A 56,223-nucleotide genomic window follows, 5' to 3' on the forward strand; every position below is an offset into this window, starting at 1 on the left:
GGTCAGAAGGGTGTTGAGGTCTGTCGTCACAAACAGATCTTCAACACCCTTCGTCTATGCCCACACCCCGGGGTCGTTAGGACTTACTCGTCTAGCTGTCGCCGCCGAAAAAGGACTCGTAACGACTGAGGTACAGCGGCCACCCGGTGTCGGTGTCGACCCCGTCCCGAATCGACTCCCAGCCGGAGCCGTGTCGGTCAATGTTCCGGTGCTCAAGCTCGACCCGGGTCCGGGACGGCGTCTCGGCTACGAATCGGACCTCCACCTCGCTGGTGAGGGCCAGGTTCGTCTCGATCTGCCAGGTCGGTCCGATGTCCCAGCTGAAGACGATCCGGGTCGGCGGCTCGTACGCGAGGATGCGCGCCCACCGGCACTCGCTGCCGTCGGCCCCCACGTCGTAGATGTGCCCGCCGACCCTGGGCTCGAACACGGTAGCGGTGACCGGGACGTCGAGCAGGGTGTGCTCGGGTGGCTTGAAGTCGCCGAACCGCTCGGCGAACACGGTGAAGGCCCGCTCGACCGGTGCGTTGACGACGATCTGGCGGCGCACCACCGCTGTAGCCGCTTGCGTCATGAACTCTCCTCCGCCTCTTCGACGACGTCCTGATATCCGTTGAGCGCTCGCCGCCAGAAGGTGTCGAGCTGGTCCCGCAGCGCGCTCAACCCCACCGGACTCAACCGGTAGACCCGGCGGGTTCCCATCGCCTGGTCGATGACGAGGCCGGCACTCTTGAGCACCTTGAGGTGCTGTGACACGGCTGGCCGGCTGATCGGCAGCTCGTCCGCCAACTCCCCGACGGCACAGGGCCGCTCGGCCAGGCGCTGGACGATGGCGAGCCGGTTTGGATCGCCGAGTGCCTCCCAGCCCGAATGCGCTCCGTAAGTCACCACGAACGTAAGCTACGACTTACCGACATGCTCGTCAAGCAGGTCCGCAAATGGAATGGCATTGGCCGTACCGATCTTGTGTGTGAGGCTCCGGGAGTGACTGATCTCGACGTCCGCGCAGCTACCCCGGCTGATTTCGACTTCCTTCTCGACATGCTCGTGGAGGCCGTTAACTGGCTGCCCGAGCGCAACTGGTCGCGCGAGCAGATCCTGGCGAATCCGGCACTGGCGCACTACGTCGCCGGCTGGATGCAGCCGACCGACTTCGGCCTGCTGGCGGTGGATACGGCTGGTCGGCCGGTCGGCGCGGCCTGGTTCCGCTACCTGACCGCCGCCGACCCTGGCTACGGGTACGTGAGTGACGACGTGCCCGAGTTGACCATCGGCGTGGTGGAGAACTGGAGAGGTCGAGGTGTGGGGCGGGCGCTACTACGGGCCGTTCTCGACGCCGCCCGAGCACGTGGCATCAGCACGGTGTCACTCAGCGTGGAGCGAGCGAACTTCGCCGCAAGGCTGTACGCCGCCGAGGGGTTCCGCACTGTCGAGTCCTTCGAGGACGCGGACACGATGGTGCGCACCCTTCGACCGCCCGAGCGGGCAAACAGCCGCGCGAGGAGCACTGCGCCGCCCGCCCGATCCACCGCTCAACCCCGGGCTCCCAGCGCATCGGTCGACGGCGTCAGGCGGACCATGCCCGGACGACGTCGTCAGGCCCCCAGGCAAGGTCCACGGCCCCAGCCGGGAGGGTGACTCCGGAGCGGCTGACCACGACCAGTCCGCTGACCCCGGGCTGAAAACCCGGGATCAGCGGGGCGTGACGGCGCAGTTCGTCGAGGTGGTGCCTGTCGAACGGGCCGTCCTGCCACTTGATGGAGCCGGCGAACGCGATGCGGGAGGCGATCGGAGCGCTGTCGGCGCCGACAAGATCGATCTCCGGGTTGGATTGCCGGTTCCACCAACCACCGACTTCCCACGTGTCGGTCCAGGGCAAACCGCCGGCACCGGCGGCGATGGCGAGCGCATCGCGGATGATCGGCTCGACGGCGTTACCCCGCCAACTGGACCACCGACTGTCGAGGACGGCGCGGGCAGCCGCTGTTCGGTCGCGCAGAACCAGTTGATGCACGTCGCGCAGAATGGCCAGGTACAGACGCAGGTTGCTGTCGGCGATTCGGTACTGGGCCAGTTTGCTGGGCTTGGTGGACAGCGGCTTGTCGACAGCGAGGACTTGTTTTTCCTCGACAAGCCGGTGAAGCAGAGGGGAAAGGGTGCCGGAGCTGACCGGGCCGCCGCGGTCGCCGGCGGCAGCGGCGATGTTGCTGAATGTGCGGCTACCTGCCCCGCCCACCGCTTCCAGGATGCGCCGGGCAGTGTCGGGGGCGGGGAACTCCGACGCGAGGGACTGTTCGGGGACGGTGAACAACGCCGACGTCTTGTTGGAAATCTCCTGACTCAGGAACTCGGCGGGAGGTGTGCCCGGGGACCATTCCAGGGCGACACCCGGCAAACCACCGGTGATCAGGTGTGCATCGATAGCGTCCGCGCCGCTCAACCCGGTCACGGCGGCGGTTTCGGCAAGATTGAACGGGCCGAGGACCAAGTTCGTGGCCCTGCCGTAGAACGGCCGGTCGTACTCGGTGAACCGCTGCATCATGTGCAGGTCACTGCCGAGCAGCAACAGGAGCACTGGTTTGCTGGAGATGAGCCGATCCCAGGCAACCTGAAGGTGCCCGTCGAAGGTCGTGTCCTGCTCGGAGATCCAGGGCAGTTCGTCGAGGACGACCACACTCGGCGTATCGGGCAGGACACCCGCCAACAGCCGCAGCATGTCTCCCCAGCCACCGGCCGGCGGCTGAGACGGCAGAAGATCACGGCCGCCAGCGGTAAGCAGCGACGAGTCGCGCAAGGCCCCGAGAAAGTAGCTGACCGCTTCGATGCTCGACGCGCCCTTGACCGCGGTGTAGAAGCAATACGGCAGATCGACCCGGTCGCACAACTCCTGCACCAGCCGCGACTTGCCCACCTGCCGGCGACCGCGTAAGGCGACCGAGCGACCCTCGCCGGTGCGTTTCACATGATCAAGCTGCTTCGCGAGCAGGTCGAGTTCCAAGCGCCGACCGACGAACATCGCCCCTCCCGAAGCTAGATTGAATCTTACTTCGGACCAGTCTACCTAAGCTGAGGGGTCGCTAACGCTGACTGGCGCTACAGCTGGTCCGGGGTTCAGAGGCCGAGCGCGATGGGCTGCGCCGGCACTCCGTCATTGATCAATTCGGTCAACGGCCTGGCGAGGTCGCGGGGCGAGAACAGCTCCGGGCCGACGTACTCCCTGATCTCTGACAGCGACCACCAACCCCAGCCGATGACGTGCTCGGCCCGCGAGTTCCTCATCGCTCATCGCACCGCGCGGCGTGAACGACGCGGTCCGAACCAGGAAGTAGTCGTTCACGATGCCATCGTGGCCGGGTGCGAAGCCGGCGGCCACTATCTCCTGGCGCCAGATCTGAGGCGGGTCGAGATCGAGAGCAAGACCGACCTCTTCGCGCAACTCTCGTCGCAGGGCGGCCAGTGGCGTCTCGCCGTCCTCGACGCCACCCCGGGGGTGATCCACACGGCGATCGTGCCAGCCGGATCGGGGATGGCGAGTCGGAGCAGCAGAACAAGGTCGTCCTCGTCGACGACGACCGCACGCGCCGACCGCCGCAGGTTAACCGCCGACATCAGAACACCCTACGGGTCAATCCCGTCGACGCCCGTCACGGCACAGCGGTGGGCCTGGAAGCGGCAAGCGGCACCGAGCCTCGTAGCGTTCTCGGGATGAGCAGGAACGACGAGCGTGACGTGGTACGACGGGGGTACGACTTGCTCTCCTACCACTATCGATCGGACGACGCTGACGACGGCCAGTACGCCCCCTGGCTCGCCGGCTTACACCAGCGCCTACCTGCCTCAGCAGCGGTCCTCGACCTCGGGTGCGGCGGTGGGGTGCCGGTCGCCCGCTTCCTCGCCAACGCTGGACACCGCGTTACCGGTGTGAACATCAGCGACGTGCAGGTCGAGCGGGCGCGCCGCCTGGTGCCCAACGGCACCTTTCTCCGCACCGACGCCACCCGGCTCGACCTGCCGCCGGCCTCGTTCGATGCCGTGGTCTGCCTGTACGCCTTCATCCACATGCCTCTGGCCGATCAACCACAGCTCATCAAGAGCATCGCCACCTGGTTACGCCCCGGTGGCTGGCTGCTCACCACCGTCGGCAACAGCGCCTGGACAGGCACCGAGGACAACTGGCTCGATGGCAACGCCACCATGTGGTGGAGCCAAGCCGATGTCTCCAGTTACCGCTCATGGCTGCGGCAGGCGGGGCTGGCAATCGTCGCCGAGGATTTCGTCCCCGAGGGCGGCAGCGGGCACGCCCTCTTCTGGGCACAGCGCCCAGAGAGTTGACCTGGCCCGCGCCGCTGCTGCTCAGCCTGGCAATGCTTACGCTCCTCGTCGCCAGCCTCTGACCGCCGCCGCTCACCTCAGATCAGCCGCTGGATGCGGACCTTCGGACGCTCGTTCCGCAGGTGGCCGTGTTTGTGCTGGCGAATCTGCTCGTCCCAGACGTCCTGGTCGTAGTCGGGGTCCGGCGGGATCCACTTATGGGAGCCGTCGCTGTAGTGAAACTTCTCGTCACCTGCACGAAGGATGCTCATCGGGTCCAACCCAGGAAGCGATAGTGCAGATGGCCGGCCGGAACGTGGGCCAGGTCCTGGGCGGCGTCAACCAACTGGGCGGCCAGGTAGAGGGCGAGCGACACCGGCGCTCTGTGGTACTCCGCTTGCAACTCTCGACGGCGGGTGCGGCAGGGCCAGTCAGCACCACAGCCGGCACAGATCCAGGTCGGGGTGATCGCGAGGTGACTCGTCATTGCGTTCCGTCCTGGCTCGGCCAGTGGCGGCGACTGATCGGGATCCGGTGACGGCTTCTGCACGGCAGGTCGGCACCGCAGCGACAGATGCGGCGCCAGTGCCGCCAGGACCAGATTGGTCGGTGGCGGCGCGCCAGGGTGAGCGCCGCTGCGATGACGTATTCGTCGTAGGGCACGCGCTGCTGGTTGTTCTCCGCCCGTCGCTGCCGATCACCGAGACCCCCAGCCGCACGGGCGAAACCTGCGGTTGAGGCAGCATCGTTCGGTCTGGTCACAGTGCCTCCCGCCGACGCCTGAGGTCCGTGGGCACCCGGCCAGCCATGTCCGGAGACAGGGCACCCACGGCAGGACGACCCGGCCGCCAAGCTGGGTAGCCCCAAGAGCTAACTTAGGACGCAATGTACGCAGGGTCAACAGCTGCGACACATAGCGTTGTAAGTCGAGCCGAAGATGTGGTTTTCTTGCACCAGCCGCCAAGCTGGGAGCACCACCTATGTCTGAAGCCGCGTACCTACAGGTCGCCCGAGACATCCGCGAGCAGATCAGCTCCGGCACGTTGAAGCCGGGCGAAAAGCTGCCCTCCTTCGCCGCCCTCTGCGAGCACTACGACGTCAGCAACACCGTGATCCGCGCCTCAATGCTCATACTCAAAGCCGAGGGCTTGATCGACGGGAGGCAGGGCAAGGGCGTGTACGTCGCCAACCCGCTCCCCCGATAGGCCCGAGGGATTCGTTGAGTCAGGACGCCTTCTCCGAAGGCACGACACACAACGCCCGAGAACAGCTCAACTAAGAACTCAAAGCGCCGTCCCATGCCTGCGTGACCCTCGGTCAACGCCGCTGACTACAGCTCACCCCGGGCTTTGCGCACGACCAGCTCCAAGACCGCGATCACCGTGCCGGATCCCACGATTTCACCCCGGGACACGAGGTCCCGCGCTTCCGTCAACGGCATCCAGGCCACCCGCTCGGCCTCGTTGACGTCCACCGGCGACCCGATATGTGTCGCCTCGCGCGCAAGGAACAACAGATTCTCCGCGTCCGCGGTCGCCACCCACGGCTGGAACGACAGCATCGGCTCCACCGCACCCGGACGCCACCCGGTCTCCTCCTCGACCTCCCGGACCGCACAGCTCGCCGGCTGCTCACCGTCGTCGACATAACCCCCGGGCAACTCCCACACCCACCTGTCGAACACGAACCGGTGCCGCCGCATCAGCAGCAGGCGCTCCTGCTCGTCAAGCACCGCAACCATGGCTGACCGGGGCGCCCGGATCACGTACTGCTCGAAACGGACCCCGTCCGGCAGCTCCACGTCGGCGATGCTCAACCGCGCCCGCCGGCTGCCATCCACCACCCGCTCACCGTGAATCGTCCACCGCGTCGGCTCGGTAACCTGCTGCTCCGTCACCAGCCCAGTATCCGACCGCTGGCGAGGACGGCGGTCCCGTCACTACTTCCAGCGGAAGTGGACGAAGAGGCGGCCGAAGTTCTTCGAGTCCTTTTCCACCCGGTGGTAGAGCTGCTTGACGTCCTTCTGGTCGAGGAACCGCAGCACCCGCTTCTTGAGCTGGCCGGACCCCTTGCCGGGGATGATCTCGACGAGGGTGGCCTTCTTCGCCACCGCCTCGTCCATGATCCCGCGCAACGCCCGGTCGATGTCCTGGCCCTTGTTGAAGATCTCGTGCAGGTCCAGCTTGAGCTTCATGCCGCAGCCCCCGGCCGGTCAGGTCCCATGTCCGCCATCCTAGGCACGTCCACCAGGTCGCCCGACGACGAAGGGGCGGCCCCGAAGGGCCGCCCCTGCCACGTCGACTCGCACGCTCAGCGCCGGCCGCCCACTCGGGTCTCCACCCGCTCCAGTGCGGTCCGGTAGTCGTCGTTGGCCGCGTACATCGCTGCGGCGATCCGCAGGTGCCGCAGCGCGTCGGTGTGCCGGTTCAGCCGCTCCAGCGTCCGACCGAGCACGTGGTGCGCGTAGTGGTCGCTCGGGTCCCGTTCGACCAGCTCACGCAGATGCTCCTCGGCCCGGTTGAGCTGGGCCGACTGGAAGTACGCCCGAGCCAGCAGTTGCCGGACCGCAGCGTTGCCGGGTTCGGCGTCGATGATCGGCTCCAGCAGTCGGGCTGCACCGCTGGGGTCACCGGTCTCGAAGAACATGGTCGCCCGCCGGTAGTCCGCCAGAAGATCCATCTGCCACCTCCTCGGGTCGCACCGTCACCTGTTCCGACGCTGGCACAACACCGGACGTTTGGCGACTGTTCCCGGGGTCGAGATCGGGTCACTTCCGGCCGCCGATGGCCGCCGAAGAGGCGTCGAACGGTCAGGTGCGGGCGTTGCGTCGTCCGGCGGAAAGTTCCCAGGCGCGGACACCGCCGACGATTCCGGCGGTGTTCGGCACGACCACCACGTCGTCGCCCATCCGGGCCAGTTGCTCGGGCCGGATCAGTCGGGAGTTGCCCCCACCCAGGTAGAGCCGGTCCCAGCGGAACACGGGGCGGAGCCCGTCCACCACCTGCCGGATCCGACGGGACCAGAAGGCGTCGCCGAGCCGCCGCCGTTCCGGCTCGCCGACGTACGTGTCGTAGGTGGTGCCCCAGCGCACGGGCGCGTGCGACAGCTCCAGGTGCGGTGCGAGCACCCCGCCGTCGAAGAGCGCGCTGCCCAGCCCCGTCCCCAGGGTCAGCACCAGCTCGCAGCCGGTGCCGGCGACCACTCCGGCACCGTGCACCTCGGCGTCGTTGAGCACCAGCGCCGGCACGCCGAACGCGTCGGCCAGCGCGCCGCGCGCGTCCCAGCCGGACCACTCGGCGAGCAGGTCCGGGTCGACCCGACTGCGGGGGCCGCTGCGGGTCACATAGTGCGGCGTGCTCACGACCACTCCGTGTCGGATCATCCCGGGTACGCCGACCGTGAGCCGGTCCGCCGTTGGCAGGCGCCCGCCGAGATCCAGCAGGGTCCGGACAAACAGCGCGGGCGGCAACGGGTACGGGGTGGGCACCCGCAACGGCCGGGCCCGCATCGTTCCCGCCTCGTCGAGCACGGACGCCTTGATGCCCCCGCCGCCGCAGTCGATCGCCAGTGTGGTCACCACGTCGTTGAGTCTGCCCGCTGGGGAGCGGTGATATGCAGGCGGCCGGATAGGCTGCCGTCCTGATGAGCGCCACGATGATCGTCAAGGACCTGGCCGCCGGGCACGGCGACCGCCCGCTCTTCGCCGGATTGGACCTGGTGGTCGCCCCCGGCGACGTGGTCGGGCTGGTCGGGCCGAACGGGGCCGGCAAGTCGACGCTGCTGCGTACCCTCGCCGGGTTGTTGCCGGTCGAGGCCGGCAGCGTGCGACTCAGCCCGCCCACCGCGAGCGTGGGACACCTGCCGCAGGAGCCGGAACGGCGGCCGGGCGAGACGGTACGGGACTTCCTGGCCCGCAGGACCGGGGTGACCGCCGCGCAGGCGGCGTTGGACGCGGCGACCGAGGCGCTGACCGCCGGGGCGGCGGGTGCCGACGACGCGTACGGCGACGCCCTGGAGCGCTGGCTCGCCCTCGGCGGCGCGGACCTGGACGAGCGCGCCGAGCAGGTGAGCGTCGACCTGGGGCTCGCGGTCGACCTGGACCACCCGACGACCGGGCTCTCCGGCGGTCAGGCGGCCCGGGCCGGGCTGGCGTCGCTGCTGCTCAGCCGGTACGACGTGTTCCTGCTCGACGAGCCGACCAACGACCTGGACCTGGCCGGGCTGGAGCGGCTGGAGGAGTTCGTCACCGGGCTGCGCGCCGGCACGGTGCTGGTCAGCCACGACCGGGAGTTCCTCACCCGCACGGTGACCCGGGTGTTGGAGCTGGACCTGCCGCAGCAGCAGGTCAACCACTACGGCGGCGGCTACGCGGCCTACCTGGAGGAGCGCGAGGTGGCCCGTCGGCACGCCCGCGCGGACTTCGAGGAGTACGCGGAGACCAAGGCTGGGTTGGAGGCTCGGGCCCGGACCCAGCGTGGCTGGATGGAGAAGGGCGTCAAGAACGCCCGCCGCAAGGCCACCGACAACGACAAGATCGGCCGCAAGTTGCGAGCCGAGTCGAGCGAGAAGCAGGCCGCCAAGGCCAAGCAGACCGATCGGCTGATCGAACGGCTCGACGTGGTCGAGGAGCCCCGCAAGGAGTGGGAGCTGCGGATGGAGATCGCCGCCGCGCCCCGCGCCGGCGCCGTCGTGGCCACGCTGCGCGGAGCCGTGGTACGCCGTGGTGGCTTCACCCTCGGCCCGGTCGACCTCCAGATCGACTGGGCGGACCGGGTCGCGGTGACCGGGGCGAACGGCTCGGGCAAGTCCACCCTGCTGGCCGCGCTGCTGGGCCGGCTGCCGCTGGACGAGGGCACCGCCTCGCTCGGGCCCGGCGTGGTGATCGGCGAGGTGGACCAGGCCCGCGGGCTGTTCCTCGGCGACATGCCGCTGATCGACGCGTTCGAGGCGGCCGTACCCCACCTGTCGCCCGCGGACGCGCGGACCCTGCTCGCCAAGTTCGGCCTGCGGGCGGCGCACGTGCCCCGACCGGCGGCCACCCTCTCCCCCGGTGAGCGCACCCGGGCCGCGCTGGCCCTGCTCCAGGGCCGTGGGGTCAACCTGCTGGTGCTGGACGAGCCCACCAACCACCTGGACCTGCCCGCCATCGAGCAGCTCGAATCGGCGCTGGCCAGCTACCCCGGAACGCTGCTGCTGGTCACTCACGACCGGCGGATGCTGGCGGCCATCGAGACCAACCGGCGACTGTGGGTCGACGCCGGGCGGATCGCCGAGGATTGATCCGTGCCCGCGGGCCGGCGCGGGGTGAGAATGACGCCATGCTCAAGTGGGAGTACGCCCTGCTGGTCCGCCGCCGCCAGGCCGCGACCACCGACCTCGGCTGGGAGGTCGTCTTCGTCTGGTACGGCCCGGACGGCTCGATGGTCGACGTGACGCCGTACGGCGACACCTCGCTGGCCCACCTGAACCGGGCCGGCGACCAGGGCTGGGAGTTGGTCGCGATGAGCGAGGACCCGTCCCTGCCCGGCAACCACGAACTGCACCGATACCACCTGAAGCGGCCGAAGCCCGCCGACCCGCCACCCCGCCAGCGGATGCGCGGCGGCCGGCGCACCATCTCCGGCTGACCCGACCGCTCCGGGCCGAGGCGGCCGGCGCGAAGCCGGTGCCCGCGCGAGACCCGTGCCCGCGCGAGACCCGTGCCCGCGCGAGACCCGTGCCGGCGCGAAGCCGGTTCCGGCGTTGACCGTGATGTCCTGGAGTCATCGTGATGACTGTGTGACATCACGATGACTGCGACTCGGCCCGCGACCCGCGACACGCGCGTGGGCGGACCTCGCCTCAGCGGGCGGCGAGGTGGACGAGTGGGGCATAACGGGCGAGATTGCGGGTATCGCGCGGCGGGAGGTGGCCCGAATGGTCGCTTTGGCACAGACTCCGCCCTCGGCCGACCGGCTGCGGGCGATCGATGATTTCCTCGCCCAGGCATGGGCGGATCAGGTCCAGCATGATGATCGGTTGCGGGACCTGGCGGTCGAGGTGCGGTTCGACCGGGGGGTGGCGCATCTGAGCGGTGATGTGGCCGATCCCGCCCAGCTACGGCTGGTGCGGGAGCTGGTCGGACGGCTGGCCGGTGTCTACGGCGTCTGGTGCCGGGTCGGCATCGGCGGGCGGGCGCCGGTGGTGGTGGACCTCGGTTGTGGGCCGACCAAGCAGTGGTCGAGCAACCTGGGGCTGGACATCTACCCGGCGCCCGGCGTGGATGCGGTGGCGGACCTGTCCGGCTCGCTGCCGCTCGCCGACAACTCGGTGGACGTCCTCTTCGCGGTGCACATCCTGGAGCACCTGATCGACTTCCTGCCGTTGGTCGACGAGTGTCACCGGGTGCTCCGCCCGGGTGGGGTGCTGCACGTCATGAGCCCCTGGTGGGGGCATGTGAACGCGGTAGCGGACCCGACTCACGTCCGGCTGATGGACGTGCAGACGTTCAAGGGGATCTGCCAGCTGCGGCCACCGGGCACGCCGCGCTGGTACCCACTGCACGCGGGCTGCGACGGCGCCTCGATCTTCGCCGACCTGACGCCCCTCCCCCCGGACGCCGACCCGGCACCCCAGTCCCACCTGGCCCGCTTCTTCGACTAGCGGATCCGGGTGGACTCGCGGAGTTCCAGGCGGTGGGTGGCGCGGAGTTCCTGGGCGGGGCCGGTGGGGTCACCGTCCAGGCGGTTGGCGAGCAGTTGGACGGCCAGGCGGGCGACCTGCTCCTTCGCCGGGGCGACGGTGCTCAGGGTCGGGGTGGCGAACCGGCCGTCCTCGATGTCGTCGAAGCCGGCCACCGCCACGTCCTCGGGGACCCGCAGGCCGGCCTCGTGCAACGCCCGCAGGGCACCGAGGGCCAGCGTGTCGTTGAAGCAGAAGACGGCGTCGGGGCGTACACCGGAGGTGAGTAGGCCCCGCATCGCGGCCGCGCCGTCCGCGCGGTGCCAGGCCGGCGCGGACGCCACCAGGGACTGGTCATGGTCGAGGCCGGCGGCGCGCAGCGCGTCGCCGTAGCCGGCCAGGCGCAGCCGGGCGCTGGCACCCCCGTCGGTGCGCTGCGTGCCGACGGCCGCGATCCGGCGGCGACCCAACTGGATCAGGTGGCTCGTGATCTCCCGGGCCGCCGCCACGTTGTCGATCACCACGCGATCCGCCGAGCAGTGTTCGATCCGCTCGCCGAGCAGCACCATCGGGGTGCCGTCCAGACCGGCCAGGTCCGCCGCGGTGAGCGCCGACGGACTGAGGATGAGCCCGTCGATCAGGTGGTCGGTGATACCGGAGGCGAGCACCCGTTCCTGGTCACGCCGCCCGCCGGTCTGGTCGATGAGCACCGTCCAGCCGTGCTCGGCGGCGGCGCTGACCACGTGACGGGCCAGCTCAGCGAAGTACGGGATGTCGAGTTCCGGAACCGCCAGCGCGATCACGCCGGTGCGTCCCTTGCGGAGGTGACGGGCGGAGAGGTTCGGCCGGTAGTTGAGTGCGACGATCGCCTCCTCGACCCGGGCGCGAGTGTCGGGTCGCACGTGCACATGGCCGTTCACGACGTTCGAGACCGTCTTGACGGAGACGCCGGCCCGTTCCGCCACGTCCTTGAGTCTGTGCCGCACGCCGCAACCTCCCCGAGGTGACCCAGCGCACCATAGCTGCGCGGGTCGCGCGGAAGGGCCCCGTCGACGGGGCCCTTCCGCACCTTCGGGTCAGGCGGTCGGCTCACGGGGAGCCGGAGCGACGGCGGGCTCGTGCTGGGCCAGCCGGTTGCGGCGGTAGCCATAGCCGAAGTAGATCAGCGCGCCGAGCAGCATCCAGGCCAGGAACCGCAGCCAGGTCTCCACGGACAGGTTGAGCATCAGGTAGAAGCAGGCCAGCGCCGAGACGATCGGCAGCACCGGTGAGAACGGCACCCGGAACGGCCGCTCCAGGTCCGGCCGCTTGCGGCGCAGGATCGGCACCGCCACCGAGACGAGGACGAACGCGCAGAGCGCGCCGATGCTGACCAGGTCGGCCAGCGCGGACAGCGGCAGGAAGCCGGCCAGCAGCGCGACCGCCACCGTCATGATCGCCGAGATCCGGTACGGGGTGCCCCAGCGCGGGTGCACCTTCGCGATCGAGGGCGGGATCAAGCCGTCCCGGGCGATGGCGAAGCCGATCCGGCCCATCGCCACCAGGTCGACCAGGATGACGCTGGTCAGGCCCGCGACCGCGGCGATGGAGACCAGCACTGCCGCCCAGCCCGCGCCGACCGACTCGAAGGCCGACGCGATCGGGGCGCCCCGGTCGATCTCGGTGTACGGCACCATACCGACCACCACCAGCGAGACGCCGATGTAGAGCACAGTGGAGATCAGCAGCGTGCCGAGCAGGCCCAGGGTGAGGTCCCGCTTGGGCTTGCGCGTCTCCTCGCCCAGGTTGGCCACGGCCTCGAAGCCGGTGTACGCGAAGAAGACCACGGCGGCGGCGCTGAGCACCCCGACGAAGCCGAAGACCGACGGCTCAAGCCCGAAGAGCGCCTGGGTGACCGGCTGCTTGATGCCGTCGTCGCCGCTCCCGGCGGGCTCGGCCGGCGGGATGAACGGGGTGAGGTTGGCGGCCTTGACGAAGAACAGCCCGGCCACCACCACGAAGACGCAGATGGCCACCTTGACCAGCACCAGCAGGTTGGTGATCCGGGCGGATTCCCGGATGCCGACGATCGCCACGACGCCGAGGATCAGCACGATGGCGATGGCGCCCACGTTGACGGTGCTGCCCTCCTCGCCGAACCAACGGGTCGGCAGGTCGAGCAGTTCGGCGAGGTAGCCGGACCAGCCTCGGGCCACCACCGCGGCGCCGAGCGCGAACTCCAGCAGCAGGTCCCAGCCGATTATCCAGGCGACGATCTCGCCCATCGTGGCGTACGCGTAGGTGTAGGCGCTGCCGGCGGTCGGCACGCTGGAGGCCAGCTCGGCGTAGCAGAGGGCGGCGAGCAGGGCCACCACGCCGGCGATGGCGAAGGAGATCACCACGCCCGGCCCGGCGCTGTCCCGGGCCTCGATCCCGGTGAGCGTGAAGATGCCGGTGCCGATCACGATGCCGATGCCGAAGCCGGTGAGGTCGATCGCGCCGAGCCGTCGCTTCAGCCCCAACTGGCCGTCGCTGCCGTCCGCCTCACCCTGGGCTATCACGTCCTTGATTGGTTTTGTGCGCAGCACGGACACCCGGTCACCCCTCCCACCGTGCGACCACCCCGTGGCGGCCGGTGACCGGCGTTGCTACCCAGCGGAGCGATTGGTCAACCACGAACTCTTGCGGCGTCGGCCAGATTGTGAAAATTTCCTACCAGCAACGCGGACATCGACGGCGAATCTTGCCGCGCACCGCGCGAAGCATCCGGGAGCCCCAACGAAGGGACACACCGCATGAAAGCCACCCGACTCGGAGTCGCCGGGCTGGTCACAGCCCTGCTCGGTACGTTCGTCACCGCCACCCCCGCGAGCGCCGCGCCCAGCGCGGCCGACACCACCACCACCTGCGCCACCGACCCGGCCACCCCGAAACGGCAGTTCCGGGCCATGTGGATCTCGTCGGTTGTCAACATCGACTGGCCCAGCAAGGCGTCCCAGACCAGCCCCGACCGGATCGCCGCGCAGCAGACCGAGTACCGCGAGCTGCTCGACCTGGCCGGGCGGCTGCACCACAACGCCGTCGTGGTGCAGGTCCGGCCCACCGCCGACGCGCTCTGGCCCTCGCCGTACGAACCCTGGTCGGAGTACCTGACCGGGGTACGCGGCCAGGACCCGGGCTGGGACCCACTGGCCTTCCTGGTCGACGAGTCGCACAAGCGGAACCTGGAGTTCCACGCCTGGTTCAACCCGTACCGCGTCTCCATGCCAGCCCCCGGTGGTGCCGGCGCGGACCTCGCCCAGCTCGCCCCCGGCCACCCGGCCCAGCAGCACCCCGACTGGACCTTCGCCTACCCACCGGCCGGCGTCGCCGGCAGCCGGCTCTACTACAACCCCGGAATCCCCGAGGTACGCGAGTTCGTCCAGACCGCCATGATGGACGCCGTCAAGCGGTACGACATCGACGGCGTCCACTTCGACGACTACTTCTACCCCTACCCCAGCGGCACGTACCAGGTGCCGGACGACGCGACCTTCGCAGCCCACAACCGGGGCTTCACCGACCGGGCCGACTGGCGGCGGGACAACATCAACCTGCTGGTCCAGGAGATGAACGGCAAGATCAAGGCGGCGAAGCCGTGGGTGAAGTTCGGCGTCAGCCCGTTCGGCATCTGGCGCAACAAGACCGCCGACCCGCTCGGTTCGGACACCACCGGCAGCCAGTCGTACGACATCATCTCCGCCGACACCCGTAAATGGATCAAGCAGGAGTGGATCGACTACGTGGTGCCGCAGCTCTACTGGTACATCGGCCAGTACCCGGCCGCCGACTACGCGCGCCTCGTGCCGTGGTGGGCCGAGACGGTGCGCGGCACCCGCGTGCAGCTCTACATCGGCCAGGCCGACTACAAGAGCGGAGACCCGGCGTACGGGCCGTACTGGCAGAACCCGCGTGAGCTGTCCGACCACCTGACGCTCAACCGGTCGTACCCGGAGGTGCAGGGCAACGTGCACTTCTCCGCGGTGCAGGTGCGGGCCAACCGGCTCGGCGCCACCGACATCTACGCGGGTGAGCACTACTCCCGACCGGCGCTGGTGCCGGCCATGCCGCACCTGCCGGCGCGGCCGCTGCTCTTCCCGGTGATCAACAAGGCGACGCGGCAGGCCGACGGGGTCCAGCTCACCTGGCGGCAGCCCGCCGACGGCGTCGGCCCGCTCGGCACCGCCACCTCGTACGCGATCTACCGGTTCGACGGCACCACAGTGCCCGGCCGGTGCGCCACGGCCGACGCCGCGCACCTGGTCGACACCGTCCGGGCCACGCACGGCAACGTCCAGTCCTGGGTGGACACCTCGGCCGAGCCGGGTCGGCGCTACACCTACCAGGTGACCGCTGTGGATCGGTCGGCCAACGAGAGCCCCGCCAGCCCTCCGGCATTCGTCCTGCGCTGACCGTCTCTCTGAATGCCCCGGACGCCTCGCGCGTCCGGGGCATTCGTCTGTTTCAACGTATGTCACCAATAGTTGGCGATGCGCATACCACCTAGTTGATCAGGTGATCGACACTCATCGACATCCGGTAACCCGCCGGTAACTTCCGTCCCACCCGCTCACCCCCGCGGAGGTAACCCGTGCCCCGACGTCTCGCCACCCTGCTCGCCTCGGGCGCGTCAGCGCTGCTCGCCACCCTCGCCATCGCCTCACCCGCCGCCGCCGTCACCCCCGCCCAGAAGCTCTCCGTGCTGTCCAGCTGGACCCAGACCAGCGCGTCCAGCTACAACTCGTGGAACAGCGCCCGGGTCAACCGGGCACCCTGGGCCGACTACAACTTCAACTGGTCCACCGACTACTGCTCGTCCAGCCCGGACAACCCGCTCGGCTTCACCTTCAACCTGGGCTGCTACCGGCACGACTTCGGCTACCGCAACTACAAGGCGGTCGGCCAGTTCTCCGCGAACAAGTCCCGCCTCGACAACGCCTTCTACGAGGACCTGAAGCGTGTCTGCACCACGTACAACTCGGTCGTCCGGCCGGCCTGCTACAGCCTGGCCTGGACCTACTACCAGGCAGTCAGCATCTTCGGTTCGGTAGCGGCCGTCCAGCAGGCCGACATCGACCGCGCCGCCCGAATGAAGGCCCAAGCCGAAGCCAACGCCGCAACCCACTAACCCCGCACCCCGCACCCCGCACCCCGCACCCCGCACCCCGCACCCCGCACCCCGCACCCCGCACCCCGCACCCCGCACCCGCCGATCTTGCACTTCCGGTTGTCGATTTGCCGCTTTGGCACAGGTATCTCACGACAGAAAGTGCAAGATCGGCGGGGCAGGGCGGGGGCGCGGGGCCGGGGCCGGGGCGAGGGCGAGGGCGAGGGGGCGAGACTGGGGCCCTGGGGCCTGGGGGGAGAAGGGCAGGGGCGAGGCAGGGTGGGGCCGGGGTGAGGTGGGGTGGGTTAGGCGCGTTCGGTTCGGGTGGCTGGGTGGCGGTCGGGGTCGGCGGGACGGCGGGGGGTTGGTTGGGACAGGCCGGTGCTGAAGCGGGTCGAGTCCGCCGCCAGGTCCGGGTGTTCCACGTCGAGTGCCAGCGCCGCGGCCTCGTCGAGCCCCAGCTCCGCACCCTCGCCGTACGCGTCGTCGAAGGCCGCGTCGCCCAGCACCGCGCGCAACTCCCCCTGCTGCTCGGCCCAGTAACCCCCGAAGATGCCGGGGGTGGCCCGCATGCTCGCCCGGGTGGCCTGTGCCGCCCCGAACAGGCGGGCGGCGGTCAACCGCTCCCCGCCGATCGCGCAGCGCACCGCTATCGCGTTCAAGGTGTCGCACGCCCGCCCGTGGTAGCCGTGACCCATCCGGGAGCGCAGTGCCACCAGCAGATGCTCGTGTGCGGCGATCACGTCGCCGCGGGCCAGCGCGACCATGCCGAGCAGCATGTCCACCGAACGTCGGCCCCGCTCCACGGGTCGGGCCGCCTCCACCGGACGCACCGCGCCCAGCAGCTCCGCGGCCTCCTCCAGGGCACCCCGCCGCCAGAGCAGCTCGGCCAGGCTGAAGACCGCGAACAGAGCCTCGCCGACCACGTCCTGCCCGTGCGCCCAGTCGATGACCTCCCGGCACACCCGTTCGGCCTCGGCGAACTGCCCCATGTCGACGAGCGGCGCGGCCCGGCCGGCGAGCACCCGAGCCAGCAACCCGGCGTCGCCGGCCTGCCGGGCCGCTGCCTCCGCCCGCTGGGAGTAGCGCAGTTCCTCGGCGAACTCACCGTCCGCGCTGGCATGCAGCGAATGCATGTGGTACGCCGCCGCCAGCTCCGCCTCCGGGATCCGCTCCCCCGTCTCCGCGATCCGTCCGTACAGCCGGAACAGCCACAGCCGCCCCTCGCGGGCCAGGCCCCGTTCCAGCCACCACTGGTCCAGCCCGCCCGCCAGGCCGAGACCCGCACGGGCGCTGCCGCCGGTGGCGCACCACCGCAGCGCGGCGCGCAGCTCCCCGGCCAGTGGATCGAGGGCATACAGCGACAGCGTCACCGGACGGCCGTCCTGGCCCAGGTGGGCCCGGCCCAACGCGTGCGCCGACCAGGCCACGTGCCGGTCCCGGGCGGCCTGCTCCTCGCCCGCCTCGGCCAGCCGTCGCGCCGCGTACGCCCGGATGGGGTCGAGCATCCGGTAGGTGCTGCCGGAGGCACGCGGCTCGGCCAACACCATCGACTTGTCTACCAGGACCGACAGCGGGTCCAGCGGGTCGTCACCCAGCAGCCACTCCACCGTCGCCAGATCCACCGGGCCGGCGAAGACCGCCAGCCACCGCAGCAGGCGGGCGGCCCGGGGGCCCAGCGTCCGGTAGGACCAGGTGACGGTGGCCTGCATGGTCAGATGCCGTTCGGTGGCCGAGCGCTGCACCGCTCGGCTGGCCGGCGAGGGTGGCGATGCCCCGGCCGCCGCGGCGACCAGGTCCACGGTGTCCTGCTGGTTGCCGGACCAGCCCCGCTCCACCGGCGGCGGATCCGGGTCCTCCCGGCCGGCGTCCAGGGTGCCGAGGACGTCGTCCAGGCGCTCGGCGAGCTGACCGACCGAGAGCACCCGCAGCCGGGCGGCGGCCAGCTCGATGGCGAGCGGGAGGCCGTCCAACCGCTGCACGACCCGACGCAGGTCGGCGGACTCGGCCGGGTCGGGCTGTCGACCACCACGGGCCGCCGCCGTACGGTCCAGCAGCAGCGCCACCGCGTCGCTCTCCGCGCCGTCCGGGCGCGGGTCGACCGAGAGCGGCGGAATCCGCCACACCACCTCGCCGGGCAGGCTGAACGACTCGCGGCTGGTGGCCAGCACCCGTACGCCGCTTCCACCGGACAGCAGCCGCGCGATCACCTCGGCGCAGGCGGCCGGTTGGGTGTCACAGGTGTCCAGTACGACCAGCATCCGACGGCCGGCCGCGTACTCGACGAGGGTGTCCAGCATCGGCCGACCGGGCTCGGGACGCAGGCCGAGCACGGCGGCGATGGCGAACGCCACCAACCCCGGGTCGGTCACCGAGGCGATGTCGACGAACCAGACCCCGTCCGGGTACGCCTCGACAACTCCGCTGGCCAACTCCACCGCGAGCCGGGTCTTGCCCGCGCCGCCGGCGCCCAGCACGGTGACCAGGCGGTTCTGACGCACCAGCAGGCTCAGCTCGATGCGCTCGGCCTGCCGGCCGACGAACGAGGTGACCTGGGTGGGCAGGTTGTGCGCCACCGCGTCAGCGGTGCGGGGCCGGGGGAACTGTCGCTCCAGACCCGGTGCGACCAGTTGGAACAGCCGTTCACGGTCGTCAAAGCCGCGTAGCCGGTGCAGCCCCAGGTCGAGCAGGGTCGCGCCCGGCGGCATCGGCTCGGCCCGACGGGCGGTGGACGCCGTGCAGAGCACCTGCCCGCCGTGCGCGGCGGCCGCCACCCGGGCGGCCCGGTGCACCTCGGCGCTGGCGTACTCGCCGTCGCGTGGCTCGGCATAGCCGGTGTGCAGGCCCATCCGCACCCGGGGCGCGGCCTCGGGGGTGGGCCAGTCGTGGCTGGACAGTGCCCGCTGAGCGGTCAGGCACGCGGTCATCGCCGCGGAAGCTTCCTCGAAGGCCAGGAAGAACGAGTCGCCCTCGGTCAGCAGCTCCGCGCCACCGGTGCTGGCGAGCGTGCGGCGTAGCAGCCGTCGATGCTCGGCGAGCACCGGGCGGTAGTCCGGGCCGAGCAGCTGAGCCAGCCGTGTGGAGCCCTCGATATCAGTGAATACGAAGGTCACCCAACCGCTCGGGAGCTGGATCCGTGGCGACATGCGAGGAACCTCCGCCCGTGACGTCGGGTTCATGCTGCCTGAGTCCGAACGATCACACATCGTGAGAACGGCCGGGCAAGTGCCGCCTCAACGTGCCACTCGGACCCGCTCCCGGCAAGGCTGGCCCACCAGGCGGCGGCGAATTGGCCCGATCAGCAGCCGCAGGCGCCGCCGCAGCAGCCACCACCACCAGCGGCGGGTGCCGGGGCACCACCACTGCGACCGGTGACCGCGACCGCGGAAAGAAGCTTGACTGTGTCGGCGTGTCCCTGAGGGCAGCTGGCCGGCTCACCGGCTGCCGCCATCGAACGGTTGACCTCGAAGGTGTCGCCGCAGGCGCGGCAGCGGAACTCGTACCGGGGCATGCCACCCAGGGTACGTGGATCTGACGGTTCGCGGAGCATGGGTGATACTCGACAGGTGGTGGACGGCGAGGACGACACGCGTGTGCAACCGTTACGACCGGCCGCGCCGCTGGACGGGCCGCTCGAAGGCTCCGGGGCCGCGCCCGACCAGGCGCACAAGGTGCCCCGCCCTCGCCGCCCCTGGCTGAGCGGGCGTTCCGCCGGCGCGCCGAGCACGCCGGCGACCACCACGCCACCAGCCGCCGCGCCGGTTCCGCCAGCGGCGAAGTCCTCCGCAGCCGACTCCGCCGGGTCCGAACCGGACTCGCTCGCCACCGGCACGGAGGTTCCGGCCGAATCTGTCCCGGCCACAAGCCCCGCAGCCGCCCCCCTGGCCACGGCAGCCAACGCCGAGACAGGTAAGGCCGAAACCGAGACCGCGAAGGCCGAGACCGCGAAGACCGACGCCGCGGAGGCGGACGGCAGCGCCAGTGGCCCGACCTCGTCGAAGGCGGCCGGCGCGTCGAGCGCAGACGCGCCCGCCGACGACGCGAAGACCGACGCCGCAGGTCCGGCGAAGACCACTGTGGATGAGATCCCGGCCGTGCCGGCGTCCGACCCGGCCCGCCGACGGCGGGTGCAGTTCGCGCACGCGGTACGGATGCCGCCCCGTCGGGCAGCAGCCGCAGCGACCCAGGCGACCCGCGCCTGGGCGCGCCGGCCGAGTGGTCGGCTGACCCTGCCCGGTGTCTTCCTGCTGGCACTGGTGGCGGCGACCGGCGCGGCGGGAGCGCTGCTCGTACCGGCCACGATCCGTGCACCGCGCCCGGTCGCCGTCGACGCCTCGGCCGCGCCGAGCGGGGTGGCAGCGCCTGGGATGCCGTCCGGCCTGCCGACCGGGCCGCTGCCCACCGGGCCGCTGCCGACCGGGCCGCTGCCGACCCTTCCGCTGCCCTCCGGCGGGTTGCCCGGCAACGGGCTGCCGCCCGGGTCGGTGATCGGTGGCCGACCGTCGGATGCCCTGGCCGGCTGGGCGCAGCAGGTCGGTGCCAAGGTGGATGTCCCGGCGGTAGCCATGCAGGCGTACGGCTACGCCGAGCTGGTGCTCGCCCAGACCAACCGCAGCTGTGCGCTGAGCTGGACCACGCTGGCCGCGATCGGAAAGGTCGAATCGGATCACGGCTCGACCAACGGGGCGCAGTTGAGGCAGGACGGCAAGGCGGTACCCAACATCTTCGGGCTGCCGCTGGACGGCAAGGACGGCCGGATGAGGATCATCGACACCGACCGTGGGGCGCTCGACGGGAACTCGACCCTCGACCGCGCCATCGGGCCGATGCAGTTCATCCCGACCACCTGGCAGGAGATCGGCGCGGACGCGGACAACGACGGCGTCAAGGACCCACACGACCTGGACGACGCCGCCCTGGCAGCGGGGAACTACCTCTGCAAGGGCGGCCGGAACCTGAGCATCGCGGGCGACTGGTGGAACGCGATCCTCTCCTACAACGACGTACGGCGGTACGCCCAGGACGTCTACGACACCGCAAACCGGTACGGACGGGCCAGTCGCTCGTGAAGTGATCGTCTCGATACGTTGGAGAACTGGACACTTCCCCCGGGCCTCTGTTAGCGGCAAGCTAGACGGGTGATGGTGCGCGAGTGGGACCCCAGGACCGCGTCGTCCGCCGAGATCGCGTCGCTGTTGGCCACGCTGAACGCGGTCCTGGCGGCCGACCTGCCGCAGGATCCGCCCTGGCGGGAGGCTTCGCTGCGGGAGTACCTCGCCGAGGTGATGCCCGGCGAGCGGCGGATCTCCTGGATCGCCCAGGCCGAGCCGACGGATCCGGGCGACACGGGCGCCGTGATCGGCCAGGTGCACGTACTCCTTCTGGGTGACATCGGCGTGCTCGAGGTGCTGGTGCACCCGTCCGCGCGGCGCACCGGCCTCGGCCGTGACCTGGTGCTGCGTGCCGCGCGCCGGGTCTACCAGGAGGGTTTCCAGTCGATCGGGGTCGAGGTTGTCGGCGACACGCCGGCGGTCGGCTTCTACGAGTCGCTCGGCTTCACCCGGGAGTACGTGGAGACGCGCAGCGTGCTCGACCTGACGGCGGTGGACTGGGCCGAGCTGGCCGAGATGGCCACCGGCGTCGGGGCGGGCTACCAGTTGGAGTTCTTCCCGGGCGGGCCGCCGGACGACCTGATCGAGGCGTACGCGCGGGCCAAGGCCGAGGTGCGCGACGTCGACGACGGTGAGCTGCGCCCCAGCTCCTACGACCCGGAGCGACTGCGGGACAGCCTCGACACGCTGCACCGGCGGGGCATGAAGCCGTACATCGTGCTCGCCCGGCACGAGCAGAGCGGCGAGGTGGCCGGCCTGACCGAGGTGGTGGTGCCGGCGCAGCACCCGACCCGCGCCGACCAGTACGACACGATCGTCGCGCAGGATCACCGGGGCTACGGCATCGATCGGGCGATCAAGGCGCGGATGCTGCTGGAGTTGCGCTCCGCCGAGCCGGAGCTGATCGAGGTGCAGACCTGGAACGCGCAGGCCAACGAGGCGATGTTGAAGGTCAACGCTGAGCTGGGCTACCGCCCCGACCGGGACTGGTGCGAATACAGCGTCGATGTCGCTGAGCTGGTGCACCGCCTCGATCCACCGCGCTGAGAAATTCACGAAACTGTCCATTAGGGGATGGACGGTGGACAGTCGCGCACCTTAACGTGCGTTGACCCCCATCCACCCATCGTGGAGGCCCTATGCGCCCGCGCCGCTCAATCGCCGCGCTCGCGACCGCCACCGCCGCCGTGACAGTCACGGCGCTCGGCGTCGCACCCACCGCGGCCAGCGCCGCGCCCACCGACCTGTTCATCTCGGAGTACGTCGAGGGTTCGTCGAACAACAAGGCGATCGAGCTGTTCAACGGCACGGGCGCCGCCGTCGACCTGACGGCCGGTGGCTACCAGTTGCAGCTCTACTTCAACGGCTCCACCACGGCCACCACGATCGCCCTGACCGGCAGCGTGGCGGCCGGTGACGCGTTTGTGTTCGCCAGCGCCTCGGCCGGGGCCGCCATCCTCGCCCAGGCTGATCAGACCACCGGGGCGAGCCTCTTCAACGGTGACGACGCGATAGTGCTGCGCCGGGGCACCACGGTGCTCGACTCGATCGGCCAGGTGGGCGTCGACCCCGGCACCGAGTGGGGCGCCGGCGTCACCAGCACCGCGGACAACACCCTGCGCCGGCTGGCGAGCGTGGCCGCCGGTGACACCGACCCGTCGGACGCGTTCGACCCCGCCGCACAGTGGGCCGGCTTCCCCGTCGACACCTTCGACGGGCTGGGCGCGCACACCGTGGACGGCGGCGGCCCGGTCGACGTGCCCGCCACGCTGACCTGCGGCGGGCCGCTCGTCACCGCCGCCGGCACGGCCGCGAGCCGGGAGGTCACCGGTACCGACCCCGACGACACGATCGTCGACCTGGCGGTGACGGCGGTCAGCCCGACGCCGTCCGCCGGCTCGATCGCCCGTACCGCGTTCACCCCCGCCGACGGGGTGGGCGGCACCGCCCGCGCCACCGTCGGCGCGAGCGCCGACCTGGCCGCCGGGGCGTACACCGTCACCCTGACCACGACCGACGCGGGCGGTGGCACCGCGAGCTGCGCGCTGGCGGTGCAGGTGACCCGGGAGCTGACCGTCGGCGAGGTGCAGGGTCCGACCACCGACACCGAGACCGGTCCGAGCGACCGGTCACCGCTCGCACCGGCGAGCGGCAACGGCACGAGCAGCACCCTGTACGACGTACGCGGCGTGATCACCCAGTTGACCCTGGCCCGCACCTCGGCCGGAGCGGAGCAGCACGGCTTCTTCCTGCAGAGCCGCGTTGGTGACACCGACGGCGATCCGACCAGCTCCGACGGCATCTTCGTGTTCATGGGTACGTTCTCCTCGCTGATCGGCGGTTACGTGCCGACGGTCGGCGACGAGGTCGTGTTGCGGGCCCGGGTGTCGGAGTACTACAACTTCACCCAGCTCTCCGGCGCGTCGCTGGTCCGCCTGATCGGCGGTGGGCTGGTCGTGGACACCGAGGTCGCGGTGGCCGACGCGGTGCCGCCGGCCGTGCTGACCGACGCGCAGCGCTTCTGGGAGCGGCACGAGGGCTCCCGGATGCGGGTACGCGCGGGCAGCGGCGCGGTGAGCGGCCGGGACGTCTTCTCCTCCACCGCCGACGCGGAGCTGTGGGTGGTCGACCGCGACGACCCGCTGCTGGACCGCGCCGACCCGTACTCCCGGCGGGTCTTCCGTGATTCGCACCCGCTGGACAACGACCCGACCCGGCGCTTCGACGACGGCAACGGCCAGCGGACGCTGCTGGGCAGCATGGGCGTGAAGGCCACCGCCGGGGACAGCGCCGCGCTGCTCCCGCCGGCGCACACCTTCGACACGCTGCGGGCGGACGCGGTGGGCGGGGTCTACTACTCGTTCGAGAAGTACGGCGTCCAGGTCGAGCGGGCGGAGTTCGCCGCCGGGGCCGACCCGTCGAAGAACAACCCGCCCAAGCCGGCCGACCGGTCGCAGGAGGTGGCCGTGGCCACCTACAACGTGGAGAACCTGTACGACTACCGCGACGACCCGTTCGACGGCTGCGACTTCGCGGGTAACGCCGGCTGCGTGGGGGTTTCCCCGCCGTTCGACTACGTCCCGGCCAGCGAGGCGGAATACCGCGAGCAGTTGGCCGCCCTCGCCGATCAGATCGTCAAGGACCTGCACGCACCGGATCTGATCCTGGTGCAGGAGGCCGAGGACCAGGACATCTGCAAGGTCTCCGGGGCGGCGCTGAGCTGCGGCGACACCAACAACGCCGATGGCGCTCCGGACAGCATCCAGGAGTTGGCGCTCGCGGTGGCGGCGGCCGGTGGGCCCGCGTACGCCGCCGCCTATGATCGGACCGGCGCGGACGCTCGTGGCATCACCGCGGCCTTCCTGTACCGCACGGACCGGGTGTCGCTGGCGGACGCGACGGCGGCGGACCCCCTGTTGGGGTCGACACCGACCGTTCAGTACCGGGCTGCGGGGCTGCCGACCAACGCCGACGTGCAGAACCCGAAGGCCCTCAACGCGGTGCTGCCGGCGGACGTGGACACCTCGACCGGTCGGGACGGCAGCAACGTCTTCACCCGTGCTCCGCAGCTGGGCAAGTTCAGCGTGGCGGCGGCGCCCGGCTCGACCGAGCGGTTCACCCTGTACGCGCTCAGCAACCACTACTCCTCCGGCCCGGACAGCCGGGTCGGGCAGCGGCGTGAGCAGGCGCGCTACGGTGCGGCGATCGTCACCGCGATCGAGGCGGCCGACCCGGCCGCCCGGGTGGTCTACGGCGGGGACCTGAACGTCTTCCCCCGCCCGGACGATCCCATCGCGACCGGTGAGCAGCCCACGCCGTCGGACCAGCTCGCCCCGCTCTACGAGGCGGGCCTGCGCAATCTGTGGGACGACCTCGTTGCGGACGCGCCGGCCTCGGCCTACTCGTACAGCTTCGAGGGGCAGGCGCAGACTCTCGACCACCTGTTCGTCAACGACGCGTTCCACAGCGACCTGGTGCAGGTGCGGGCGGCGCACATCAACGCCGACTGGCCGGCGGAGTTCGCCGGTGACGGGTCGCGGGGTTCCAGTGACCACGACCCGCAGGTGGCGCGGTTCCGGTCCCGGGCGTCGTTGACAGTGGCCGACTCGGCGGTGGCCGAGGGCAATCAGGGCACCCGGCAGCTCACCTTCACCGCCACCGTGTCTCGGCCGCTGTCCCAGTCGGTGCTGCTCTGCGCCGCGACCGTCGGCCTCACGGCGCAGGTGGGCTCGGACTTCGACCCGTACGCCGGCTGCAAGGTGTTGGCGGCCGGGCAGACGTCGGTGGCGTTCCCGGTGTCGGTGCGCGGTGACCGCAAGCGGGAGGCGGACGAGAAGTTGACGTTGCTGGTGGCCGGCGTGCCCGGCCTGAGGCTGGCTGATCCACTCGCTACCGGAACGATCACCAACGACGACTGATTCTGGAGTGGTCTTCGACGGCCCGCCGAACCCCGCCCGGGGGCGGCGGGCCGCCGTCCGTCCCGCCGGTCAGTCGTACCGCCAGCGCTGTGGCGGTGGTGGCTCGCCGCGGTGCTTGGCTACCCGCACCTCCCATTGGCTACGCCGACGCATCGCGTCGCGGACCTCCCGGTTGCGGTAGAACGTCTCGGGCGGGCGGGCCAGCCCATAGATGTCCGCCCACCACTCCCCCGGCTTCGGGTCGAGAATGGTGTCCAGGTGCGTCGGGTAGCGGCGCCCCGCACCGTCACGCGTGTCTTCCCAGTCCCGCATGGGCATGAGCACCCGGCCGAGGTCGTCGACGACGGCCAGCCGACACCCGACGACGTTGATGATCCGGCAGAGCAGCTCGATGCTCGGAACAGTCCGACCGCCTTCGATGCGGCCGATGGTGGCGTGGTGCACCCCTGCCCGTCGGGCCAGCTCACGTTGGCTGAGGTCGGCATGACGACGGACCGCCCGGACGATGCCAACGACCGGCCATAGGGTGTCGGAGGGCTCGCTCGGTAGGTCGTCCATGCCTCCACCGTCCCGGCTCGCCCCGTTTCTCGCAGCCCCGTTCGGCTGGCCTGTGGACAACGGAAGGACCTGTGGACAACGGGACATCCGTCATCGTGGCGAGGGTGGCTTCCGCTCAGACGGCGAAGTCGTGGGCTTTGAGCAGCACGTCGTACGGTCGACGGAGCGGGGAGGCAATCCCTGACCTATCCCCTTTGCTCTGCACCCTGATACGCGCCACCCCGCCGGCCCCTCTGAAGCGCGCCCCCCGACGGCCCCTCCGAAGCGCGCCACCAAGACGGGCCCTCTGAAGCGCCACCCCGACACGCTCTATCCCTGCTGATACGCGCCATCCTGGTCAGCGCCGGCCTGAGACCGTGGCCGGCGCATCCGCGGGTGCAGAGCAGAGGCAGTCGTGGAGACATCGGAGCCAGGGATCCACAAAGCCAGGAGCCAGGAATCCGCACAGTCAGGAGCCGGGATCCGGCCGACATGACCTGGACCCCGCGCGAGCCGGGCCCCAGCGGTCACGGCCGCGTCAGAGTCCACCGGGCGCGCCACGATCGGCGCACGGCGGGAGAGGGTGGCCGCGGACGGGCCGCTCAGTAGCGCTGGCGGAGCAGACCGGCGGCCTCGACGGCCCAGTAGGTGAGGATGACCTGCGCACCGGCCCGCTTGATCGAGGTGAGGGTCTCCAGCATCACCCGCTCGCGGTCGATCCAGCCGTTCGCGGCGGCCGCCTCGACCATCGCGTACTCACCGGAGACTTGGTAGGCGGCGACCGGGACGTCCACCGCGGCCCGCACCGCCGACACCACGTCGAGGTAGGGCAGCGCCGGCTTGACCATCACCAGGTCGGCGCCCTCGGCCACGTCCAACGCGACCTCGCGCAGCGACTCACGCAGATTGGCCGGGTCCTGCTGGTAGGTGCGCCGGTCGCCCTCCAGCGCCGACTCCACCGCCTCCCGGAACGGGCCGTAGAAGGCGGAGGCGTACTTCACCGCGTACGCCAGCACGGAGACGTCCTGGTGCCCGGCGGCGTCGAGGGCCCGGCGTACCACGCCGACCTGGCCGTCCATCATCCCGGACGGCCCGACCATGCCGACCCCGGCAGCGGCCTGGGCCACCGCCATGTCGGCGTACGCGGCCAGGGTCGAGTCGTTGTCCACCTCGCCGTCGGGGGTGAGCAGCCCACAGTGCCCGTGCGAGGTGAACTCGTCGAGGCACAGGTCACTCATCACCACCGTGGCGTCGCCCACCTCGGCCACCACGTCGCGGATGGCGACGTTGAGGATGCCGTTCGGGTCGATGCCGCCGGAGCCGGTCGGGTCCCGCTGCTCCGGCACGCCGAAGAGCATGATCCCGCCGACACCGGCCTGGACTGCCTCGGCCGCGGCCTTGCGGAGCGAGTCCCGGGAGTGCTGGAGCACCCCCGGGAGCGACCCGATGGCGCGGGGCTCGGTCAGCCCCTCCTTGACGAACATCGGCACGACCAGCTCGGCCGGGTCGACCCGGGTCTCTGACACCAGCCGGCGGACCGCCGGGTTGCGGCGCAGCCGGCGGGGCCGGATCTCGGGGTACGACATGGCGGGCCCTCCTCGAACGACTACCGGAAGCGCAGAGCGGTAGGGCCCTGCACCTTCGAGCCACGGCGCTGCTTGGCCGGCATGGCGGCCAGCTTCTCCCGCAGTTCGACGGCGTAGGCGGCGAGCGCCTCCACCAGGTCGGGCACCGAGGCGTGCGGCGGCTGGACGTCGACGCGCAGGCCGAACTCCGTCGCGGTCTCCGCCGTCTTGGGCCCAATGACGGCAACAACGGTCCGGGCGTGCGGCTTCCCGGCGATGCCGACCAGGTTGCGCACGGTGGAGGACGAGGTGAAGAGCACCGCGTCGAACCCGCCCGACTTGATCGCGTCGCGGATCTCGGCGGGCGGCGGAGCGGCCCGCACCGTCCGGTACGCGGTCACGTCGTCGACCTCCCAGCCGCGCTCGGTGAGCCCGGCGGCGAGCGTCTCGGTGGCGATGTCGGCGCGCGGCAGCAGCACCCGGCCCACCGGGTCGAGGATCTCGTCGTGCGGCGAGAACTCGGCCAGCAGGCCCTCCGAGGACTGCTCCCCGGCGGGGATCAGCTCCGGCTGGATGCCGAACGCGCGGACCGAGTCCGCGGTGGCCTCACCGATGCAGGCGATCTTGACGCCGCCGAAGTGCCGGGCGTCGAGGCCGTGCTCGGCGAACTTCTCCCAGACCGCGCGGACCGCGTTCACCGAGGTGAAGATCACCCAGGCGTACCGGCCGTCGACCAGGCCCTTGACCGCCCGCTCCATCTGCGCCGGGGTACGCGGCGGCTCGACCGCGATGGTCGGCACCTCGCACGGGATCGCCCCGTACGCGCGCAGCCGGGCGCTCATCGCGCCGGCCTGCTCCTTGGTCCGGGGTACGAGCACCTTCCAGCCGTACAGCGGGCGGTTCTCCCACCAGCTCAGCTTGTCGCGCTGCCCCACGCCCACACCGACGGTGAGCACCACGCGGCCGGTGAAGCCGAGCGCGGCGGCCACGAAGCTGTCCACTGTCGACGTGGTCGTGTACTGGGTCTCGCCGGTGCCGTCGCCGGTCACCCCGACGCCGGTGGTGCCGTCGACCCCGGCGGCGAGCAGCCCGTCCCGGACGGCGGCAAGGTCACCGGCGTCCACGGCGAGCGCGAGCGAACCCCGGCCGACGGCCGTGGCCAGCGCCTCGAAGTCCAGCACACTGACGTCCTCGACGTCGGCGGCCGTACGCACACCCGGCAGCGGGACCCCGGCGTACGTGGCCACACCCTCGGCCTGGCCGACGCCGGGCACCACCTCGAAGTGGGCGGCGGTGCGGGCCACCGCCTGCACCTCCTTGACCACCGAGTCGTGCCCGAACGGGTCGCCGGCGACCAGGTGCACCGCGTTCAGCCCGGAGCGGGCCGCGGAGATGAGTACCTTCGCCACGTCCCCGGGCGCGCCCTCGGCCGGGGTGAACTCGGCATCAGCGGAGGCCTCGGCGCGCACGACGGCGAGCAACGACTCCGGGACTCCCCGGTCGTAGATCACCTGGTCGGCGTCGACCAGGGCGTCGTGGGCCCGACGGGTCAGCAGGCCCGGGTCACCGGGGCCAGCCCCGACGAACGCGATACGGCCGACGGGCTTACGGGTGCGGGTCATTCTGTGCTCCCAAATTGCTGGGTCCCCGGGCCGGTGTGTCCTTCGTGGCCGAGGATCGAGTCGGCGCCGAGGTCGAGGAGTTCGGCGGCGAGTGCCTTACCGATCTCCGCCGCGTCGGCGGGCGTTCCGGTGCGGGACAGCCGGAGGTCACGAGTGCCGTCCGGGCTGATCACCGCCCCGCGCAGGTAGATCTCATCGCCGGTCTCGCCTTCGGCGAGTTCGGCATAGGCGGCGACGGGTGCGCTGCACCCGGCCTCCAGGGTTGCCAGAAACGCACGTTCCGCGGTGACCGCGGATCGTGACGGTGCGTGGTCGAGCACGGCGAGCAGCTCGACCAGGTCCCGGTCGTCGACCCGGCACTCCACGGCCAACGCGCCCTGAGCGGGGGCGGGCAGCATGAGCATCGGGTCCAGCGACTCGGTGATCACGTCGAGTCGGCCAAGTCGGGCCAGACCGGCCCGTGCCAGGACGACGGCGTCGAGATCGGCTTCGGGGCCGAGCACCCGCCCCAGGCGGGTGTCGACGTTGCCGCGGATCGGGGTGACCTCCAGTTGCAGGCCGAGGGCGTGCAACTGGGCGATCCGACGCAGCGCGCCGGTGCCCACAGTGGCCCCGGGCGGCAGTTCGGCGAGTGTTCGGCCGTCGCGGGCCACCAACGCGTCGCGCGGGTCCTGCCGGGCCGGGACCGCCGCGATGTGCAGCCCACCGGCGGCGGCGGTGGGCAGGTCCTTGTACGAGTGCACAGCGAAGTCGATCGTCCCGGCGGTCAGCGCGTCGCGCAGTGCGGAGACGAACACCCCGACGCCCAGCCGGTGCACCGGCGCGTTGGAGCGGTCGCCTGCGGTGACCACCTCGACCAGCTCGACGGGGCGACCGGTGGCGACGGTCAACGCCTCGGCGACCTGGCCGGACTGGGCCATCGCCAGGGCGCTGCCCCGGGTGCCGAGGCGCAGTGGGGCGGTCATCGCGCACCTCCGCTGGGTGGGGTGGGCTCGGCGGCGTCGGCTCCGGACAACGGGTCGGTGCCGGGGAGCGCCATGCCGAGGTCGGGGGTCAGCACGTCCGGGACGGTGTCCACCGGCGAGGTCTGCGGCACCTCGAGGTCGAACAGCTCGCGCAGCAGTGCCGCGTACTGGTCGCCGCCGGGCTCCGCGGCCAACTGGCGGACCTTGACGGTGGGCTGGTGCAGCAGCCGCTGCACGACCCGGTGCACCGTGCGGGCCACCTCGGCTCGCAGGTCGTCGCCGAGGTCGGGGCGACGCTGGGCCAGTCGGCGCAGCTCGGCGGTGACCACGTCGTCGGCGCGGCCGCGCAGCGCGGCCACTGTGGGTGCCACGTCGGCGCCGCGCAGCCAGGTGAGGAAGCCCTCCACCTCGCCGAGGACGATGCGTTCGACGGCTGCGGCGTCGGCAGCCGCCGGACCGTCGGCGAGCAGCGCCGCCATCCGGTCGATGTCGATCACCTCGACGCCGGGCAGCTCGGCGACGCCCTCCTCGACGTCGCGCGGAACGGCAAGGTCGAGCAGGACCAACGGGCCCCGAGACCTGTCGCGTTCGGCCAGTGCCGCGGAGACCACCGACCGGGTGAGGACCGGTTCGGTGGACGCGGTGGCGGCTACTACGATGTCCACTGTGGAGAGGGTGTCGGCCAGCTCGGTCATCGGCGCGGCACTCGCCCCGTACGACTCGGCGAGCCGGACGGCCCGGTCGGCGCCCCGGTTGCTGACGGTGAGCGGCCCGGCACCCAGCCGGGACAGCGTGGCCACCCCGAGTGAGCCCATCGCACCGGCGCCGACCACCAGGGCCGGGCGGCCGACGAGGTCGCCGTCGAGGTGCCCGGCGGCCAGCTCCAGGGCGGCGGTGACGACGCTCTGGCCGGCCCGGTCGATGCCGGTCTCGGCGTGGGCCCGCTTGCCTACCCGCAACGCCTGCTGCATCAGCTCGTGCAGCAGGCGACCGGCCGAGTCGGCGCCGGTGGCCCAGTGGTACGCGTCACGCAACTGGCCGAGGATCTGCGCCTCGCCCACCACCATCGAGTCCAGACCGGTGGCGACCCGGAAGACGTGGTCCACGGCCGCCGTGTCGTAGTGCACGTACAGGTGGCTGGCGAGCGCGGTCGGCGAGCTGCCGGCCTGTTCGGCCAGCACGGCGCAGACGTCGCCGAGCCCACCGTGGAAACCGGACACGGCGGCGTAGACCTCCACCCGGTTGCAGGTGGAGACGATCACCGCCTCTGCCACGTACGGCTGGGCGACCAGGCGGTCCAGTGTGCGGGTCAGGTCGGCGGGGGGCACGGCCAGCTGCTCCAGCGTGGCGACCGGGGCGGTCCGGTAGGACGCGCCGACGACGAGCAGTTTCACGTGCCTATCGCCTCCTGGGTGTCGGTGGCCGCGAACCCGCCCGGCAGGGCGGTGAGAGCGGACCCGCCGGTGGCGGGCAACGCGGTCAGCGACGCCTTGCGGTGCTCGTGGAAGGACAGAATCTGCAGCTCGATGGCGAGGTCGACCTTGCGCACGTCGACCCCCTCCGGAACCGAGAGTACGCACGGCGCGAAGTTGAGGATGCTCGTCACGCCGACGGCGACCAGTTGGTCGGCGACCTGCTGGGCGGCGGCGGCCGGGGTGGCGATCACGCCGATCGCGAGGGATTCCTCCGCGGCGACCGTCGGCAGGTCGTCAACATGCCTGACCACCAGGCCGTTGATCTCCTCACCGACCCGTGAGCGATCGGCGTCGAGCAGTGCGGCGATCCGGAAGCCCCGGCTGGCGAAGCCGTCGTAGCCGGCCAGAGCGTGACCGAGATTACCCACGCCGACCAGGGCGACCGCCCGACGTTGGGTGAGCCCGAGCACATACTCGATCTGCTCGATCAGCAGCGCGACGTCGTAGCCGACGCCCCGGGTGCCGTACGAGCCGAGGTGGGAAAGGTCTTTGCGGAGCTTGGCGGAGTTGACCCCGGCGGCGGCGGAGAGACCCTCGCTGGAGACCGTCTCGTGCCCGGTGTCGGCGAGGTTGTGCAGCGCGCGCAGGTACTCCGGGAGCCGAGCGACGGTCGCCTCGGGCAGATCCGGGAGCGCCGGTACGGCACCGGCGCGGCCGGGCGCGCCTGGGTGACGGTGCTGACTCATGAGACTCCGTGCGGTGCGATCCTCGGCCAACTCCGCTGGTCGGCCGTTTGTGGACTCCCGCTGGCGACCGAGATTGCCGGCTGTGCTAGCAGGGCGCGTCGGAGTCACAGCGTAGGCGCTTGTGAAGACGTGCACAAATCGCGATCTTGTCGCTGCGTGGCGCGACCTCACCAGCCCCTCCATTCCACAAGATCGATTGAACGGCCTGGTCCGCTCACCGCCCGGGCGATTATTGCTCAATCCCGACTTCTCTGACCAATCCCGCGCCGACCCGGGCCCAGGTCCGCCGCCACGCCCCGCGATCTTGCACTTTCTGCTCTCACTTCTCGCCCATTCAGGGGCAATTCACCAACACAAACTGCAAGATCGACGCCGTGGGGCGGGGTGGGGCGGGGTGGGGTGGGGTGGGGTGGGGTGGGGTGGGGTGGGGTGGGTGGGGTGGGGTGGGGGTAGCACTACGGCGGAGAGGCGGGGTTTCGGGATGGGGCCGGCGAGGCCACCTGCCTAGCCTTTGAGCATGACCGCCGTTGCCGCCACCAGCGACCCACCGACGCTGGCACCCAGCATCCCCCGCCAGCTCTTCGTCGACTCCGGGTACGTGCTGCTCGGCCTGCCCCTGGGGCTGGCCAGCTTCATCGTCCTCGTCGTCGGCCTGTCGGTGAGCGTCGGCCTGGTCGTCACGGTGATCGGCCTGCCGATCCTCAGCGGCACCCTGTACGCCGCCCGTGGCCTGGCCGACATCGAGCGGCTGCGGATGGCTGCGGTGCTCCGGCAGCCCCGGATCCGGCCGAACTACCGGCTGCCCGAAGCCGGCGCGAACGCCTGGCGCCGGATCTTCGTGCCGATCCGGGATGCCCAGTCCTGGCTCGACCTGGCGCACGGCATCCTGCGGCTGATCACGGCGGTGGGCACCTTCGTGGTCACGTTGTCGTGGTGGGCCGCGGCGATCGCCGGCTCGCTCTACTGGGCGTACGACTGGGCTCTGCCCCACCCGTCCGGTGAGGGTGACCAGGATCTGGCGCAGCTCCTCGGCCTGGGCGACTCGACCACCGCCCGGATCGGGCTGAACACCGCGCTCGGGGTGTTCTTCCTGATCACCCTGCCGATCGTGGTGCGGGGCTGCGCACTGCTCCAGGCGAGTTTCGCCAAGGCCATGCTGACCGGGGTGGCCGAGATGCGCGACCGGATCACAGTGCTGGAGGAGCAGAAGCGGGCCGCCGTGTCCGCCGAGGCCTCCGCGCTGCGCCGGTTGGAGCGTGACATCCACGACGGTCCCCAGCAGCGCCTGGTCCGGCTGGCGATGGACCTCAGCCGGGCCCGGATGCAGCTCGCCTCGGACCCGGACGCGGCGGGCCAGACCATCGACGAGGCGGTCAGCCAGACCCGGGACACGCTTGCCGAGCTGCGGGCGTTGTCCCGGGGCATCGCCCCGCCGATCCTGGTCGACCGGGGCCTGCCCAGCGCGCTGGCCGCGATCGCCGGCCGCGGGTTGATCCCGATCGAGCTCCAGGTGGACCCGCAGCTCGGCACCCCGGCCGGGCGGCTCGACCCGGCGGTGGAGAACACCGCGTACTTCGTGGTGTCCGAGGCGTTGACGAACGTCGCCAAGCACAGCCGGGCCACCGAGGCCACTGTGACGGTGACCCGGCGAGGCTCCCACCTGCGGGTATGGGTGGGCGACGACGGGCAGGGCGGCGCGCACCTGGCGAAGGGGCACGGGTTGGCCGGCATCGCCGACCGGGTCCGGGCCGCGGGTGGCGAACTGATGGTGGTCAGCCCGACCGGTGGCCCCACCGAGATCCGCGCCGAGCTGCCGCTGTGAGCGCGAGGAGTGAGCCGGGTTTGCGAGCCCCGCAGTCGCGAACCAAGAAGATGCTGTGAGCGCGAGGAGTGAGCCGGGTTTGCGAGCCCCGCAGTCGCGAACCAAGACGATGCTGTGAGCGCGAGGAGTGAGCCGGGTCTGCGAGCCCCGCAGTCGCGAACCAAGAAACTGCTGTGAGCGGCCGGAACCCGCCGCGATGGTGAGCGACGTGGTAGACAACACAGCCATGCGCATCGTGATCGCCGACGACGCCGTCCTGCTCCGGGAGGGGCTGGTCCGGCTGCTGACCGAGAGTGGGCACCAGGTGGTGGCCGCCGTCGGGGACGGTGACGCCCTGGTCGAGGCGGTGGTCGAGCACCGGCCCGACGTGTCGATCGTCGACGTCCGGATGCCGCCGTCGCACACCGACGAGGGGCTGCGGGCTGCGGTGGAGGCCCGCCGGCTGGTGCCGCGTACGCCGATCCTGGTGCTCTCCCAGTACGTCGAGGTGTCGTACGCCGATGATCTGCTCGCGACCACCGGCGGTGCCGGCGGCGGGATCGGCTACCTGCTCAAGGACCGGGTGGCCGCGATCGACGAGTTCCTGGACGCGCTGCGCCGGGTGGCGGGCGGCGGCACGGTGCTCGACCCGGAGGTGGTCGGTCAGCTCTTCGCCCGACGCCGCCGTGACGACCCGCTGCGGGAGCTGACCCCCCGCGAGCGCGAGGTGCTCGCCCTGATGGCGGAGGGGCGTTCGAACACCGCGATCGCGCGCGCCCTGGTGGTCAGCGACGGCGCGGTGGAGAAGCACGTGCGCAACATCTTCACCAAGCTCACCCTGCCGCCGGACACCGAACAGCACCGGCGGGTGCTGGCCGTCCTCACCTACCTGCGAAACTGACCTCCCGGGCCAGGGCCACCGCGTCGCTGAGGGTGTCGGCGACCGGGTGGCCGGAGGCGCGCAGCCGGCCCGGGTCGGTGAAGCCGCCGGTGTAGAGCACGGCACGGCCGCCGACCGCGAGCGCCGCGTCGGCGTCGTCGATGGAGTCGCCGATCAGCACCACCGAGGCACCGTCCACGCCCAGTTCGGCCAGGTGCAGCTGGAGCGACTCGGCCTTGTGGCCGCCGCCGACCGTGGCCCGCAGTCCGTCGACGCGGGTGAAGTGGCTGGTCAGACCGTACGTGTGCACGGTCGGGACCAGTTCCTCGTGGAACCACATGGAGAGCAGGCTCTGGGTGCCCGACCAGGAGGCCATCGCGGCGCGTGCGTCAGCGGCCAGCTCGCAGGTGGTCAATCCGGTGCGGTACGCGTCGTGGAAGATCTTGTCCAGCCGACCGAACTCGTCGTCGTCCACTGCCTGCCCGAGCACGTCGGCGTAGTACTCGGCGATCGGCCTGCGGAACCGCACCCGGTGCTCGTCCAATGTGACAGTCGGCCCACCCAGGCTCGTGAACACGACGTTGGTGGCGGACACCACCAGGCTGAGGTCGTTGAGCAGGGTGCCGTTCCAGTCCCAGACGAGGTGCGGGTGCGCGGAGGTCATCAGAGCACCCTAGGCACTCCTCAGAGCTGCGGCGTGGTCAGGTCCCGCAGCAGCCGGTCCTCCTCGACCCGCCAGTAGCCGTGCTCCTTGCCGTCGAGCATGACCACCGGCAGCCGGTCCCCGTACTCCCGCTCCAGCCCCTCGTCGCCGGTGACGTCCCACTCGACCCACTTGTCGCCGGTGACCGCGACCACCCGGTCGAGCGCCGCCTTGGCGTCGTCGCACAGGTGGCAGCCGGGTCGGGTGATCAGGGCGAGTCGGGCGTCAGTGGCCATCGGTTACCTCCGTGCGGTCGGTCGGCGGCGCCGACCGGAGTTGGGTCTTGCGTACCTTGCCGATCGCCGAGTGCGGCAGGGCGTCGACGAACTCGACAGCGGTCGGGCACTTGAACCGGGCCAGGTTCCGTGCGCAGTGGGCGAGCAGTTCCTCGCTGGTCACCGGTCGGCCCTGCGCCGGCACCACGTACGCCCGCACAGTCTCGCCGGTCCGCGGGTGTGGCACACCCAGTACCGCCGACTCGACCACCCCGGGGTGCCCGGCGAGCACCAGCTCGACCTCGTGCGGGTAGACGTTGAACCCGTTGACCAGGATCAACTCGCCGAGCCGGTCGACCAGGAAGAGGTCACCGTCCTCGTCGGCGTACGCGATGTCACCGGTGCCCCACCAACCGTCGGCGTCCGGGCCACCCCGACCGTCGGGCCAGTAGCCGGTGAAGAGGTTCGGGCCGGACACCACGATCTGCCCCGGGTCGGTGCCCGGAGCCACGTCGGAGATGTCCAGCTCGTCGGGGTCGTCGTCGGGGACGGTCAGCCCGTCCCGCCACAGGTCCGTCCCGTCGGCACCGACCAGGCGTAGCCGCACCCCGGGCAGCGGTCGGCCGATCGAACCCGGCTTGGCCACGCCGCCGACCAGGGTGGAGGTGAGCACCGGCGCGGTCTCGGTGAGGCCGTACCCGATGTGGACCTGATGCCCGGTGATCTCGGTGAAGCGCGCCGCGACAGCGGGTTCGAGCGGTGCCGCGCCGCAGACCGCCACCCGCACCGACGCGGTCGCCGCGCGGGTCGTGGCCGCGCCGGCCCAGGTCAGGAACATCGACGGTACGCCGACCAGCACGCTGACCCGGTGCCGCGCGACCTCGTCCAGCCCCGCCGTCGGGCCCGGCTCGTCGAGCAGCACACCAGTCGCGCCGTGGTGCACCACCGCGCCGAGCCCCGAGTTGAGCCCGTACGCGTGGAACAGCGGCAATGCCAGGAGAACGGTGTCGGTCGGCCCGACCACCGGCGGCTCGATCCCGGCGACCTGTTCGTGGTTGGCGAGCAGGGCCTGGTGCGAGAGCATCGCCCCCTTGGGTCGCCCCTCGGTGCCGGAGGTGTAGAGCAGGACAGCCAGGTCGACGCGGCCGGGGTGCCGGTCCGGGCGTGTCGGCGGTCGGTGGCGTGCCGTGCACCGAGGCGAGCGCGGGCAGTTCGGCGGCCACGTCGGCGACCAGGCCTCGAACATGGTCGGTGGCGATGAGGACCGACGCGCCGGAGTCGGCGAGCACGTGCCGGAGCTCCGGGGCGGTGAGGCCGGGGTTGACCGGCACGGTGACCAGCCCGGCGCGGAGGGCGCCGAGCCAGGCGATCACGAAGTCCGGTGTGTTGGGCAGCGCGATGGCGACGCGTGGCGGCGTAGCGCCGGGGTCGGTGGGTGGCGCGGCGGCGGACAGGCCGCGGGCGGCGGCGTCCACCGCGGTGTCCAGTTCAGACCAGCTCACTGTGTGTTCACGCCAGTGCAGCGCGGGCCGGTCGGCGCTGTCGAGAGCCGCCCGGCGGACCCGGTCGGCGAGGTTCGGCGCGGGGCTTTCCAAGGCGTCCTGCACGGTGATCGAGTCTGGCACAGCGGGCCCCGGCGGGCCACGCCCGATGGTGGTGCGCCACGCCCGGAGGACGACGCCGCGACAGTCCCATGTACGGGACTGTCCGGTGTACCGCCGGCGATCCGATCAGGTTCTGTCGATGGGACGTGCGACGCTGACCAAGGGCAGTTCGGCCGCCCCCGTCCGGCCGGCCGGCGCGGTGGGTCAGCCGAACGGTCGGTAAGCCTCCGAGCTGGGGATCCATCCTGGAACACCGAGCCGACGGAAAGTCAATCGCACACGACGGACAACCGGTCCGCCACCGGTGCGACGGAGCGGGAAATACTTCCGCCTTGTGTAACGGACTTGCCACGCGCGGGTGACGTTGGCCCTATCATCACTCGGGTCGGCTCACCCCATTTGCCGTGAGTCGACACCCCTCAGCCCGAGGAGGCCCCCGTGCCTGTGAGCGCATTGGACCAGCACCTCCACGGGAATTGCCGCGCGTCGGCAACTCCCGTGACCGTCCTGCCCGACCGGTCACCCGGCCGGTCCGCCCCGACGAGACCCAGCCCGGCCCGCCCGGCGACCGACGGGACGGGGGCGACGCGATGACCACCTTCGGATACGCGGAACGCCCGGTCGGCCTGACCGGTCAACCCGCCCGCTCCCACGTCAACGAGCGGCCGGCGGCCCGCGCCCCGTCTGACGAACAGCACGGCGGCGTCGTGCGGGGTGACGGCGCGGCGCAGCGGATCCGCAGCCGGCCGCACCACAACGAGCCACCGCCGCGACCCGCGGTGCCCGGTGGAAACGCGAAGCCGGCCGGCGGCCGGGTCGCCGTACCGCCGCGACCCACGATGCCCGTGCAGGGTCGTCGGATAAGCGACACACCGGCGGTCACCACCGACCCGGCGGCGGGCGAGACGGCGGTGATCCCGGCGGTGCCGGCCACCACCGCGACCACCCCGACCGGTTTCCCGAGCCGCCCGGACCCGTCCGACCCGGCGACCGAGGTCTGGACGCTGATCGAGCGGGCCCAGGCCGGCGAGTCCGAGGCGTTCGGTCTGATCTACGACCGCTACGTGGACACCGTCTTCCGGTTCGTCTACTTCCGGGTCGGCAACCGGCAACTCGCCGAGGACCTCACCTCGGACACCTTCCTGCGCGCGCTCAAGCGGATCGGCAGCTTCACCTGGCAGGGCCGCGACCTCGGCGCCTGGCTGGTGACGATCGCCCGTAACCTCGTCGCGGACCACTTCAAGTCGGGCCGGTACCGGCTGGAGGTCACGACCGGCGACGTCCTCGACGCCGACCGGGAGGACCGGGGCCCGGAGGGCAGCCCGGAGGCGGCGGTGGTGGAGCACATCACCAACGTCGCGCTCCTCACCGCTGTCAAGCAGCTCAACCCGGAGCAGCAGGAGTGCATCGTGCTCCGCTTCCTCCAGGGCTTCTCGGTCGCCGAGACGGCCCGCGCGATGGGCAAGAACGAGGGAGCCATCAAGGCCCTCCAGTACCGCGCCGTCCGCGCCCTGGCCCGGCTGCTGCCCGACGGCTTCCAGCCGTAGTTTGTTACGGCGGGACCGACGGGCGTCGATCAACGTCCGCGCAGCTCAGAGTCGGTCCCGCCCGGTGATGACCATCACTTTCTGTAATTTCCGCCCCGCCAGGCCCGTAACCCGTGCCCGGTCCGCCGCGTTTCTCCGGGTGCGACCGGTGGATGTCCCGGCAGGCCCGGGTCACCGAGGTCCGACCGGTATGCCGGCGGCACCTCACCTCCGTGGTGTCACACTGCCGCCCGGTCGCTGGCAACGACGGCGGCCGACCGGCCGTGACCAGCGAGAGGAGGTGCCTGCGGTGGACAACACCCTCTTCTCCCGCCGGCGCGCGGAGCGCTTCGCGCAGCTTCTCGACGAGGCCAACGGCGCTCGACGACACCACGTGCGATCCCGGGTGGACGGCCAACTGGCACCGCTCGTCGCAGTGGGTCAGCGGCTCAGCGTCGACCCCCCGGCTGTCGAGGTGGACCAGGACTTCCGTACCGGCCTGCGGGCGATGCTGCTCGCCACCGCCGAGAGGGAAGGGCTGGGCAGCACACCGGCGGCGGTCAGCGAACCGGCCGCCACCACCACCCGCGGGCGGCTGCTGCCGGCGGTCACCGCACGGCGGGCCCGAGCCCGGGGCGCGATCCTGGTCGGCATCGCCGCCGGGGCCATCGCCGTCTCCGGCATCTCCGCCGCCAGCGAGAACGCGGTACCCGGTGACGCGCTGTACGGCATGAAGCGCTCCACCGAACGTGCCCAGCTCGCCCTGGCCAGCTCCGACATCAGCAGAGGCCAACTCTTCCTGGACTTCGCCCGGACCAGAGTCGGCGAAGCCGCCAAGCTGCGCGGCGACCGGATCGGCTACAGCGCGGTCCTCGACGACATGGACGCCGACAGCCGGCAGGGAGTTCGCCTGCTGACCTCCGCCGCCGTGCAGCGGGTCGAGCCGGGCAGCCTGGACACCCTCAACACCTTCGTGTCGAGCCAGCGCCGGGCCGTACGCGGTCTGCTCGACGGGAGCACCCGGGTCGACCGGGAACGGACCCAGCGGTCGCTGGTGTTGCTGGACAGCATCCGGGAACGCTCGGACGACCTGCGCGCGGCGATCGCCTGCGGCCTGCCGGCACCGACCGCCAGCGACGCCCTCGGGCCGAACCCGAACACCTGCCCCGGGGCCCGCTGACCCGCGTCCCCATACCGCACGTCCGACCGGCCGCGCCACAGTTCGCTGTGTGCCCGGCCGGTCGCCCGTCTACGGCGGATACGCTCGCGGGGAGCATCCGTCGTACCGGTGAGGAAGGGATTCGCGTGGCGCGCAGCCGTAAGGTGACGGTCAGCACCGACGCCGAGGGGCACACCGCAGCCTGGGCGGAGACCGACCTGGCCCCGGTCAGCGCACCCGATCCGAGCGCCGCGGCGTTCTTCGACGTGGACAACACGATGATGCAGGGCGCGTCGATCTACTGGTTCGCCCGTGGGCTCGCCTCCCGAAACTACGTGACGACCGCCGACCTGGCCCGATTCGCCTGGCAGCAGCTCCGCTTCCGGCTGCTGGCCCGGGAGCACGCCGGTGACATGTCACTTGCCAAGGAGGCCGCGCTGGCCTTCGTGCAGGGCTGGCGGGTCAACGAGGTCGAACACCTCGCCGAGGAGATCTTCGACGAGATGATGGCCCCCCGGATCTGGGCCGGCACCCACCAGCTCGCGCAACGTCACCTGGACGGCGGTCAACGGGTCTGGCTGGTCAGCGCCGCCCCCGTCGAGATCGGCCGGGTGATCGCCGCCCGGCTCGGCCTGACCGGTGCCATCGGCACTGTGGCCGAGGTGCTGGACGGGGCGTACACCGGACGGTTGGTGGGTGACCTGATGCACGGGCCGGCCAAGGCTGAGGCGGTCACCCAGCTCGCCGCCGTGGAAGGGCTCGACCTGTCCCGCTGCGCGGCCTACAGCGATTCGGCGAACGACCTGCCGCTGCTCCGCGCGGTGGGCCGGGCGGTGGCCGTCAACCCGGACGGCGCCCTGCTGCGGCAGGCCCGCCAGCACGGCTGGGAGGTGCGGGACTTCCGCAGCGGTCGCCGAGCTGTCAAGATCGCTGTGCCGTCGACGGCGGCCGCCGGGCTGGTCGCCGGCGCGGTCACCGCCGGCCTGGCCCTCCAGCGCCGCCGCCGAGCCGGCTGACCTCACGCGACGCGTCGCGCCGGCTGGCTTCAGGGGCCGAACGGGTCGGGCCGTCGCTCCAGCAGCGTGTGCAGGGTCTGCTGGATGGTCTCCCGCACCTGGTCGGCGAGGTTGAAGACCACCAGCGGGTCGTCCGCCGAGTCGGTCAGGTGGGCGGTGGGGATCGGCGGGCAAAACTCGATCAGCCACTTGCTGGGTAGCGGCACCATGCCCAGCGGGCCGAGCAGCGGGAACGTCGGCGTGACCGGGAAGTAGGGCAGCTTCAGCAGCCGCGCCAGGGGCTTGATGTCGGCGAGCATCGGGTAGATCTCCTCGCCGCCGACGATGGCGACGGGAACGATCGGGGTGCCGGTACGCAGCGCCGCCGAGACGAACCCGCCCCGCCCGAAGCGTTGCAGCTTGTACCGGTCGGCGTAGAGCTTGCCGATGCCCTTGAAGCCCTCGGGGAACACGCCGACCAGATCGCCGCCGCCGAGCAGCCGCTCGGCGTCCGGGTTGCAGGCCACGGTGCCGCCGGTCTTGCGGGCCAACTCGGAGACCACCGGCATCCGGAAGACCAGGTCGGCGCCGAGCAGCCGCAGGTAGCGGTGGGCGGGATGCTTGTCGTGCAGCGCCGCCGAGAGGATCAGGGCGTCCAGTGCCACCGTCCCGGAGTGGTTGCCGACCACCAGCGCGGGCCCGTCCACCGGGACGTGCTCCACCCCACTGACCTCGGTCCGGAACCAGTCGCGGTAGAGCAGCCGCAGCAGCGGGTGGAAGACCGCGTCGGTCAGCTCCGAGTCGAACCCGAACTCGTCGACCTCGTAGTCACCGGAGAGCCGCCGGCGCAGGAACGCCAACCCGTTCGCGACCTTGCGGTCCCAGTGGTCCCCGGGCCGGTCCGACACCGCCGACTCGGTGCCGCCGGACAACCCACCGTCTACCCCGTCGGCCGAAGCCGGAGCCGGGGTCGGCGGTGCGGTCGGGGTCGGGGTCGGCGGTGTACTCGGGGTCGGCGCGGCCTGCGCAGCCGGTCGATGTCCGTTGCGCCGCGCCGGCTCCGCGTCCGGCGCGGGCACCTGCTCGGGTACGTCGAAACGCCCGACCGACTGCGGGTCGCGCCCCTCCTCGAAGCCGCTCATGATGCCGCCTCGGTTCGCGACTGCGGGGCTCGCAGGACCGGCTCGCTCCTCGCGCTCACGATGACCGCTCCCGGACCGCTGAGCGCACCTGCCGGATGCCGTCCAGGACGAGTTGCTCGGCGGCGGCCAACTGATCCCGGGTGACCACCACCCCACCGTGGTGGGCCCGGATGAAGTCCTCGAACGCCTCGGCGGTCGACCGGGGCGTGAAGCCGTACTCCTGCTCGAGCCGGCTGGTGTCGACCACCCGGCCGTGCACGAAGAGGTCGACCTGGTCCAGGCCGTAGCGGCCGAAGCCCATGGTGCGGGCCAACGCGGCGGCCCCGGAGAGACCCGGCTCCAGCACCGGCACGGCGACCCGGCCGGCGCGCCGGATCGCCTGGGACAGCGACAGCACGCCGGGGCCGGCGACGTTGTAGGTGCCGGGATGGTCCTCCACGATCGACCGGTGCAGCACCTCCAACGCGTCGTCGAAGTGCAGGAACTGCAGGCGGGGGTCACGGCCGAAGACGGTCGGCACGAACGGCTGCGAGAAGTAGCGGGTCAGCGTGGTGTCTGCGGTCGAGCCGATGAACGGGGCGAAGCGCAGCACCGTGGCGGTGACGTCGGGCCGACGGCGGCGGAAGCCGCGCACGTACCCCTCAAGGTCGAGGATGTCGCGGCCGAAACCGCCGCGCGGCACCTCGCGGGGTTCGGTCTCCTCGGTGAAGACCGCCGGGTCCCGGAACGACACCCCGTAGGCGGCGGTCGACGAGCGGACCACGAGCTTGCGCAGTCGGGGTGCCCGCTGGCAGGCGGCGAGCATCTGCATGCTGCCGATGACGTTCTGGTCCTTCATCCCGGACCGGCCGCCGTGCTGCGGGTCGGGTGAGGTGACGAGCGCGAGGTGCACCACCGCGTCGACGTCCAGGTCGGCGAGGAGGCCACCGAGGGAACCGCCGTCGACGCGGATCCGTTCGACCCGGTCCAGCAGATCGGTGAACTCGATGCCGGAATCCGGTGCGTCGACCCCGATGACCCGTTCGATGCGCGGGTCGGCGGCCAGTCGGGCCGCCACGTGGGCTCCCAGGTAACGACCCACTCCGGTGACGACGACGACCCCCGGAGCACCTGAGGTGCCACCGGGGGTCATCTGACGCACCTACGCCGGCAGGATGGACCGAGCCGGGACGACCACGGCCTGATCACCTGAGCCTCCGGAGGTCGACAGTTTGGCAAGTGACGCCGAACGCCGGGCCTGAGCCCGGCGGCGGTCACTTGCCGAGACGGCGACGCTGGACGCGGGTCTTGCGCAGCAGCTTGCGGTGCTTCTTCTTAGCCATGCGCTTACGGCGCTTCTTGACCACCGAGCCCATACGACAGCCTTTCGATACAACGTGCGGGGCGGACCGGATGACACCACGCAGGTGGCGACGGCGACCGCTTGCGGACAACGGACCGGACCAGTCTGGGCGGCGGGGCGCACCGGTGGGGTCTCGGTCGGGTTCCAGGGTAGCCGCAGGGCGTCAGCCGGACCAACGCGCCCCCGTCGCGGCCGCCTCTGGCACACGACCGCGGGGCGCGCGAGCTCACTCCTCACGCCCACCGACGCCGGTCAACCGACGATCGGAGGGTGAGGCGGTGGCTCAGGCGGTCTCCTGAAAGGCACCCCGGAGATACTCGTGCACCGCATGCTCGGGCACCCGGAACGACCGGCCGACCCGGACGGCGGTGAGCTCACCGCTGTGCACCAGGCGATAGACGGTCATCTTCGACACCCGCATGACCGTCGCCACCTCCGCAACGGTCAGGAACTTGACCTCCGACAGCCGTCCGTCGGACTGTGACCCGGCCATGGCTCACCGACCCATCCCATGCCCGGCGCGTGCCAACCCGACGGATGCTCCGGGCCGGGCCGACGACGCGCGTGTTACCAGTACGGTAGCGGGGCGGTTGTGACCGGCGCGATCCCTTCCTGCAACTGATCATGCTCAGGTGGCCGGTTCACCCGATCCGTGCTCCCGGTATCCGCCCGTCCGCGTCCGTCGTCCGGTTGTTCCTTTGCCGCTCATTCGGTGCGCAGCGCGACCACCGGGTCGAGACGGCCGGCGCGCTGCGCGGGGACCACCCCGAAGACGATGCCCACCACCGCCGAAACTCCGAAGGCGAGCGCCAACGACCACCAGGTGATCGCCGCCGGGATCGGCGACAGCGCGTCGACAAGCAGGGCGGTGCCCACGCCCAGCGCCATCCCGGTCAACCCGCCGATCGTGGTGAGCAGCACCGCCTCCAGCAGGAACTGCACGCCGATGTCGCGGGGACGCGCGCCGACGGCCTTGCGCAGCCCGATCTCCCGGGTCCGCTCCCGGACGCTGACCAGCATGATGTTGGAGACGCCGACGCCGCCGACGAGCAGCGAGATGCCGGCGATGGCCGCCAGCACGCCGGTGAGGACGCCGAGGATGTCGCCGAGCACGCCGAGGATCTGCTGCTGGGTGACGGCGCTGAACTCGGTGTCCGGGTGGCGGCGGTTCAGCTCGGCGACGATCCGTTCGCCCAACTCGTCGATCCGCTCCCGGTCCGGCGCCTTCACCGCGATGCCGTCGACCCGCTGGGTGCCCCAGAGTCGTTGCGCGGCGGTGACCGGCACGTGCACCTCGTCGTCCCGGTCGACGCCGAGGCTCTGCCCGAGGGGCGCGAAGACACCGATCACCCGGAACCGCACCCCGGCCAGCGCCACCTGCTGGCCGAGCGGGTCCCGGTCGGGGAAGAGCGCACGGGCGACCGAGTCACCGAGCACCGCCACCCGGCGGCTGGTGTCCACGTCGGTGCCGGTGAGGTAACGTCCCCGCGCCAGCGAGCGGGTGAACACCGCCGGGGTCGTCTCCAGGACGCCCTGCACGGTGGTGAAGTCGGAACGGGCGCCGGCCCGCGCGGTCGCCCCCGAGGCGACGGTGACCGCCACCCGGTCGGGGTCGCCGACCACCCGGGTGACGGCGTCCACGTCCTTGAGGGTCAGCGGCGAGACGACGGGCGCGTTGCCCACCTCGATGCGGCCGGGGACGACCAGCAGCAGGTTGGAGCCGAGCCCTTCGACCTGTTGCTCGACCTTCTGCTTGGTGCCGGTGCCGATCGCCACCAGCAGCACCACCGAGGCCACCCCGATGATCACCCCGAGCATCGTCAGCGCGCTCCGCAGCCGGTTGGCCCGCAGGGCGTCCAGCGCCACCCGCCACGCCTCGGCGACTCTCACGCCGTACCTCCGGGCCGCTCGACGCCGCGCGAGCCCGTAGCGCTCTCACGCGCCTCGCCCGGGTCGGCCTCGGGCCGCTCGACCTCGCGCGGAAGGCGTCCGGTGGCTCCGGCGGCGCCACCGGAGCCACCGGACGGGTGCCCCGGACCGCTTCCGGACGCGGACCGGGGCTCCGCGCTGGGAGCGGGGACCAGTGTCGCAGGTCGACCGTGATCAACGGACGGCGGTCGATCATGAGCGGAGCGCGGGTCGCCGCTGTCCGCCACCACCACCCCGTCGCGCATGGTGATCCGCCGATGAGCGCGGGCCGCCACCTCCTGGTCGTGGGTGACCATCACCAGCGCCACCCCCGACTCCGCGTTCAGTTGTTCCAACAGCCCCAGCACGGCGACGCCGGTGGCACTGTCCAGGTTGCCAGTGGGTTCGTCGGCCAGCAGCACCGTCGGCTCGGTGACCAGCGCGCGGGCGATCGCCACCCGCTGCTGTTCACCGCCGGACATCTGGTTGGGCCGGTGGTCCAGCCGGTGCCCGAGGCCGACCCGGCCCAGCATCGCCGCGGCCCGCTCCCGCCGCTGCCGGGCCGGGACTCCCCGGTAGACCAGAGGCAACGCCACGTTCTCCACCGCCGAGGTACGTGGCAACAGGTGGAACGCCTGGAAGACGAAGCCGATGGTCTCGTTGCGCAGGGTCGCCATCTCCGGTGGCGCGAGGGCGTTGACGTCGCGTCCGCCGATCACCAGGCGGCCACCGGTGGGCCGGTCCAGCCCGCCGAGGAGGTGCATGAGGGTGGACTTGCCCGAGCCGGACGGGCCGACCAGCGCCACGTAGTCCCCCGGCTGCACGGTGAGCGACACCCCGCGCAGCGCCTCCACCGACACCCCGTCGAGCTGGTACGTCCGGGACACGTCCACCGCCTCGATCGCCGGAACGCGCTCCCCTGCCGGCGGATCGCCGCGCGGATCCGCGACGGCGGGTTCGCTCACCGGACTTCCTGGCCGTCGCGGACCTGGTCGGCGCCGCGCACCACGATCCGGTCGCCGGGTTGCACGCCGTTGAGGATCTGCACCAGGTCGGACCCCTGGACGCCAACGGTCACCGACGCCCGGCCCGCCTTGCCGTCACGGACCACCCAGACCGCGTCCCGGCCGTCGGCGGAGAACACCGCCGACGCGGGAACTGTCACCGCGTCGACGGCCTCGCGTACCCGCAGATGCACGATCGCGTTCATGCCGGGGCGGGGCGTCGGAGCGGGCTCGTCCTCGGCCAGCTTCCCGGTGCCCAGCGCCAGGCGGACCCGATAGGTGACCCCGCCCTGCGCGGAGTTGGTGGGCAGCACGTCGACCGAGCGGACGACCGCGTCGTAGCTGGCGCCGGTGACGGCGTCCAACTCGACGGTGGCCGGCACGCCGGCCTTGACCAGCAGCACGTCGGTCTCGTCCACCTCGGCGAGCAGACCCAACTGCCCGGTGTCGACAACGGTCAGCACCGGGGTGCCGGCGGTGACCTGACCACCGACCGCGACGGCGTCGTCCACGCCGGGGGGCGGCCCACCCTGGCCGGGGGCAAGCACGGACGGGTCGAGGCCGGCCGCCTGCGCGCCGCCGGCCTGCTCCAACAGCCCGGCGAGACCGGCATTCGCCCCACCGTCGGCGCGGGTGCCGCCGGGCTGCACCACCCCGGCGATCGGGGCACGCAGGGTCAGCGCGTCGACCGTCGCCTTCGCCAGGTCGTACGCCTGCTGGGCCTGGAGCCGTTGCGCCGCCGAGAGCGCGCCGACGGCGGAACTCAACCCGTTGATCCCCCGCTGCACGGCGCGGACCGCCTGGTCGGCGCTGCGCGCGGCGGCAGCGTACTGGCGTTGCGCGGAAGTCACCTGGGTGAACAGCGCGTCGCGCAGTTGCGGGTCGGCGATCTTCTCGGCGGCCTTGCGGGCCGCGTCGAACGCCTCGTCGGCAGCCTTGTCGGTGCCACGCCGGCTGCTGGTCAGGCTGCCCGCGCCGACGCCTCGGCCGGCGCGCTTCGCGGCGGCCAGCGCCTCCTTGGCCTGACGGAGACGCTGTTGCGCGCTCGGCGAGTCGACCACCGCCAGCACCTGACCGCGCTTGACCCGCTGTCCGGGTTGGACGCGCAGGCTAAAGAGGGTGCCGTCGGCGGGAGCGGTGAGGGTGGCGGCGGCACGGGCGGCGACCGTGGCGGGTGCGTCGATCACCTCGGTGACCGGGTTCCGGGTGGCCGACGCCAGCGCGAGATCGGGGCCTTTGTCGCCGCAGGAGGCGGCGGTGGTGGCGGTGAGGACGACGACGGCGGTCAGGGCGATGAGCAGGCGGGGCCGCATGGTGCTGGCGGGCCGTGACAACTGGGAACGGCGCACCCATCGATGGTACGGCGCACCGCCGCACCGCCTGCGAGCTGCGTCAGGCGGCGGTGGCGCGGACGTACGCCACGCACTCGTCGTGCAGCGTCGACCACTGCTCACCGAACGCCTTCTCGGAGGCCGCCTCGATGGTCCTGCCGTCGTGCACCACGGTCTTGAAGAAGGTGAGCAGCCGCAGCGGCCCGTACCTGTCGACGAGGTGCCGAACGGCCAGGTAGCCGATGCCGTAGCTGGCGGCGACCCGTTCGGCGGACGCGTCGTCGGCGGGGTTGACGCCCTCCAACTTGCCGTCCCAGCCGCCCCGGACCATCTTGCGCACGTCGGCGATCCCCTCGTACCGGTCGACCGCCTGGCCGCCGGCACCGGCGAACTCGGCCAGACCCTCGACCAACCACCAGGTGAGCTTGCCCGGGTAGCCGCGCTCCGGCAGCGACGCCGCGTGGGTCAGCTCGTGCCGCAGCAGGTCGTCGGTGCCGCTGCTGGTGAGCCCTTCGGCGTTGAGCACCACCTCGTGGTGGCCGCCGCCCACCGTCACCGCGTACCCGCCGGTCCATTCCGGACGTTCCCCGCCGTACCAGCGTTGCCACTCGGTGCGCCCGGCGTAGAAGATCCGGTACCGGTCCGGCGGTGAGCCGGTCACCGCGTACCCGTCGGCGACCTTCGCCGCCGCCTCGGCCTGGGCGAGCAGGCCGGGCAGCTTGCCGCGCAGGGCCGGGGTGGTGGCGACGATGGTCCGCGCGCCGATGGCGACCGCCAGGTCGCTGATCTCCCACGGTCGGGTGCCGGTCTCCACCGACTTGGATTCCTCCATGGCGACCATCCGGGGCTGGTCGCCGTTCTCCCGCCACCGGGTGCCGATCAGCACCGGGCTGGGCCGGCAGTTCGGCGTGACGAAGCAGTACTGGAAGCGCACCAGCAGCCGCCACTCGCCGGGCTTGCCGATGATGGGCACGGGCAGGCCACTCGGCTCGGCCCGCCAGCCGGTCACCTTGAGCTCGCGCAGTGCGGCGAAGCGTCGGCGCAGGTCGTTGTGGGCGGCGGGATCGGCGACGGCGAGGAACCCGGCGCGGTCGCCGCCCAGGAGTGCCGCGGACTGCCGGTGGAGCTGGGCGGTGATCCGGTCGGACAGCCCCCGGGCCACGGCCGTGGCCGGGTCGTCGGCCGCCGAGGCGCCGACCCGGCTGACAGTGGCGCGCGAGCCGGTCTCCCGGATCACTCCGACGACGAGCGCCGCCGGCAGGCCGCAGCCCAGCAGCAGGACGACCACCACGAGCACCGTCCACAGCGGCCAGAGCCGCCGCGGTGCTGGCTGCTGCACCTCGTCAGTCACCCGCCGAAGGGTACGACCACTACCTGGACGCGGCGAGGCCGCCCCGGGCCGATCGGCCCGGCGGCTCGTTCACCCGCCGGTACGCGGCCAGGAGCGGAACGAGATGTCCATGCTCGCGACCAACTGGTGGTACGAGCGGTCGACGTCACGGGGCAGACCGAAGCCGCCGGCGGCCTCCAGGGTCACGAAGCCGTGCAGGGCGCTGCGCAGCGCGCGGGTGGCGTCCACCGCGTCGTCACCGGTGAGCCCGTACCCGCGCAGCACCGCGAAGACGGCACCGACGGCGCGTTCGCCGGCCTCGACGTGTTCCTCATCGGCCGGGTCCGGCACCCGCTGGGTGGTCGGGTAGCGGCCGGGGTGCCGGAGGGCGTAGCCACGGTAGGCGTCCGCCATGGCCCGGAGCGCGTCGCCACCGGAGCGGCCGACGGCGGCGGTGGTCATTTCGGTGGCCAGTTCGGCAGTCGCCAGGGCGGCCAGTTTCTGGGTCAACGCGTCCGCCCCCCGTACGTGCTTGTAGAGGCTGGGCAGCGCCACCCCGAGCCGGTTGGCGAGCGCGGCGAGGGTGAGTTGCGGGAAGCCGACCTCGTCGGCCAGCCGGGCCGCCTCCCGTACGACGGTCTGCTGGTTGAGGCCGACCCTAGGCACCGGCGCACACCGCCAGGAAGCCGAGCAGCTCCTCGGCGGTGCGTTGCGGCCGGTCGGCGTGCGGGTAGTGGCCGGACTCCTCGATCATCCGCGCTTCGGCGGTGCCGAAGAGCCGCCGGGCGGCCCGCGCCTCGGCTCCCGGGTCGGGGAAGTCCGGGTCCTTGGAGCCCATCAGCACCAGCACCGGTTGCCGCACCTGCGGGGCACGGGCGGTCCAGTGCGGCTCGGCCGGTGCGATCACGCCGCGCGTCGCGGCCATCCGACCGGGCTCGCGCAGGTTGGCCACCATCGAGCGGCGGTACGCCGCGTCGTCGACGGGCCGGTGCACCGGGAAGAGGGTGTTGTGGAACATCCCGAACAGTCGAGGGCTGTGCAGCACCGACCACATCGCCATCCGCAGCAGCGGGTTGAGCTTCGGCTGACCGACGAACGCGCCGATCTGCACGATGCCGGTGACCAGTTCGGGTGCGTCGGTGGCGGCGAACACCACCGCCGCCGCGGCGGACGAGCTGCCGACCAGCACGGCCGGACCGGCGTCGAGGTCGCGGACCACGGCCAGCAGGTCCGCGCCGACCTCCGCCGGGGCGTACGTGGGCCACCCTGCGCTGGACTCGCCGTGCCCCCGGACGTCGACCGAGGCGACCCGGTGACCGGCGGCCAACAGCAGCGGCACGAGGTGCCGGAAGCTCGCCCTGTTCTCGCCCATGCCGTGCGCGAGGACCACCAACGGCCCCTCGCCCCGCGCCTCGTACGCGATGTGTCCGCCGTCCCGCCGCACCTGGCTAGCTGTCATAGCCTTAAAGCTAAGCTACTTAGCCAAGGTTGGCAAGCCGGATACCCGAAACGGGCCGGCAGTGACCCGAGGGGTCACCGCCGGCCCGTCGGCCGACCGGGGGAACTACTTCTTGGAGATCAGGGCACGGCCGAAGAAGACCAGGTTGGCGGGGCGCTCGGCGAGCCGGCGCATCAGGTAGCCGTACCACTCGTCGCCGTACGGGACGTAGGTGCGCACCGTGTAGCCCTCGCCGGCCAACCGGGCCTGCTCCTCGGGGCGGATGCCGTAGAGCATCTGGAACTCGAAGCGCTCGGGACCCCGGTCGAACCACCGGGCCCGGTCCTCACCGATGGCGATCATCCGCGGGTCGTGGGTGGCCAGCATCGGGTAACCGTCGCCGGACATCAGGATGTTCATGCAGCGCACGTACGACTTGTCCACCTCACGGGCCGACTGGTACGCCACCGACTCCGGCTCCTTGTAGGCGCCCTTGCACAGCCGCACCCGCGACCCGGCCGAGGAGAGCTCCCGGCAGTCCGACTCGGTCCGCCGCAGGTACGCCTGGAGCACCGCGCCGGTCGACGGGAAGTCCTTGCGCAGCCGGCTCAGCACCTCCAACGTCGAATCGGTGGTGGTGTGGTCCTCCATGTCCAGGGTGACAGTGGTGCCCGCCGCGTCGGCCGCCGCGCAGATCGCCCGCGCGTTGTCGTACGCCAACTGCTCGTCGAACATCTGGCCGAGGGCGGAGAGCTTCACGCTCACCTCGGCGGCCGGGGTGAGCCCAGCGGCGCCGAGCATCTTCAGCAGTTTCAGGTATTCGTCCCGGGTGGCGGTGGCCTGCTCGGGGCGGACGGTGTCCTCACCGAGATGGTCGAGGGTGACCGCGAGGCCGTCGTCGACGAGCCCGCGGGTCGCGCGCAACGCGTCGTCGGTGGCGGCGCCGGCGACGAACCGGCGGACGACGTCCCGGGTGTACGGGGCAGTCGCGACGAGCCGCTCGACCTGGGATGACCGGGAGGCAGCGAGGATGACGGAACGGAGCATGAGCCGAGCGTAACGCCCCTGCGAGGGGCCCCGCCGAGGGGCGGCCGGGCCACCTCGGCCCGGGGCGGGGCGGCGGCGGTGGCGTCGATCGGCTACAACGATGCCGTGGACCAACGCCCCCGCCGCCGACTCCGCTCGGCCTCCGTGCAGCTCGGCGCGCTCACCGCTCTCGCGCTCGCTCTCTCCGGCTGCAACATGACCTCGGACGACGACGATGACGACGACTGTGCCCTCGGGCCGGTCGGCGGCGGCGGCACCGTCGCGCTGGCGATGCGGGTCAACGACCCGGCCGCCGGTCGCACCGCCCCGGAGCCGACCACCGCCGCCCTGCCCGAACGCGGTGGATTCGGCACCCACCTCGCCGCCTGCGGCGGCTGACGTGCGCCGCGAGACGGTCACGCCGCGCCCCGACTGGGACGCCACCATCCGGTCGCAGGGTCTGGTCTACGTCGACACCGAGCTGCCCGACGGCGGGATCATGTCGTACTGGGACGAGACCGCCGCGTACGCGTTCGACCTGGACGAGGTGCTGCGGCTGGAGGAGGCCACCGAGGAGCTGCACCGGATGTCGGTGGCCGCCGCCGAGCACGTGGTGGCGCAGCGCCGGTACGCCGAGTTCGGCATCCCGGAGTGGGCGGCCGAGGCGGTGGCCCGGTCGCTGCGCGAGGCCCCACCGACCCTGTACGGGCGCTTCGACCTCGCGTACGACGGCACCTGGCCTCCGAAGATGTTGGAGTACAACGCGGACACCCCCACCGCGCTTGTCGAGGCGAGCATCATCCAGTGGTACTGGCTGGAGCAGACCCGGCCGGAGCTGGACCAGTGGAACAGCCTGCACGAGCGACTGGTCGGCGCCTGGGCCAAGATCGGGGCAGGGTTGCACGACCCCCTGGTGCACGTGCTCTGGTCGAACGAGGAGGAGTCCGGCGAGGACCACATGACCGCCGGCTACCTCGCCGAGACCGCCCGGCAGGCCGGTCTGAGCGTCGAGCTCCAACCCATCCAGGAGATCGGCTGGGACGGCCGACGCTTCGTCGACGCCGACGACCGCCCGGTGACAACCTGCTTCAAGCTCTACCCGTGGGAGTGGATGCTGGCCGAGCCGTACGGGCCGGCGGCCCTGGCCCCGGGCACCCCGACCACCTGGATCGAGCCGGCCTGGAAACTGCTGCTCTCCAACAAGGCACTGCTCGCTGTCCTCTGGGAGCTGTACCCCGGCCACGAGTACCTGCTCCCGGCGTACCTCGACTCGCCGCGCGGCATGCCGGAGTACGTCGCCAAGCCGCTGCTCGGCCGCGAAGGCGGTTCGGTACGAATCGTCACCGCCGATGAGGAGATCACCAACCCGGGTATCTACGGCGACGAGGGCTGGTGTTACCAGGAGTTCCGGGCGTTGCCGATGTTCGCCGGCAACCGGATGGTGCTGGGGAGCTGGATCGTCGACGGCGAGTCGGCAGGCGTGGGCGTACGGGAGAGCGCCAGTCTGATCACTGACGGCTACGCGCGGTTCCTGCCGCACTACATCGACGCGCCGCGCACCCGCTGAGTCGTCTACCGTTGGGGGTGTGAACTTCGACGCGTACGCCCGGACCGGTGTTGACCTGGTCAACGCCCGCCTGGACGACCTCGACGACCTGCGGGCCCTCTTTCCCGACGAGAACGGCTGGATGCGCGACGAGGTCGCCGACCGGGACGTCGCGATCTTCCGCCGGGCGCAGAAACGGTTGCGCGACGTCTTCGAGTACGGCACCTCGGGGCGGGACGCACAGGCGGTCGCCGAGCTGAACGCGCTGCTCGAGGCGTTCCCGGTGCAGCCGCGCATCTCCGGGCACGACTCCAGCGACTGGCACATGCACGTGACCAGCCGGGGTGCCTCGGTCAGCGCCGAATACCTGGCCGGTGCGGCCTGGGGGCTGTCGGTCTGGCTCTGCGAGTACGGCAGCGCCCGGTTCGGGGTCTGCGCCGACGAGCGGTGCGGCAACGTCTACCTGGACACGTCGTCCAACTGCTGCCGGCGGTTCTGCTCGGAGCGTTGCGCCACCCGCTCACACGTCGCCGCCCACCGGGCCCGCAAGCGGGCGGCGGTCGGCGAGCAGGTGAGTGTCGCCCCGCAGCAGACCTCCGCCACCGACTCCCTCTCACCGGTCAGCTGACCGACACCGCCCGATCGTGGGCGGACGGGTCAGGCGTCGACAGGTGACGGCGCGGTCAGGTGCTGGCGGGCGAACTCCAGCGCGGCGCGCAGGTCCGCCTCGCGCACCGCGCGGCTCTTCGCGCCCCGGGTGGCGACCTCCACCGCGACCGCCCCGGTGAAACCCCGGCCCGCCAGCGAGGAGAGCAGCTCCCCGCAGGGCTGGGTGCCACGCCCGGGCACCAGATGCTCGTCGCGGCCCTCGCCGGTGCCGTCACCGAGGTGCACGTGCGCCAGCCCGGCGCCCATCCGGTCGGCCATCTCCAGGGGATCGCTGTGCGAGGCTGCGCAGTGCGACAGATCCAGGGTGTACGACGGGTAGCCGGCGTCGGTCGGGTCCCAACCGGGCACGTACGGGACGAACTGCCGGCCCGCCATCCGCACCGGGTACATGTTCTCCACAGCGAAGCGCAGCCCGCTGAACCGGTCCGCGACGGTGGCCAGACCCTCGGCGAAGTTGCGCGCATAGTCGCGCTGCCAGGTGAACGGTGGGTGCACCACGACGGTCGGCGCGCCCAGCGTCTCGGCCAGCTCGGCGGCCTTGCGCAGGCGCTCCCACGGGTCCGGGCTCCACACCCGCTGGGTGACCAGCAGGCAGGGCGCGTGCACCGAGAGCACCGGCACGTCGTAGTGCGCGGAGAGGCCGCGCAGCGCACCCGCGTCCTGGCTGACCACGTCGGTCCAGACCATCACCTCGACGCCGTCGTAGCCGAGCGCCGCAGCCAGTTGAAACGACGCCGCGGTCGGCTCGGGAAAGACCGAAGAGCTGGACAGGAGCACGGGAACGCGGGAAGTCACATCAGCCAGCGTAGCCCGGCAGCGCCGGGGGCATCGTGACGAGCGCCGGCAAACCGACCGAAAACGGCCACCGGATCAGATCGGCTCCAGTTGATCGAGTCGACGGAGGATGACGCCCTCCCGCAGCGCCCACGGGCAGATGTCCAGCGAGTCCAGATCCAGGCGGCGCATCGCCGCCTCGGCGACCATGGCACCGGCCAGCAACTGGTGGGCCCGACCCGCGCTGACCCCCTCCAACTCCATCAACTGCGCCGGTGGGATGTGCCGGATGAAACCGATCACCTGCCGCAGACCGGCCCGGGTGAGGCTGCGTCGCGCCCACAGCCCGGCACCGGACGGGGCGGCCCCGGCGAGCCGAGCCAGCGTGCGGAACGTCTTCGAGGTGGCCACCGTCCGGTCCCAGCCGACCTGGGTGACCTGGTCGACGACCTTGTCCAGCCGGCTGTCCACGTACTCCCGGAGCTTCTCGACGGCCTCCGCCGACGGCGGGGCCGCGCTCGCCGGGTCGACCCGCAGCCGCTCGCGGGTCAGCCGACCGGCACCGAGCGGCAGGGAGACCGCGACGTCCGGGTCCTCGTCGATGCCGGCGGCGATCTCCAACGAGCCGCCACCGATGTCGAGCACCAGCAACCGGCCGGCCGACCACCCGAACCACCGCCGGACGGCCAGGAACGTCGACCGCGCCTCGTCCGCCCCGGAGAGCACCGCCAGGCGTACGCCGGTCTCGTCCCGGACCCGGGCCAGCACCTCGGCCGCGTTCGTGGCGTCGCGCACCGCGGACGTGGCGAAGGCGATCAGGTCGTCGGCCTCCAGCCCGGCAGCCGCCGCCTTGGCCATGCCCACGGCCTTGACCAGGCCATCGGCGCCCGCCTCGGTCAGCGCGCCGTCGGGGCCGATCTGCTCGGCCAGCCGGAGCACCACCTTCTCGGAGTGCGCAGGCCACGGGTGCGCGCCGTGGTGCGCGTCCACCACAAGGAGATGCACCGTGTTGGATCCGACGTCGAGGACACCCAGTCGCATGGTGAAGACAGTAGGCGCAACACGTTTGCGCGGCTCACCGGCCTGCGGACGTCACCGCGCGTACGCTGGGCCGAGTGACGATGGAGCTCCGTGTGCTGGTGGACGACCCGGGTGACCCGCGCAGCCGCGAGGTGCCCCTGGATTTCCCTCGGGAGTGGATCGAGTTCACCGACCCGGCCGACGAGACGCACCTGATCCGGGCCGACCTGACCTGGCTGCTCTCCCGCTGGACCTGCATCTTCGGCAAGGGCTGCCACGGCATCATCGCCGGGCGGGCCGCCGACGGGTGCTGCTCGCACGGCGCGTTCTTCACC

The 56,223-nt window shown here is 71.6% G+C and carries 55 protein-coding genes and 1 pseudogene (1 of these 56 only partly in view); 20 read left to right on the top strand and 36 right to left on the bottom strand.

What is annotated here, in order from left to right; translation table 11 throughout:
- Positions 1 to 91: 91 nt before the first annotated feature.
- Both ACIBEF_RS19860 and ACIBEF_RS19865 read right to left on the bottom strand, forming a co-directional pair.
- Complete coding sequence (locus tag ACIBEF_RS19860; RefSeq protein WP_396794707.1) at positions 92 to 574, bottom strand: SRPBCC family protein; 483 nt, start codon at positions 572 to 574, stop codon at positions 92 to 94.
- The gene (locus tag ACIBEF_RS19865; RefSeq protein WP_396794708.1) at positions 571 to 891 is read right to left on the bottom strand and encodes an ArsR/SmtB family transcription factor; all 321 of its coding nucleotides are present in this window, start codon (positions 889 to 891) and stop codon (positions 571 to 573) included. Before ACIBEF_RS19865 ends, ACIBEF_RS19860 begins: the two co-directional genes overlap by 4 nt.
- A gap of 24 nt (positions 892 to 915) precedes the next feature.
- On the opposite strand from ACIBEF_RS19865, the gene ACIBEF_RS19870 reads away from it, so the two are divergent.
- Positions 916 to 1,638: a GNAT family N-acetyltransferase gene (locus ACIBEF_RS19870; RefSeq protein ID WP_396794709.1), complete on the top strand. Its 723-nt coding sequence runs from the start codon at positions 916 to 918 to the stop codon at positions 1,636 to 1,638.
- Here the strand turns inward: ACIBEF_RS19870 and ACIBEF_RS19875 are convergent.
- Both ACIBEF_RS19875 and ACIBEF_RS19880 read right to left on the bottom strand, forming a co-directional pair.
- Positions 1,568 to 3,016 (bottom strand): ATP-binding protein, encoded by a 1,449-nt coding sequence (locus ACIBEF_RS19875; protein WP_396794710.1) that lies wholly within the window; start codon positions 3,014 to 3,016, stop codon positions 1,568 to 1,570. The two genes, ACIBEF_RS19870 and ACIBEF_RS19875, sit on opposite strands and share 71 nt — an antisense overlap.
- Positions 3,017 to 3,111: 95 nt before the next feature.
- Positions 3,112 to 3,279, bottom strand: coding sequence for a hypothetical protein (locus tag ACIBEF_RS19880; RefSeq protein ID WP_396794794.1), 168 nt, complete (start codon positions 3,277 to 3,279; stop codon positions 3,112 to 3,114).
- 426 nt (positions 3,280 to 3,705) lie between these two features.
- On the opposite strand from ACIBEF_RS19880, the gene ACIBEF_RS19885 reads away from it, so the two are divergent.
- The gene (locus ACIBEF_RS19885; protein ID WP_396794711.1) at positions 3,706 to 4,332 is read left to right on the top strand and encodes a class I SAM-dependent methyltransferase; all 627 of its coding nucleotides are present in this window, start codon (positions 3,706 to 3,708) and stop codon (positions 4,330 to 4,332) included.
- 77 nt (positions 4,333 to 4,409) lie between these two features.
- Here ACIBEF_RS19885 and ACIBEF_RS19890 read toward each other — a convergent pair whose 3' ends face one another.
- Positions 4,410 to 4,583, bottom strand: coding sequence for a hypothetical protein (locus tag ACIBEF_RS19890; RefSeq protein WP_357196421.1), 174 nt, complete (start codon positions 4,581 to 4,583; stop codon positions 4,410 to 4,412).
- A 708-nt stretch (positions 4,584 to 5,291) separates the two neighbouring features.
- On the opposite strand from ACIBEF_RS19890, the gene ACIBEF_RS19895 reads away from it, so the two are divergent.
- Entirely contained in the window at positions 5,292 to 5,516 is a 225-nt protein-coding gene (locus ACIBEF_RS19895; protein ID WP_396794712.1) for a winged helix-turn-helix domain-containing protein, read from the top strand.
- 125 nt (positions 5,517 to 5,641) lie between these two features.
- Here ACIBEF_RS19895 and ACIBEF_RS19900 read toward each other — a convergent pair whose 3' ends face one another.
- From ACIBEF_RS19900 to ACIBEF_RS19915, 4 genes are all read right to left on the bottom strand, one after another.
- Positions 5,642 to 6,208: an NUDIX hydrolase gene (locus tag ACIBEF_RS19900; RefSeq protein WP_396794713.1), complete on the bottom strand. Its 567-nt coding sequence runs from the start codon at positions 6,206 to 6,208 to the stop codon at positions 5,642 to 5,644.
- 42 nt (positions 6,209 to 6,250) lie between these two features.
- Entirely contained in the window at positions 6,251 to 6,505 is a 255-nt protein-coding gene (locus ACIBEF_RS19905) for a Smr/MutS family protein (RefSeq protein ID WP_007465523.1), read from the bottom strand.
- 116 nt (positions 6,506 to 6,621) lie between these two features.
- Positions 6,622 to 6,990: a tetratricopeptide repeat protein gene (locus ACIBEF_RS19910; RefSeq protein WP_355005736.1), complete on the bottom strand. Its 369-nt coding sequence runs from the start codon at positions 6,988 to 6,990 to the stop codon at positions 6,622 to 6,624.
- A 130-nt stretch (positions 6,991 to 7,120) separates the two neighbouring features.
- Positions 7,121 to 7,891 (bottom strand): ROK family protein, encoded by a 771-nt coding sequence (locus tag ACIBEF_RS19915; RefSeq protein WP_124860484.1) that lies wholly within the window; start codon positions 7,889 to 7,891, stop codon positions 7,121 to 7,123.
- A gap of 62 nt (positions 7,892 to 7,953) precedes the next feature.
- Between ACIBEF_RS19915 and ACIBEF_RS19920 the strand changes: the two genes are divergently transcribed.
- The 3 genes from ACIBEF_RS19920 (at position 7,954) to ACIBEF_RS19930 (ending at position 10,953) form a co-directional block, all read left to right on the top strand.
- Entirely contained in the window at positions 7,954 to 9,591 is a 1,638-nt protein-coding gene (locus ACIBEF_RS19920; RefSeq protein ID WP_396794714.1) for an ABC-F family ATP-binding cassette domain-containing protein, read from the top strand.
- Positions 9,592 to 9,629: 38 nt separating this feature from the next.
- On the top strand, positions 9,630 to 9,938 hold the full coding sequence (locus ACIBEF_RS19925; RefSeq protein WP_357196436.1) for a hypothetical protein: 309 nt from the start codon (positions 9,630 to 9,632) through the stop codon (positions 9,936 to 9,938).
- Between the two features lie 289 nt (positions 9,939 to 10,227).
- A complete protein-coding gene (locus ACIBEF_RS19930) occupies positions 10,228 to 10,953 on the top strand; it encodes a methyltransferase domain-containing protein (protein ID WP_396794715.1) in 726 nt (241 codons plus the stop codon).
- Here the strand turns inward: ACIBEF_RS19930 and ACIBEF_RS19935 are convergent.
- Positions 10,950 to 11,957 (bottom strand): LacI family DNA-binding transcriptional regulator, encoded by a 1,008-nt coding sequence (locus ACIBEF_RS19935; RefSeq protein ID WP_396794716.1) that lies wholly within the window; start codon positions 11,955 to 11,957, stop codon positions 10,950 to 10,952. The two genes, ACIBEF_RS19930 and ACIBEF_RS19935, sit on opposite strands and share 4 nt — an antisense overlap.
- Before the next feature lie 90 nt (positions 11,958 to 12,047).
- Positions 12,048 to 13,544: an amino acid permease gene (locus tag ACIBEF_RS19940; protein ID WP_396794717.1), complete on the bottom strand. Its 1,497-nt coding sequence runs from the start codon at positions 13,542 to 13,544 to the stop codon at positions 12,048 to 12,050.
- A gap of 201 nt (positions 13,545 to 13,745) precedes the next feature.
- On the opposite strand from ACIBEF_RS19940, the gene ACIBEF_RS19945 reads away from it, so the two are divergent.
- Positions 13,746 to 15,401: a glycoside hydrolase family 10 protein gene (locus tag ACIBEF_RS19945; RefSeq protein ID WP_396794719.1), complete on the top strand. Its 1,656-nt coding sequence runs from the start codon at positions 13,746 to 13,748 to the stop codon at positions 15,399 to 15,401.
- A 179-nt stretch (positions 15,402 to 15,580) separates the two neighbouring features.
- Positions 15,581 to 16,117, top strand: coding sequence for a phospholipase (locus ACIBEF_RS19950; RefSeq protein ID WP_357196448.1), 537 nt, complete (start codon positions 15,581 to 15,583; stop codon positions 16,115 to 16,117).
- Positions 16,118 to 16,401: 284 nt separating this feature from the next.
- Here the strand turns inward: ACIBEF_RS19950 and ACIBEF_RS19955 are convergent, their stop codons facing one another.
- On the bottom strand, positions 16,402 to 19,242 hold the full coding sequence (locus ACIBEF_RS19955; RefSeq protein ID WP_396794720.1) for an ATP-binding protein: 2,841 nt from the start codon (positions 19,240 to 19,242) through the stop codon (positions 16,402 to 16,404).
- 152 nt (positions 19,243 to 19,394) lie between these two features.
- Positions 19,395 to 19,607, bottom strand: a complete 213-nt coding sequence (locus tag ACIBEF_RS19960) for a zinc ribbon domain-containing protein (protein WP_112674337.1) — start codon at positions 19,605 to 19,607, stop codon at positions 19,395 to 19,397.
- A 55-nt stretch (positions 19,608 to 19,662) separates the two neighbouring features.
- On the opposite strand from ACIBEF_RS19960, the gene ACIBEF_RS19965 reads away from it, so the two are divergent.
- The 3 genes from ACIBEF_RS19965 to ACIBEF_RS19975 all read left to right on the top strand — a co-directional run bounded on the left by ACIBEF_RS19965 (position 19,663) and on the right by ACIBEF_RS19975 (position 25,625).
- On the top strand, positions 19,663 to 21,165 hold the full coding sequence (locus ACIBEF_RS19965) for a lytic transglycosylase domain-containing protein (RefSeq protein ID WP_396794787.1): 1,503 nt from the start codon (positions 19,663 to 19,665) through the stop codon (positions 21,163 to 21,165).
- Between the two features lie 72 nt (positions 21,166 to 21,237).
- Positions 21,238 to 22,254: a GNAT family N-acetyltransferase gene (locus tag ACIBEF_RS19970; protein ID WP_396794788.1), complete on the top strand. Its 1,017-nt coding sequence runs from the start codon at positions 21,238 to 21,240 to the stop codon at positions 22,252 to 22,254.
- 92 nt (positions 22,255 to 22,346) lie between these two features.
- A complete protein-coding gene (locus tag ACIBEF_RS19975; RefSeq protein WP_396794721.1) occupies positions 22,347 to 25,625 on the top strand; it encodes a lamin tail domain-containing protein in 3,279 nt (1,092 codons plus the stop codon).
- Between the two features lie 69 nt (positions 25,626 to 25,694).
- Here ACIBEF_RS19975 and ACIBEF_RS19980 read toward each other — a convergent pair whose 3' ends face one another.
- The 6 genes from ACIBEF_RS19980 to ACIBEF_RS20005 form a co-directional block, all read right to left on the bottom strand.
- Positions 25,695 to 26,183 (bottom strand): helix-turn-helix transcriptional regulator, encoded by a 489-nt coding sequence (locus tag ACIBEF_RS19980; protein WP_396794722.1) that lies wholly within the window; start codon positions 26,181 to 26,183, stop codon positions 25,695 to 25,697.
- 581 nt (positions 26,184 to 26,764) lie between these two features.
- Positions 26,765 to 27,748, bottom strand: a complete 984-nt coding sequence (gene hemB, locus ACIBEF_RS19985; protein ID WP_355005749.1) for a porphobilinogen synthase — start codon at positions 27,746 to 27,748, stop codon at positions 26,765 to 26,767.
- A gap of 20 nt (positions 27,749 to 27,768) precedes the next feature.
- Positions 27,769 to 29,349: a uroporphyrinogen-III synthase gene (locus ACIBEF_RS19990; RefSeq protein ID WP_355005750.1), complete on the bottom strand. Its 1,581-nt coding sequence runs from the start codon at positions 29,347 to 29,349 to the stop codon at positions 27,769 to 27,771.
- A complete protein-coding gene (gene hemC / locus ACIBEF_RS19995) occupies positions 29,346 to 30,314 on the bottom strand; it encodes a hydroxymethylbilane synthase (RefSeq protein WP_396794723.1) in 969 nt (322 codons plus the stop codon). The genes ACIBEF_RS19990 and hemC overlap by 4 nt, the downstream gene beginning before the upstream one ends.
- A complete protein-coding gene (locus tag ACIBEF_RS20000; RefSeq protein ID WP_396794724.1) occupies positions 30,311 to 31,708 on the bottom strand; it encodes a glutamyl-tRNA reductase in 1,398 nt (465 codons plus the stop codon). Before ACIBEF_RS20000 ends, hemC begins: the two co-directional genes overlap by 4 nt.
- Positions 31,705 to 32,475, bottom strand: coding sequence for a redox-sensing transcriptional repressor Rex (locus tag ACIBEF_RS20005; protein WP_357229207.1), 771 nt, complete (start codon positions 32,473 to 32,475; stop codon positions 31,705 to 31,707). Before ACIBEF_RS20005 ends, ACIBEF_RS20000 begins: the two co-directional genes overlap by 4 nt.
- A gap of 517 nt (positions 32,476 to 32,992) precedes the next feature.
- On the opposite strand from ACIBEF_RS20005, the gene ACIBEF_RS20010 reads away from it, so the two are divergent.
- Together ACIBEF_RS20010 and ACIBEF_RS20015 are read left to right on the top strand one after the other, a co-directional pair.
- Positions 32,993 to 34,297, top strand: coding sequence for a sensor histidine kinase (locus ACIBEF_RS20010; protein WP_396794725.1), 1,305 nt, complete (start codon positions 32,993 to 32,995; stop codon positions 34,295 to 34,297).
- A gap of 226 nt (positions 34,298 to 34,523) precedes the next feature.
- Complete coding sequence (locus tag ACIBEF_RS20015; protein ID WP_030329744.1) at positions 34,524 to 35,177, top strand: response regulator transcription factor; 654 nt, start codon at positions 34,524 to 34,526, stop codon at positions 35,175 to 35,177.
- Here ACIBEF_RS20015 and ACIBEF_RS20020 read toward each other — a convergent pair.
- The 4 genes and pseudogenes from ACIBEF_RS20020 to ACIBEF_RS20035 form a co-directional block, all read right to left on the bottom strand.
- Positions 35,158 to 35,820, bottom strand: a complete 663-nt coding sequence (locus tag ACIBEF_RS20020; RefSeq protein WP_396794726.1) for an HAD family hydrolase — start codon at positions 35,818 to 35,820, stop codon at positions 35,158 to 35,160. The two genes, ACIBEF_RS20015 and ACIBEF_RS20020, sit on opposite strands and share 20 nt — an antisense overlap.
- 20 nt (positions 35,821 to 35,840) lie before the next feature.
- A complete protein-coding gene (locus ACIBEF_RS20025) occupies positions 35,841 to 36,095 on the bottom strand; it encodes a glutaredoxin family protein (RefSeq protein ID WP_030329740.1) in 255 nt (84 codons plus the stop codon).
- Entirely contained in the window at positions 36,085 to 37,320 is a 1,236-nt protein-coding gene (locus tag ACIBEF_RS20030) for an AMP-binding protein (RefSeq protein WP_396794727.1), read from the bottom strand. The genes ACIBEF_RS20025 and ACIBEF_RS20030 overlap by 11 nt, the downstream gene beginning before the upstream one ends.
- A 52-nt stretch (positions 37,321 to 37,372) precedes the next feature.
- Positions 37,373 to 37,699 (bottom strand): annotated as a pseudogene (locus ACIBEF_RS20035) (AMP-binding protein); the annotation flags it as partial.
- A 569-nt stretch (positions 37,700 to 38,268) separates the two neighbouring features.
- On the opposite strand from ACIBEF_RS20035, the gene ACIBEF_RS20040 reads away from it, so the two are divergent.
- The 3 genes from ACIBEF_RS20040 (at position 38,269) to ACIBEF_RS20050 (ending at position 41,379) form a co-directional block, all read left to right on the top strand.
- Positions 38,269 to 39,225, top strand: coding sequence for an ECF subfamily RNA polymerase sigma factor, BldN family (locus ACIBEF_RS20040; protein WP_396794728.1), 957 nt, complete (start codon positions 38,269 to 38,271; stop codon positions 39,223 to 39,225).
- Positions 39,226 to 39,514: 289 nt separating this feature from the next.
- The gene (locus ACIBEF_RS20045; protein ID WP_396794729.1) at positions 39,515 to 40,384 is read left to right on the top strand and encodes a DUF5667 domain-containing protein; all 870 of its coding nucleotides are present in this window, start codon (positions 39,515 to 39,517) and stop codon (positions 40,382 to 40,384) included.
- Between the two features lie 125 nt (positions 40,385 to 40,509).
- Positions 40,510 to 41,379: an HAD family hydrolase gene (locus ACIBEF_RS20050; protein ID WP_396794730.1), complete on the top strand. Its 870-nt coding sequence runs from the start codon at positions 40,510 to 40,512 to the stop codon at positions 41,377 to 41,379.
- Positions 41,380 to 41,408: 29 nt separating this feature from the next.
- Here ACIBEF_RS20050 and ACIBEF_RS20055 read toward each other — a convergent pair whose 3' ends face one another.
- From ACIBEF_RS20055 to ACIBEF_RS20105, 11 genes are all read right to left on the bottom strand, one after another.
- A complete protein-coding gene (locus tag ACIBEF_RS20055; RefSeq protein ID WP_396794731.1) occupies positions 41,409 to 42,500 on the bottom strand; it encodes a lysophospholipid acyltransferase family protein in 1,092 nt (363 codons plus the stop codon).
- Between the two features lie 55 nt (positions 42,501 to 42,555).
- Positions 42,556 to 43,632, bottom strand: coding sequence for an NAD-dependent epimerase/dehydratase family protein (locus ACIBEF_RS20060; protein WP_396794732.1), 1,077 nt, complete (start codon positions 43,630 to 43,632; stop codon positions 42,556 to 42,558).
- Between the two features lie 121 nt (positions 43,633 to 43,753).
- Entirely contained in the window at positions 43,754 to 43,855 is a 102-nt protein-coding gene (locus ACIBEF_RS20065) for a 30S ribosomal protein bS22 (RefSeq protein WP_007465623.1), read from the bottom strand.
- Positions 43,856 to 44,125: 270 nt separating this feature from the next.
- Entirely contained in the window at positions 44,126 to 44,335 is a 210-nt protein-coding gene (locus ACIBEF_RS20070; protein ID WP_007465625.1) for a helix-turn-helix domain-containing protein, read from the bottom strand.
- A 212-nt stretch (positions 44,336 to 44,547) separates the two neighbouring features.
- The gene (locus tag ACIBEF_RS20075; RefSeq protein ID WP_091402733.1) at positions 44,548 to 45,732 is read right to left on the bottom strand and encodes an ABC transporter permease; all 1,185 of its coding nucleotides are present in this window, start codon (positions 45,730 to 45,732) and stop codon (positions 44,548 to 44,550) included.
- A complete protein-coding gene (locus tag ACIBEF_RS20080) occupies positions 45,729 to 46,715 on the bottom strand; it encodes an ABC transporter ATP-binding protein (protein WP_396794733.1) in 987 nt (328 codons plus the stop codon). The genes ACIBEF_RS20075 and ACIBEF_RS20080 overlap by 4 nt, the downstream gene beginning before the upstream one ends.
- Entirely contained in the window at positions 46,712 to 48,067 is a 1,356-nt protein-coding gene (locus ACIBEF_RS20085) for an efflux RND transporter periplasmic adaptor subunit (protein WP_396794789.1), read from the bottom strand. The genes ACIBEF_RS20080 and ACIBEF_RS20085 overlap by 4 nt, the downstream gene beginning before the upstream one ends.
- Before the next feature lie 79 nt (positions 48,068 to 48,146).
- A complete protein-coding gene (locus ACIBEF_RS20090; protein WP_396794734.1) occupies positions 48,147 to 49,436 on the bottom strand; it encodes a hypothetical protein in 1,290 nt (429 codons plus the stop codon).
- A gap of 69 nt (positions 49,437 to 49,505) precedes the next feature.
- A complete protein-coding gene (locus ACIBEF_RS20095; protein ID WP_396794735.1) occupies positions 49,506 to 50,081 on the bottom strand; it encodes a TetR/AcrR family transcriptional regulator in 576 nt (191 codons plus the stop codon).
- Entirely contained in the window at positions 50,074 to 50,874 is an 801-nt protein-coding gene (locus tag ACIBEF_RS20100; protein WP_396794736.1) for an alpha/beta fold hydrolase, read from the bottom strand. The genes ACIBEF_RS20095 and ACIBEF_RS20100 overlap by 8 nt, the downstream gene beginning before the upstream one ends.
- A gap of 105 nt (positions 50,875 to 50,979) precedes the next feature.
- Positions 50,980 to 51,900 (bottom strand): proline dehydrogenase family protein, encoded by a 921-nt coding sequence (locus ACIBEF_RS20105; RefSeq protein WP_091402747.1) that lies wholly within the window; start codon positions 51,898 to 51,900, stop codon positions 50,980 to 50,982.
- Between the two features lie 105 nt (positions 51,901 to 52,005).
- Between ACIBEF_RS20105 and ACIBEF_RS20110 the strand changes: the two genes are divergently transcribed.
- The 3 genes from ACIBEF_RS20110 to ACIBEF_RS20120 are packed head-to-tail and all read left to right on the top strand — an operon-like array spanning position 52,006 to position 54,053.
- Entirely contained in the window at positions 52,006 to 52,278 is a 273-nt protein-coding gene (locus tag ACIBEF_RS20110; protein WP_396794737.1) for a hypothetical protein, read from the top strand.
- Position 52,279: 1 nt separating this feature from the next.
- Positions 52,280 to 53,446, top strand: coding sequence for a glutathionylspermidine synthase family protein (locus ACIBEF_RS20115; protein WP_396794738.1), 1,167 nt, complete (start codon positions 52,280 to 52,282; stop codon positions 53,444 to 53,446).
- Between the two features lie 19 nt (positions 53,447 to 53,465).
- The gene (locus ACIBEF_RS20120) at positions 53,466 to 54,053 is read left to right on the top strand and encodes a CGNR zinc finger domain-containing protein (RefSeq protein ID WP_396794739.1); all 588 of its coding nucleotides are present in this window, start codon (positions 53,466 to 53,468) and stop codon (positions 54,051 to 54,053) included.
- A gap of 29 nt (positions 54,054 to 54,082) precedes the next feature.
- Here the strand turns inward: ACIBEF_RS20120 and ACIBEF_RS20125 are convergent, their stop codons facing one another.
- Complete coding sequence (locus tag ACIBEF_RS20125) at positions 54,083 to 54,889, bottom strand: sugar phosphate isomerase/epimerase family protein (RefSeq protein ID WP_396794740.1); 807 nt, start codon at positions 54,887 to 54,889, stop codon at positions 54,083 to 54,085.
- A 75-nt stretch (positions 54,890 to 54,964) separates the two neighbouring features.
- Positions 54,965 to 55,909, bottom strand: coding sequence for a Ppx/GppA phosphatase family protein (locus ACIBEF_RS20130; RefSeq protein WP_396794741.1), 945 nt, complete (start codon positions 55,907 to 55,909; stop codon positions 54,965 to 54,967).
- An 80-nt stretch (positions 55,910 to 55,989) separates the two neighbouring features.
- Here ACIBEF_RS20130 and ACIBEF_RS20135 point away from each other — a divergent pair, with 80 nt between their 5' ends.
- Positions 55,990 to 56,223 carry the 5' portion of a hypothetical protein gene (locus ACIBEF_RS20135; RefSeq protein WP_396794790.1) on the top strand. It continues 564 nt past the right edge of the window, so 234 of the gene's 798 nt are visible here — the first part of the coding sequence; it begins with the start codon at positions 55,990 to 55,992; its stop codon lies beyond the right edge, outside the window.

The sequence above is a fragment of the Micromonospora sp. NPDC050795 genome (assembly GCF_044456785.1).
Lineage (GTDB): Bacteria > Actinomycetota > Actinomycetes > Mycobacteriales > Micromonosporaceae > Micromonospora.

Coding starts and splice junctions, on each gene's coding strand:
- ACIBEF_RS19860 (WP_396794707.1), bottom strand. CDS start 574: ATGACGCAAGCGGCTACAGCGGTGGTGCGCCGCCAGATCGTCGTCAAC.
- ACIBEF_RS19870 (WP_396794709.1), top strand. CDS start 916: ATGCTCGTCAAGCAGGTCCGCAAATGGAATGGCATTGGCCGTACCGAT.
- ACIBEF_RS19875 (WP_396794710.1), bottom strand. CDS start 3,016: ATGTTCGTCGGTCGGCGCTTGGAACTCGACCTGCTCGCGAAGCAGCTT.
- ACIBEF_RS19880 (WP_396794794.1), bottom strand. CDS start 3,279: ATGAGGAACTCGCGGGCCGAGCACGTCATCGGCTGGGGTTGGTGGTCG.
- ACIBEF_RS19885 (WP_396794711.1), top strand. CDS start 3,706: ATGAGCAGGAACGACGAGCGTGACGTGGTACGACGGGGGTACGACTTG.
- ACIBEF_RS19890 (WP_357196421.1), bottom strand. CDS start 4,583: ATGAGCATCCTTCGTGCAGGTGACGAGAAGTTTCACTACAGCGACGGC.
- ACIBEF_RS19895 (WP_396794712.1), top strand. CDS start 5,292: ATGTCTGAAGCCGCGTACCTACAGGTCGCCCGAGACATCCGCGAGCAG.
- ACIBEF_RS19905 (WP_007465523.1), bottom strand. CDS start 6,505: ATGAAGCTCAAGCTGGACCTGCACGAGATCTTCAACAAGGGCCAGGAC.
- ACIBEF_RS19910 (WP_355005736.1), bottom strand. CDS start 6,990: ATGGATCTTCTGGCGGACTACCGGCGGGCGACCATGTTCTTCGAGACC.
- ACIBEF_RS19920 (WP_396794714.1), top strand. CDS start 7,954: ATGAGCGCCACGATGATCGTCAAGGACCTGGCCGCCGGGCACGGCGAC.
- ACIBEF_RS19925 (WP_357196436.1), top strand. CDS start 9,630: ATGCTCAAGTGGGAGTACGCCCTGCTGGTCCGCCGCCGCCAGGCCGCG.
- ACIBEF_RS19930 (WP_396794715.1), top strand. CDS start 10,228: ATGGTCGCTTTGGCACAGACTCCGCCCTCGGCCGACCGGCTGCGGGCG.
- ACIBEF_RS19945 (WP_396794719.1), top strand. CDS start 13,746: ATGAAAGCCACCCGACTCGGAGTCGCCGGGCTGGTCACAGCCCTGCTC.
- ACIBEF_RS19955 (WP_396794720.1), bottom strand. CDS start 19,242: ATGTCGCCACGGATCCAGCTCCCGAGCGGTTGGGTGACCTTCGTATTC.
- ACIBEF_RS19960 (WP_112674337.1), bottom strand. CDS start 19,607: ATGCCCCGGTACGAGTTCCGCTGCCGCGCCTGCGGCGACACCTTCGAG.
- ACIBEF_RS19970 (WP_396794788.1), top strand. CDS start 21,238: ATGGTGCGCGAGTGGGACCCCAGGACCGCGTCGTCCGCCGAGATCGCG.
- ACIBEF_RS19975 (WP_396794721.1), top strand. CDS start 22,347: ATGCGCCCGCGCCGCTCAATCGCCGCGCTCGCGACCGCCACCGCCGCC.
- ACIBEF_RS19980 (WP_396794722.1), bottom strand. CDS start 26,183: ATGGACGACCTACCGAGCGAGCCCTCCGACACCCTATGGCCGGTCGTT.
- hemB (WP_355005749.1), bottom strand. CDS start 27,748: ATGTCGTACCCCGAGATCCGGCCCCGCCGGCTGCGCCGCAACCCGGCG.
- ACIBEF_RS19990 (WP_355005750.1), bottom strand. CDS start 29,349: ATGACCCGCACCCGTAAGCCCGTCGGCCGTATCGCGTTCGTCGGGGCT.
- hemC (WP_396794723.1), bottom strand. CDS start 30,314: ATGACCGCCCCACTGCGCCTCGGCACCCGGGGCAGCGCCCTGGCGATG.
- ACIBEF_RS20005 (WP_357229207.1), bottom strand. CDS start 32,475: ATGAGTCAGCACCGTCACCCAGGCGCGCCCGGCCGCGCCGGTGCCGTA.
- ACIBEF_RS20010 (WP_396794725.1), top strand. CDS start 32,993: ATGACCGCCGTTGCCGCCACCAGCGACCCACCGACGCTGGCACCCAGC.
- ACIBEF_RS20015 (WP_030329744.1), top strand. CDS start 34,524: ATGCGCATCGTGATCGCCGACGACGCCGTCCTGCTCCGGGAGGGGCTG.
- ACIBEF_RS20020 (WP_396794726.1), bottom strand. CDS start 35,820: ATGACCTCCGCGCACCCGCACCTCGTCTGGGACTGGAACGGCACCCTG.
- ACIBEF_RS20025 (WP_030329740.1), bottom strand. CDS start 36,095: ATGGCCACTGACGCCCGACTCGCCCTGATCACCCGACCCGGCTGCCAC.
- ACIBEF_RS20030 (WP_396794727.1), bottom strand. CDS start 37,320: ATGTTCGAGGCCTGGTCGCCGACGTGGCCGCCGAACTGCCCGCGCTCG.
- ACIBEF_RS20040 (WP_396794728.1), top strand. CDS start 38,269: ATGACCACCTTCGGATACGCGGAACGCCCGGTCGGCCTGACCGGTCAA.
- ACIBEF_RS20055 (WP_396794731.1), bottom strand. CDS start 42,500: ATGAGCGGCTTCGAGGAGGGGCGCGACCCGCAGTCGGTCGGGCGTTTC.
- ACIBEF_RS20060 (WP_396794732.1), bottom strand. CDS start 43,632: ATGACCCCCGGTGGCACCTCAGGTGCTCCGGGGGTCGTCGTCGTCACC.
- ACIBEF_RS20065 (WP_007465623.1), bottom strand. CDS start 43,855: ATGGGCTCGGTGGTCAAGAAGCGCCGTAAGCGCATGGCTAAGAAGAAG.
- ACIBEF_RS20070 (WP_007465625.1), bottom strand. CDS start 44,335: ATGGCCGGGTCACAGTCCGACGGACGGCTGTCGGAGGTCAAGTTCCTG.
- ACIBEF_RS20085 (WP_396794789.1), bottom strand. CDS start 48,067: ATGCGGCCCCGCCTGCTCATCGCCCTGACCGCCGTCGTCGTCCTCACC.
- ACIBEF_RS20100 (WP_396794736.1), bottom strand. CDS start 50,874: ATGACAGCTAGCCAGGTGCGGCGGGACGGCGGACACATCGCGTACGAG.
- ACIBEF_RS20105 (WP_091402747.1), bottom strand. CDS start 51,900: ATGCTCCGTTCCGTCATCCTCGCTGCCTCCCGGTCATCCCAGGTCGAG.
- ACIBEF_RS20130 (WP_396794741.1), bottom strand. CDS start 55,909: ATGCGACTGGGTGTCCTCGACGTCGGATCCAACACGGTGCATCTCCTT.